Annotated in this window: 47 protein-coding genes and 1 pseudogene; 25 read left to right on the top strand and 23 right to left on the bottom strand. The window is 53.8% G+C overall.

All coding sequences use genetic code 11. The features are described 5' to 3' along the window. The 5 genes and pseudogenes from RTM06_RS11260 to RTM06_RS11240 form a co-directional block, all read right to left on the bottom strand. On the bottom strand, positions 1-1,072 hold a 1,072-nt coding region (locus tag RTM06_RS11260), incomplete at its 3' end, for an IS30 family transposase (RefSeq protein ID WP_312182219.1). Positions 1,073-1,258: 186 nt separating this feature from the next. Beyond that, positions 1,259-2,002: pseudogene (locus tag RTM06_RS11255) on the bottom strand (SDR family oxidoreductase). Between the two features lie 57 nt (positions 2,003-2,059). Continuing rightward, complete coding sequence (locus RTM06_RS11250) at positions 2,060-3,163, bottom strand: alkene reductase (protein ID WP_312182217.1); 1,104 nt, start codon at positions 3,161-3,163, stop codon at positions 2,060-2,062. Between the two features lie 54 nt (positions 3,164-3,217). After that, on the bottom strand, positions 3,218-3,799 hold the full coding sequence (locus tag RTM06_RS11245; RefSeq protein ID WP_312182215.1) for a TetR/AcrR family transcriptional regulator: 582 nt from the start codon (positions 3,797-3,799) through the stop codon (positions 3,218-3,220). A 36-nt stretch (positions 3,800-3,835) separates the two neighbouring features. Continuing rightward, positions 3,836-4,495 (bottom strand): TetR/AcrR family transcriptional regulator, encoded by a 660-nt coding sequence (locus RTM06_RS11240; protein ID WP_312182213.1) that lies wholly within the window; start codon positions 4,493-4,495, stop codon positions 3,836-3,838. A gap of 95 nt (positions 4,496-4,590) precedes the next feature. Here RTM06_RS11240 and RTM06_RS11235 point away from each other — a divergent pair, with 95 nt between their 5' ends. From RTM06_RS11235 to RTM06_RS11210, 6 genes are all read left to right on the top strand, one after another. After that, positions 4,591-5,205, top strand: a complete 615-nt coding sequence (locus RTM06_RS11235; RefSeq protein WP_312182211.1) for a VTT domain-containing protein — start codon at positions 4,591-4,593, stop codon at positions 5,203-5,205. Positions 5,206-5,240: 35 nt separating this feature from the next. Continuing rightward, positions 5,241-5,624: a nuclear transport factor 2 family protein gene (locus tag RTM06_RS11230; RefSeq protein ID WP_312182209.1), complete on the top strand. Its 384-nt coding sequence runs from the start codon at positions 5,241-5,243 to the stop codon at positions 5,622-5,624. A gap of 70 nt (positions 5,625-5,694) precedes the next feature. Beyond that, the gene (locus RTM06_RS11225; RefSeq protein ID WP_312182207.1) at positions 5,695-6,081 is read left to right on the top strand and encodes a nuclear transport factor 2 family protein; all 387 of its coding nucleotides are present in this window, start codon (positions 5,695-5,697) and stop codon (positions 6,079-6,081) included. A 6-nt stretch (positions 6,082-6,087) separates the two neighbouring features. Then, positions 6,088-6,765, top strand: a complete 678-nt coding sequence (locus RTM06_RS11220) for an NAD(P)H-binding protein (protein ID WP_312182205.1) — start codon at positions 6,088-6,090, stop codon at positions 6,763-6,765. 22 nt (positions 6,766-6,787) lie between these two features. Next, complete coding sequence (locus RTM06_RS11215; protein ID WP_312182203.1) at positions 6,788-7,228, top strand: SRPBCC family protein; 441 nt, start codon at positions 6,788-6,790, stop codon at positions 7,226-7,228. A 22-nt stretch (positions 7,229-7,250) separates the two neighbouring features. Then, complete coding sequence (locus RTM06_RS11210; RefSeq protein WP_312182201.1) at positions 7,251-7,859, top strand: flavin reductase family protein; 609 nt, start codon at positions 7,251-7,253, stop codon at positions 7,857-7,859. Positions 7,860-7,974: 115 nt separating this feature from the next. Here RTM06_RS11210 and RTM06_RS11205 read toward each other — a convergent pair whose 3' ends face one another. After that, positions 7,975-8,760, bottom strand: coding sequence for a LysR substrate-binding domain-containing protein (locus RTM06_RS11205; RefSeq protein ID WP_312182199.1), 786 nt, complete (start codon positions 8,758-8,760; stop codon positions 7,975-7,977). A 202-nt stretch (positions 8,761-8,962) separates the two neighbouring features. Here RTM06_RS11205 and RTM06_RS11200 point away from each other — a divergent pair, with 202 nt between their 5' ends. From RTM06_RS11200 to RTM06_RS11190, 3 genes are all read left to right on the top strand, one after another. After that, a complete protein-coding gene (locus tag RTM06_RS11200; protein WP_058972820.1) occupies positions 8,963-9,388 on the top strand; it encodes a VOC family protein in 426 nt (141 codons plus the stop codon). 110 nt (positions 9,389-9,498) lie between these two features. Next, positions 9,499-10,758 carry a cation:dicarboxylate symporter family transporter gene (locus RTM06_RS11195; RefSeq protein WP_312182195.1) on the top strand — a complete coding sequence of 420 codons (1,260 nt, stop codon included), beginning with the start codon at positions 9,499-9,501 and terminating at the stop codon, positions 10,756-10,758. A 550-nt stretch (positions 10,759-11,308) separates the two neighbouring features. Continuing rightward, positions 11,309-13,009, top strand: coding sequence for an ATP-binding cassette domain-containing protein (locus tag RTM06_RS11190; RefSeq protein WP_312182193.1), 1,701 nt, complete (start codon positions 11,309-11,311; stop codon positions 13,007-13,009). 26 nt (positions 13,010-13,035) lie between these two features. Here the strand turns inward: RTM06_RS11190 and RTM06_RS11185 are convergent, their stop codons facing one another. From RTM06_RS11185 to RTM06_RS11175, 3 genes are read right to left on the bottom strand one after another with little or no spacing between them, the layout of a single operon-like run. Further along, positions 13,036-13,827: a hypothetical protein gene (locus RTM06_RS11185; RefSeq protein WP_312182191.1), complete on the bottom strand. Its 792-nt coding sequence runs from the start codon at positions 13,825-13,827 to the stop codon at positions 13,036-13,038. Then, positions 13,824-14,339 (bottom strand): sigma-70 family RNA polymerase sigma factor, encoded by a 516-nt coding sequence (locus RTM06_RS11180; protein ID WP_312182223.1) that lies wholly within the window; start codon positions 14,337-14,339, stop codon positions 13,824-13,826. Before RTM06_RS11180 ends, RTM06_RS11185 begins: the two co-directional genes overlap by 4 nt. 27 nt (positions 14,340-14,366) lie before the next feature. Beyond that, a complete protein-coding gene (locus RTM06_RS11175; protein ID WP_256698594.1) occupies positions 14,367-14,903 on the bottom strand; it encodes a tetratricopeptide repeat protein in 537 nt (178 codons plus the stop codon). A gap of 207 nt (positions 14,904-15,110) precedes the next feature. Between RTM06_RS11175 and RTM06_RS11170 the strand changes: the two genes are divergently transcribed. After that, positions 15,111-16,286, top strand: coding sequence for an efflux RND transporter periplasmic adaptor subunit (locus RTM06_RS11170; protein ID WP_256698593.1), 1,176 nt, complete (start codon positions 15,111-15,113; stop codon positions 16,284-16,286). Continuing rightward, entirely contained in the window at positions 16,283-18,220 is a 1,938-nt protein-coding gene (locus tag RTM06_RS11165) for a MacB family efflux pump subunit (protein ID WP_312182188.1), read from the top strand. Before RTM06_RS11170 ends, RTM06_RS11165 begins: the two co-directional genes overlap by 4 nt. A 57-nt stretch (positions 18,221-18,277) precedes the next feature. Here RTM06_RS11165 and RTM06_RS11160 read toward each other — a convergent pair whose 3' ends face one another. Continuing rightward, entirely contained in the window at positions 18,278-19,105 is an 828-nt protein-coding gene (locus RTM06_RS11160) for a MurR/RpiR family transcriptional regulator (protein WP_312182186.1), read from the bottom strand. A gap of 154 nt (positions 19,106-19,259) precedes the next feature. Between RTM06_RS11160 and RTM06_RS11155 the strand changes: the two genes are divergently transcribed. Continuing rightward, complete coding sequence (locus tag RTM06_RS11155; protein WP_312182184.1) at positions 19,260-20,819, top strand: PTS transporter subunit EIIC; 1,560 nt, start codon at positions 19,260-19,262, stop codon at positions 20,817-20,819. Further along, on the top strand, positions 20,816-21,505 hold the full coding sequence (locus RTM06_RS11150; protein ID WP_312182182.1) for an N-acetylmannosamine-6-phosphate 2-epimerase: 690 nt from the start codon (positions 20,816-20,818) through the stop codon (positions 21,503-21,505). The genes RTM06_RS11155 and RTM06_RS11150 overlap by 4 nt, the downstream gene beginning before the upstream one ends. A 208-nt stretch (positions 21,506-21,713) precedes the next feature. Here the strand turns inward: RTM06_RS11150 and RTM06_RS11145 are convergent, their stop codons facing one another. The 5 genes from RTM06_RS11145 to RTM06_RS11125 form a co-directional block, all read right to left on the bottom strand. After that, positions 21,714-22,025 (bottom strand): cupin domain-containing protein, encoded by a 312-nt coding sequence (locus tag RTM06_RS11145; RefSeq protein WP_312182180.1) that lies wholly within the window; start codon positions 22,023-22,025, stop codon positions 21,714-21,716. A 142-nt stretch (positions 22,026-22,167) separates the two neighbouring features. Further along, positions 22,168-22,383 carry a YdgH/BhsA/McbA-like domain containing protein gene (locus tag RTM06_RS11140; protein WP_007890153.1) on the bottom strand — a complete coding sequence of 72 codons (216 nt, stop codon included), beginning with the start codon at positions 22,381-22,383 and terminating at the stop codon, positions 22,168-22,170. Positions 22,384-22,578: 195 nt separating this feature from the next. After that, a complete protein-coding gene (locus tag RTM06_RS11135) occupies positions 22,579-22,794 on the bottom strand; it encodes a YdgH/BhsA/McbA-like domain containing protein (RefSeq protein ID WP_007890154.1) in 216 nt (71 codons plus the stop codon). A gap of 121 nt (positions 22,795-22,915) precedes the next feature. After that, positions 22,916-23,809 carry a dihydrodipicolinate synthase family protein gene (locus RTM06_RS11130; RefSeq protein WP_312182174.1) on the bottom strand — a complete coding sequence of 298 codons (894 nt, stop codon included), beginning with the start codon at positions 23,807-23,809 and terminating at the stop codon, positions 22,916-22,918. Positions 23,810-23,927: 118 nt separating this feature from the next. Beyond that, positions 23,928-25,016, bottom strand: coding sequence for a hypothetical protein (locus RTM06_RS11125; protein WP_312182172.1), 1,089 nt, complete (start codon positions 25,014-25,016; stop codon positions 23,928-23,930). Between the two features lie 450 nt (positions 25,017-25,466). Here RTM06_RS11125 and fhuE point away from each other — a divergent pair, with 450 nt between their 5' ends. Next, a complete protein-coding gene (fhuE, locus tag RTM06_RS11120; RefSeq protein ID WP_312182170.1) occupies positions 25,467-27,620 on the top strand; it encodes a ferric-rhodotorulic acid/ferric-coprogen receptor FhuE in 2,154 nt (717 codons plus the stop codon). A gap of 62 nt (positions 27,621-27,682) precedes the next feature. Here the strand turns inward: fhuE and RTM06_RS11115 are convergent, their stop codons facing one another. Together RTM06_RS11115 and RTM06_RS11110 are read right to left on the bottom strand one after the other, a co-directional pair. Beyond that, positions 27,683-28,234, bottom strand: coding sequence for a C40 family peptidase (locus tag RTM06_RS11115; protein ID WP_256698584.1), 552 nt, complete (start codon positions 28,232-28,234; stop codon positions 27,683-27,685). A 239-nt stretch (positions 28,235-28,473) separates the two neighbouring features. Continuing rightward, the gene (locus tag RTM06_RS11110; protein ID WP_312182167.1) at positions 28,474-29,451 is read right to left on the bottom strand and encodes a 2OG-Fe(II) oxygenase family protein; all 978 of its coding nucleotides are present in this window, start codon (positions 29,449-29,451) and stop codon (positions 28,474-28,476) included. Positions 29,452-29,958: 507 nt separating this feature from the next. Here RTM06_RS11110 and RTM06_RS11105 point away from each other — a divergent pair. Continuing rightward, positions 29,959-30,927: an ABC transporter substrate-binding protein gene (locus RTM06_RS11105; RefSeq protein WP_312182165.1), complete on the top strand. Its 969-nt coding sequence runs from the start codon at positions 29,959-29,961 to the stop codon at positions 30,925-30,927. Positions 30,928-30,934: 7 nt separating this feature from the next. Continuing rightward, positions 30,935-32,350 (top strand): amidohydrolase family protein, encoded by a 1,416-nt coding sequence (locus tag RTM06_RS11100; RefSeq protein ID WP_312182163.1) that lies wholly within the window; start codon positions 30,935-30,937, stop codon positions 32,348-32,350. Positions 32,351-32,355: 5 nt separating this feature from the next. Here RTM06_RS11100 and RTM06_RS11095 read toward each other — a convergent pair whose 3' ends face one another. Continuing rightward, positions 32,356-33,876 carry an MDR family MFS transporter gene (locus tag RTM06_RS11095; protein WP_312182161.1) on the bottom strand — a complete coding sequence of 507 codons (1,521 nt, stop codon included), beginning with the start codon at positions 33,874-33,876 and terminating at the stop codon, positions 32,356-32,358. A gap of 79 nt (positions 33,877-33,955) precedes the next feature. Here RTM06_RS11095 and RTM06_RS11090 point away from each other — a divergent pair, with 79 nt between their 5' ends. The 8 genes from RTM06_RS11090 to yahO all read left to right on the top strand — a co-directional run bounded on the left by RTM06_RS11090 (position 33,956) and on the right by yahO (position 39,788). Next, on the top strand, positions 33,956-34,621 hold the full coding sequence (locus tag RTM06_RS11090) for a TetR/AcrR family transcriptional regulator (RefSeq protein WP_293797715.1): 666 nt from the start codon (positions 33,956-33,958) through the stop codon (positions 34,619-34,621). 149 nt (positions 34,622-34,770) lie between these two features. Next, positions 34,771-35,013: a type II toxin-antitoxin system antitoxin HipB gene (gene hipB / locus RTM06_RS11085; RefSeq protein WP_293797716.1), complete on the top strand. Its 243-nt coding sequence runs from the start codon at positions 34,771-34,773 to the stop codon at positions 35,011-35,013. A gap of 20 nt (positions 35,014-35,033) precedes the next feature. Then, positions 35,034-36,320, top strand: a complete 1,287-nt coding sequence (locus tag RTM06_RS11080) for a type II toxin-antitoxin system HipA family toxin (RefSeq protein ID WP_312182221.1) — start codon at positions 35,034-35,036, stop codon at positions 36,318-36,320. Positions 36,321-36,413: 93 nt separating this feature from the next. Then, the gene (locus tag RTM06_RS11075) at positions 36,414-36,980 is read left to right on the top strand and encodes a peroxiredoxin (protein ID WP_008101921.1); all 567 of its coding nucleotides are present in this window, start codon (positions 36,414-36,416) and stop codon (positions 36,978-36,980) included. Between the two features lie 15 nt (positions 36,981-36,995). Next, the gene (locus RTM06_RS11070) at positions 36,996-38,225 is read left to right on the top strand and encodes a thioredoxin family protein (protein ID WP_312182156.1); all 1,230 of its coding nucleotides are present in this window, start codon (positions 36,996-36,998) and stop codon (positions 38,223-38,225) included. Between the two features lie 17 nt (positions 38,226-38,242). Next, positions 38,243-38,800 carry a sigma-70 family RNA polymerase sigma factor gene (locus RTM06_RS11065; RefSeq protein ID WP_256698575.1) on the top strand — a complete coding sequence of 186 codons (558 nt, stop codon included), beginning with the start codon at positions 38,243-38,245 and terminating at the stop codon, positions 38,798-38,800. After that, positions 38,787-39,419, top strand: a complete 633-nt coding sequence (locus tag RTM06_RS11060) for an NrsF family protein (RefSeq protein WP_312182154.1) — start codon at positions 38,787-38,789, stop codon at positions 39,417-39,419. The genes RTM06_RS11065 and RTM06_RS11060 overlap by 14 nt, the downstream gene beginning before the upstream one ends. Positions 39,420-39,518: 99 nt before the next feature. Further along, positions 39,519-39,788, top strand: a complete 270-nt coding sequence (gene yahO / locus RTM06_RS11055; RefSeq protein WP_256698573.1) for a DUF1471 family periplasmic protein YahO — start codon at positions 39,519-39,521, stop codon at positions 39,786-39,788. 135 nt (positions 39,789-39,923) lie between these two features. On the opposite strand, the gene RTM06_RS11050 is transcribed toward yahO, so the two are convergent. From RTM06_RS11050 to RTM06_RS11040, 3 genes are all read right to left on the bottom strand, one after another. Continuing rightward, the gene (locus tag RTM06_RS11050; protein ID WP_061719145.1) at positions 39,924-41,060 is read right to left on the bottom strand and encodes an HlyD family secretion protein; all 1,137 of its coding nucleotides are present in this window, start codon (positions 41,058-41,060) and stop codon (positions 39,924-39,926) included. Between the two features lie 3 nt (positions 41,061-41,063). Further along, complete coding sequence (locus tag RTM06_RS11045; RefSeq protein WP_312182149.1) at positions 41,064-41,378, bottom strand: DUF3302 domain-containing protein; 315 nt, start codon at positions 41,376-41,378, stop codon at positions 41,064-41,066. Positions 41,379-41,850: 472 nt separating this feature from the next. Next, positions 41,851-42,918 carry an SDR family oxidoreductase gene (locus RTM06_RS11040; protein WP_312182147.1) on the bottom strand — a complete coding sequence of 356 codons (1,068 nt, stop codon included), beginning with the start codon at positions 42,916-42,918 and terminating at the stop codon, positions 41,851-41,853. A gap of 100 nt (positions 42,919-43,018) precedes the next feature. Between RTM06_RS11040 and RTM06_RS11035 the strand changes: the two genes are divergently transcribed. Continuing rightward, a complete protein-coding gene (locus RTM06_RS11035; protein WP_256698570.1) occupies positions 43,019-43,921 on the top strand; it encodes a LysR family transcriptional regulator in 903 nt (300 codons plus the stop codon). A 117-nt stretch (positions 43,922-44,038) separates the two neighbouring features. On the opposite strand, the gene RTM06_RS11030 is transcribed toward RTM06_RS11035, so the two are convergent. Both RTM06_RS11030 and RTM06_RS11025 read right to left on the bottom strand, forming a co-directional pair. After that, on the bottom strand, positions 44,039-44,689 hold the full coding sequence (locus RTM06_RS11030; RefSeq protein ID WP_312182144.1) for a methionine ABC transporter permease: 651 nt from the start codon (positions 44,687-44,689) through the stop codon (positions 44,039-44,041). Then, positions 44,673-45,280, bottom strand: a 608-nt coding sequence (locus RTM06_RS11025; protein ID WP_312182142.1) for an ATP-binding cassette domain-containing protein, incomplete at its 5' end; no start/stop codon positions are given. The genes RTM06_RS11025 and RTM06_RS11030, both read right to left, overlap by 17 nt.

Here is a 45,280-nt window from a genome sequence, read left to right as displayed (position 1 = left end):
CAACGCTGTTTAGTCTTTCTTGGCTGTGAACCGATAGGTCAGTTCCTTTTGGAAAATACTGCCTAAGCAATCTGTTTGTATTTTCATTGGAGCCGCGTTGCCAGGGGGATTGGGGATCGCAGAAGTAAACCTGGATATCTGTGGCTACAGTAAACCGGGTGTGGTTAGTCATTTCAGCACCCCGGTCCCATGTTAATGTTTTATAAAGCTCAGCAGGTAATTCCCGGGCTTGTTTGATGAGTGCAGATATAACCGTTATGGTCTTGTTGTCCCTGATCCTGGCCAGCATAACAAAACGGGAATGACGTTCTACGAGGGTGACGATATAGGAGTTTTTAGAGCCCTGGATCAGGTCACCTTCCCAGTGACCTGGTATGGCTCTGTCGGCGGCTTCAGGTGGCCTTTCGCTGATAAAGATCGTATTCGGGATTGACCCTAATCCTTTCCCTTTAAGCGATGATGTTCTGGATCTACGCACGACTCTTCCGCTTCTGAGGCATTGCTGCAGTTCTTTTTTTAATGCACCCCGGGTTTGTATAAAAAGCGTTTTATATATCGTTTCGTGTGACACATGCATTTCCTGATTATCCGGATAACAGCGTTTCAGCCAACCGGTGATTTGTTCCGGCGACCAGTCCTGATACATCTTCTCTGCGATGATTTTACACAGTGTGGGTCTTTCAATTAGCTTGCAAGGTTTTGGTCTCAGAGCATTTTCCCACGCAGCAGTATCCGCTTTTGATGCACGGTATTGTTTTGCACCACCGTGCCTCTTGATCTCCCGGCTAATCGTTGAGGGGGCTCTCGAGAGTTTGTTTGCGATCGCCCTGATGCTGATTTTTGCTACCAGCGCTCTGGATATTTCCTCTCTTTCATAAAGTGAAAGCGCTAACGGATGACGCTTTCGGACAGGGGGGCGGTATCCACCAGTCTGGTGGATAGTGGGCATAATAGAAGAATGATATCTGTCGAACATTCTGGCGATATCATGCAGGGAATCTCCTTGCTTATATCTGTCCCAGATAATCGCTTTCTGTTCCGGCGTGTAGTTAATACGCGTTCTTCGTTTCATGGCAACGTCCCCCTTCGATTAAGGATAGCGTTGCATCGACCCATTGAACTCACAGCGAAAAGCGGACATAGCAGAGCCATGATAAATCTTAACGCACTGCAGACAGTTTCCGTCTGACGAACGACTATAGGCTGATGTCAGTTATTTAAGATATGAAGTGGCAGCCAGCAGGTTGCCACTTCTGATTTACCAGTTCTGCTTCGTAGGAGAGACAATAAGGTCGTTGACCGTCACGTTTTTAGGCTGGTTGAGCGCATAGACAACCGCATTAGCCACATCCTGCGGGCTGATAGCAATTTTTGTCAGTTCCTGCGCTACTTTACGCCCTTCCGGATCACTCACCTTATCAGCCCATCCGGTGTTTATAACGCCGGGGCTGATGGTATTGACGCGGATGCCCTTATTCACGCCCAGATCTTTACGCATAGATTCCGTCATGGCGTGCACAAAGAATTTGGTCGAACTGTACACACCTGCGCCGGCGTCTACCTGGTGGCCTGCCACAGAAGCCATGTTCAGGATCTGGCCGTCACTTTTGCTGAGCATAACCGGGAGTACGGACGCAATGGCGTTCAGATAACCCTTGATATTGACGTCGACCATCTTGTTCCAGTCGTCCCACGCGATGTCACTCCAGGCTGAAAAGAGCATCAGTCCGGCGTTATTAATCAGGATATCAACGGTACCGAAGGTATCGGTGGCATGCTATACCAGCGCCTGTGTGTCTTCAAGAAGAGTCACATCCGTCACCAGACCGGAAGCATGGCCGCCTGCAGACTCAATATCCTTTACCAGCTTATCAAGGCCGATCTGATCCAGGGCTGCGGCTACGATATTCACACCATGACGTGCAAGTTCCAGCGCGGTCGCGGCGCCAATGCCCGATGACGCACCAGTAATTACAGCGGTTTTATTCTGCAGATGATTCATATACTTATCCTTTTTGATGAGGCACAGGTGGCGGGAAGATCCCGCCGGTTGTATTTATCAGTAATTCGCTTCCGGCCAGTCGGTGTAACCTTTCGCGCCGCCGCCGTAGTAGGCTTCCTTAGGCGCGATGGTCAGTTCGGCGCCATAGCGCAGGCGTTTAACTAAATCCGGGTTGGAAATAAACAGGCGGCCGAAGGCGACGGCATCGATAATCCCGGCATGACGGCGGCTGATCGCCATTTCGAGGTCATAGCTGTTGTTACCGATGAACGGACCGCTGAACTGCGCGCTCAGCGAATCCATATCCACGTCGGCAGGCACGTCACGCGACGTTGCCGTGGCACCTTCAACAAAGTGCAGATACGCCAGGTTAAAGCGGTTCAGCTGCTGGATCAGATAGCCATACATCGCCATCACGTTGCTGTCCGGCGGCGTGTTGCCTGCGTCAGGCGTTACCGGTGACAGGCGGATGCCAACGCGGTCATTACCCCAGATGTTAACGATCGCTTCAGTGACTTCCAGCGTCAGGCGCGCGCGGTTTTCAATAGAGCCGCCGTAGGCATCGGTACGCTGATTGGTTGAGTCGCGCAGAAACTGATCGAGCAGATAGCTGTTTGCAGAGTGCACTTCCACGCCGTCAAAACCTGCGCGCAGGGCGTTTTCAGCGGCATGCTTGTATTGCTCAATAATGCCCGGGATTTCGTCGGTTTCCAGCGCGCGCGGCGTTGATACCGGTACGAAGCCATTAACGGTATAGGTCTGGCCTTCGGCCTTGATTGCAGAGGGGGCGACAGGACGCTCGCCGTTGGGCTGCAGTTCAACACTGGAGAAGCGGCCCACATGCCACAGCTGGCAGACAATTTTTCCGCCTTCAGCATGGACGGCATCGGTGACTTTTTTCCAGCCGGCAACCTGTTCTTCACTCCAGATACCAGGCGTTGCTGCATAGCCACGGCCCTGAGCAGAGATGTTGGTTGCTTCTGAAATAATCAGGCCGGCGCTGGCGCGTTGCGCATAGTAAGTCGCATGTAGTTCATCTGGAATACCCTCTTCGCTGAAACGGCTGCGCGTAACAGGCGCCATAACGATACGGTTGGCCAGCTGAAGTTTCCCCATGGTAACAGGGGAAAATAAATCGGTACGGGTGGTGTTATCAGTCATAGTTACTCCAAATAGTTGACCGGTCGGCTAGTAAATTGGTGAAAAAAAATGCGGCTATACAAGTAGCCGCTTAGTGGCATTCAATGCTTTATCAAATGACATATCTGGGTCATGAATTTTCGCCATCAGTGAGGCTCCCAGCCACAACTGGTACAGCTCTTCAGCTAGTTCGTCTGCATCAACATCACCGGACAATGAGCCGTCATGCTGCCCCTGAAGGATGCAGGCGGAGATCCTACTCACGATTTCACGCGTGCCTGTCGCCAGAACGCTTCGCATGCTGTCGTACTGATCACACACTTCCGCACCAAGCTTGACGACAAGACACTTACTTTCAGGGAGATCGGCACCCTGCGTCGTTTTCCAGAAAGAGAAATAACGCAGCAGTCGCTCTCGAGCGGATTCTGCTCCACGCAGTTGTTCATCCACCTGAATAAGGTAATTGCTAAAGTAGTGCTCCAGTAAGGCCTCAGCGAACTCTTCTTTTGACTGAAAGTAGTAATAAAACGACCCCTTTGGGATCCCGGCGGCTTTGACAATCTCTGCCAGTCCGACGGCGCTGTAGCCTTTGTGGGTAATCAGCGTCCTTGCCACATCGATGATGTGCTGACGCACGTTAGTCGCTTGTTTTTTCATAATGCAGATACTGTAAATTAAAAACTGACCAGTCGTCTAGTTATCTGAGTTGTATTTTGTGCGATTAGTTTTGTTCACTGGCAGCAATCGGGTGGCGTGCTGTCCAATCGTTTTAAGGCTCTGTAGCGTGGCGCCGTCTTTGGCTTCTATCGACATCCCTTCCAGCAATGTATTCAGAACGGTTGCCATCGCGACGGTATTTGTGTCAACCGGTAACTGCTCTTCCCGTACAGCCCTGCGTAAACGTTTATCGAAGAGATCTTTTCCTTCCTGCCTGAGCACGCTGACGGCCTGGACCACATCGGCGGACTCCTGCGAAACATTGATAGCAGCAAGCACTACCATACAACCGCAAGGCGCAGAGGGTGACAGCAGGATATCGGCAGATTCACTGAAGAAGTTATCAATGGCCTGATGAATATCTTCGACCTCTTCCAGCCTTTCCCAGGTTGCTTTCCAGTAAACCTTTTCGTAATAGCTCACGGCTTCCAGAAACAGTTTTGCTTTGTTACCAAAGGCGGAATAGAGGCTGGGCGGGTTAATTTCCATCGCTTCACATAACTCGGCGACAGATGCTGGTTCGTAGCCTTTTCGCCAGAAGATATCCAGTGCGCTGAGCAAGGCTTTATCACGATTAAAACTCCTCGGTCTGCCCTTGGTTTTTTTGCTGGCTTTATTTTCGCCTGACGTTTTCATTTCGGGTCTCTCAATGGATCGCTTGACAGTTTACATAGTGATCACTATACAATAATAGCATTACTTAGTGAGCACTACAAAAAGAGAGCGGACGTGTGATTGAATCTGTTGCAAGCCTCAGTCTTTACCTGCAGTCCGCCGGCGCGCTGGGTATCGGAATTTTTTTCATCGCTTTTGTCACGGGAACGCTGCTTTTCCTTCCAGCTGCGCTTCTGACGGCACTATCAGGATGGCTGTTTGGCGTGACGGGCGGAACGCTGATGGCGCTGCTGGGAGGCATTACCTCTTCAGTGCTGGCTTTCGGGCTGGCCAGAAGTCGCCTCTTTCCGTTCGCATCACGGGCGGCGGCGAAGAGCCGCTACCTGAAGAGAGGCCTGACACTGGCGCAGCATAACGGCACCGTGCTGGTTCTTCTGCTCCGCCTGAGTTCGGTCGTGCCTTTTGCGCTGCTTAATTACGGTCTTGGTGCCAGCGGCATGTCGTTTAGAAAATATCTGGCGGCAACGGTGCCTGGCCTCATTCCGGGAACTTTTGTCTATACCGGCGCGGGAGCTGCCGTATCAGACGTGAATGCATTATTCCGGGGTGATTTTTCCCCGCTTGAATTTATGCAGGACACCAGTGTGCAAACCGGCGCGGCTCTCGCGGCACTGGGCATGGTGCTCCTTTATCTGCTGCAACGGTGCATCAGAAAAAAGATGGGTATCTGAACGGATACCCGCTGTATTTACACGGAGAAAAATCTATGAACGACACAACTTATGTGCAGGATTATAACGACATTGTTGCAGTGCTTAATCAGTACAACGAGGGCGGTAAACAGGCTAAAAGCGAGGTCATGAAGCCCGCTTTTGATGAACAGGCCACCATTTTTGGCGTTGACGGCGACGGTAACCTCACTGGCGGCTCCATTCAGGGGCTGTATGACGTTATTGACCGCGACTTCCGCCCCTCCCCCGAGGCTAAGGCCGCTATCGTTCGCGTGGATATCGTCGGGACAGCAGCCAGCGCGCGCATTGATACCGATGACATTTCAGGCTTTCGCTTCACCGACTTTTTCAACCTCCTGAAGGTGAACGGCCACTGGACCGTGGTCAGCAAGATTTACCATACCCACGTCGCATCCTGATATCCATTCCGTCAGCTCACTGATACAGCCCGCAGGCAATATCTGCGGGCTGGTAAAAGAGGAAATGAAGATGAACAAAAATATTAAAGCTGTGCCCACCGCAGATTATAAAGCCGTCACTGAAACTGCAGGCAAATATATTGAAGGGCTGCGGATCGGTAACGCTGAAACGGTGGCGGAAGCCTTCCATAAAGACGCCGTGATGTATGGTTTTACCAACGGCAAACTGCTGGGCGGCCCGGTTGAAAACCTCTACGATTTTGTTCGTGAAAATGGCAGCGCGCCTGAGATCATGACCCGGCTGGATGTTCTCGCTATTACCCCGACCACCGCCGTTGTGAGGGTCGATATGGAACAGGATGCTATTGGGGCGGATTACAACGACTATCTGACCCTGATAAAAATCGATGGGCGCTGGCAGGTAATTGCCAAAGTTTATCATCAGTTTGAAGGCTGATATTTCATGAGTGGCCCATCATCTCATCCCGGAATAAAACTGCTGCTGCTGGGTGCAACCGGACTCGTCGGAAGCCATGTGCTGGAGCTGGCTCTGGCCAGCTCTGCCGTGGGTAAGGTTATCGCTCCGACAAGAAAACCGCTGCCGCTGTATTTAGCCAATCGGTCAAAGCTGGTCAATATGCTGATTGATTTTGATGCACCTGACCGGGATGACCCGTTGTGGCATGTGGACGCCGTCATATGCGCGCTCGGAACCACCATCAAACAGGCCGGCAGCCACGAGGCCTTCCGTCAGGTCGATTATGAGTACCCGCTGACGTTAGCCAGGCTTGCCAGAACGCACGGCGCGACTGTATTTGCACTGACGTCTGCAACCGGTGCCGATCCGTCCTCCCGTTTTTTCTATAACCGGGTAAAAGGCGATCTCGAGGAGGCTCTGGTACGCGAGCAATTCACTTCTCTGACGCTCGTCCGGCCGGGAGTTATTGGTGGTGCAAGAACGGAGGTTCGCCCGGCTGAAACGGCGCTGAAACTGGCGTTAACCCTTTTCGCACCGATTTTACCGCGCCGATGGCAGCTCAACCCTGCGGCTGAAATAGCTAAACATCTGCTGGAGGCCACCCTCTCCGCTCCGCAGGGTGTGAAGATCGTTACTGCCGGAGAAATGACGGGTAAACGCTGAATTTATTAAAAAGGAAAAAGTGATGTCAGTAGTAAAATTTAATGCTGTTGTTAAAACAGATACTCACCGGGTTTGGCAAACCCTCAGCCAGTTCGGGCGCATCAGTGAATGGCATCCGGCCATTAGCAGTAGTGAAATAGAAGAAAACCAGCCAGATGGCCTTCCGGGCTGTAAGCGCCGTCTGGTACTGGGCAATGGCGATGTTCTGCGTGAACAGTTACTTATGCTTGATGAAGGCAACCTGTCGTTTTCATACCGGTTTATTGAATCTCCACTGGAGGTGGACAATTATGTTGCTACGGTAAGCCTGATCCCGCTGACGGAAAAAAATGAAACAGTCATTGTGTGGCAGGCCAGTTTTGAAGCCCGTTCACGCCATGAAACGCAGAAGATAGAAGAGGTCGTTATGGATCTCATCATGTCAGGTCACAAAAGCCTGGCCGATTATCTGCAGCAACAGTGAAGCCTGAGAGGACCGCCTGAACATGAATGATTACATCCAGCCTGTTGAACCTGCAGAGGCATATCGCCTGATTAATCATGGCCCGACAACGCTGGTTTCGGCACAGCATGACGGAACGAAAAATGTAATGGCTGCGTCATGGGTGTGTGCGCTGGATTATGGGCCAGCCCGGTTAACCGTTGTCCTTGATAAGGCGACCTTCACCCGAAAACTGATTGAACAGAGCCGTCACTTTGTGATTCAGGTACCGATCGCATCACAGGCTTCGCTGGTGCATCAACTGGGCTCACAATCCATGTTCAGCGATAAGGAAAAACTTGTCCGTTCAGGCGCGACGCTTTTTCACCTGCCCGACGTGGATGCGCCACTGGTTACCGGGTGCGCCGCATGGCTTTACTGTGAGCTTATCCCCGAAGAGCATAACCAGCAGGCCTATGATTTGTTCATTGGCGAGATAAAGGCTGCCTGGGCTGATACGCGCATTTTCAGGGATGGACACTGGCAGTTTGAGCATGCGTCTTCAGACTGGCGAAGCCTGCACTATATTGCCGGCGGACATTTCTATACCACCGGCGAGGTACTCGAGGTTCCGGATGTCCCTTCAGACACACCCGGCGCTCCGCAGGGCTGAAATACCCGTCACCACTAACCCCTCTTCTGGCCACGCGGATCATGCCTGGCCAGCGTAATAATGTGTTCCGAAATGCGCCTTACCTCATCATCCAGTTTGTCCAGCGGTCGGTGAATCAGTCCGACGTCACGATAAAAATGTTATCACCCAGACTTAACGCCCTCACCGCTGCAGGCCACCGGCGCCAGGCGCTGGTCTGGGGCAGAAGTGCGACGCCCACGCCGTTGCTCACCAACTTGAAAATGGCTTCCAGTTCGTCTACTTCACAAATTTCCTTCACCGCAAAATTCATTTCCCGCAGAAAACGGTCGACCCGGCGCCCACCAAAGGAGGAACGATCGTAACGAATAAATGGCTGGCTGGTCAGCAGCTCAGCGATATCGTCGCCAGCAACATTCTTCGGCAAAATAAGGTGGAACGGTTCGTGCGCCAGCGCGCTCCACCTCAGTCCCGGCGGCAGGGGAAAAGGCGGTTTGAGTATTGCTGCCATGTCTATTTCGCCGGCATCAACGAGATTTATCAGTTCCATCGACAGCCCCGGAATGACGCGTACACGGCAGGCTGAACCCAGTTTAAAGAACGACGTCAGCGCGTCGGGGAGCAGTGTTCGCTGTACTGAAGCGATAGCGCCGACCGTAACCGTCCTCTCCAGAGTGGTCCTATCCAGACGCTCACCGAGACCATCATAAAGAGACAGCAGCTCCTGCGTGACAAGTTGCAGCCCCTTTTGATTCAGCCGGGCATTTCTTCCTGACCGGTCAAAGAGGGGAAAGCCTAAATCAGCCTCAAGCCGCTGCATTTGCGCACTTACGGCAGCCTGTGTCAGCCCAATTTTATCCCCCGCTGCAGCGAAGGTTCCCTCTTTCGCCACCATTAAAAATGTTTTGAGTTCACGGATCATGGGCCCATCCTAATCACAAAAATAAATTGTACTATTCATATTTTAATATTGTTTTTAATCAATATAAATTATTCATAAGCTCATTTGTGACGGCAATGTTAAACATTAAGAAAGCCTGTCCTCAGGCACTGCGTGAAACGTTGCCCCTCTTAAACCCGAACACGCTTCGCCAGCTGGCGATAATTATTTTGAGGATGCACACATGAGCCTTTCTCCCTTCCATCTGGCCATTCCTGTATACGATCTAAAAACGACGCGTCATTTTTATGGCGAAGTTTTTGGTCTGAATGAGGGACGATCTAGCGAACAATGGGTGGATTTTGATTTCTATGGTCACCAGTTGGTCATTCACGAGCATCCTAAAACGGCCTCACAGGAAAGTGTTCATTCAAACTCTGTTGATGGCCATGACGTGCCCGTTCCGCATTTTGGCATCATCCTGAAATGGGATGAGTGGGAGGCACTGGCAGAGCGCCTCAAATCGTTTAACACGAAGTTTGTCATTGAGCCTTATATTCGCTTTAAAGGGCAGGTCGGTGAGCAGGCCACCATGTTCCTGTTCGATCCCTGCGGTAATGCACTTGAATTCAAAGCGTTCAAAGATATGAGTCAGCTCTTCGCAAAATAATCACACGAGGACGGTCTCAGGCCGTGCCATGCCTACTTTTCACCCGAATCTATAAATTGTGGCTCCCGTCGATTTCCGGCAGGGGTCGCCCTGTTTAATCAGAGGGCGTCATGACAAAAATAACACTGGTCTGGCAAATCGTTATTGGGCTTGTACTTGGAATCATTGTGGGATGGTACTTCAACACGCACCCTGAATATCAGCAGTGGGTCAGCCATGAAATTCTCAAGCCGCTTGGTGACATCTTTATCAAGATGATGAAAATGGTCGTGGTGCCGATTGTTTTCTGTTGCATGATTCTGGGCATAACCGGAAGCGGTGACAACAAGTCGTTTGGTCGAATGGGCGTGAAGGCGCTCGGCTATTTTTTTACCGTGACGGGAGTGGCCATCATCTTTGGACTGGTGCTGGCTAACCTTATTTCCCCCGGCGAAGGGACCAGTATTCAGGGAATGGCGCACGGCGACGGGCACATGAAGATGGAGCCAGCGCGCGGTGCTCTGGTTATTCTGCAGAATATCGTGCCTGATAACCTGTTTGTCGCGCTTTCTGAGGGCAAACTGCTGTCAGTTCTGTTCTTTGCCGTGCTGTTCGGCCTGGCGCTCAATGGCCTCCCTCGAAACAAAACGGCACCGATCCTTGGCGTTCTGCAGAGTGTATCCGACGGCATGTTCAGGGTGGTGTCGATCGTCATGGCATACGCGCCGGTTGGCGTGTTTGGCATGATTGGTGCCACGGTGTCCACGTTTGGTTTTGCCTCCCTTTTGCCACTGCTCAAGCTAATTGGCACCGTCTATCTGGGGCTGATTTTATTTGCCGTGATTGTGCTGGGCGGGATCTGTGCGCTGATCGGCGAAAACGTTTTTAAGCTGATAAAGCATTTTCGCCAGGAACTGGTACTGGCATTTTCAAGCGCCGCTTCTGCAGCGGTGATGCCCCAGCTGATGTACAAGCTCGAACGCTATGGCGTACCGGGGCGGATCGTCAGCTTTGTGGTGCCCGTGGGATATGCTTTTAACCTTGACGGCGCGTCGATATTTCTCGGTGTGGCAACCATATTCGTCGCTCAGCTTTACGGTATTGACCTGACGCTGATGCAGCAGGTCATTTTAGTGGTAACGATGGTGCTGACCTCGAAAGGGGCTGCCGGTGTACCGGGGTTCGCCATTCTGATCCTCTCCGCCACTTTGGCATCTGCGGGATTACCCCTTGATGCTGTTGCCCTGATAGCTGGAATATTCCGTATTATCGACAGTGGTACGACGACCCTCAACGTGTTGGGAAACGTTGTAGCTCCACTGGTCATTAACCGGTGGGAAAAAGAGCCGCTGTCCTTTGAGGGCTCTCAGCCCGATCTGAATAAACGCTGATACAAATCTAAGGGGAACTGACCTACTCCCCGCAGATTAGTAAATGTTAGCAACGTCCGCTCCTGGCACTAAGCGGCCTCCCACACTTTATTTTGATCTGCCATCTAATAAGAACCCCCAGGCTCAAAGGAAGCTCATTTTTTAACCAGTTTTGCAGAAGAGTTTTGCTGGAGTTTTGCAGAAGACCTCTGAAGGCGATTTTCACCGAACAGGCTCATTAGCGATGCCAGCGCCCTGCCCGGTACGTCATAGCGAGTGCCGCCACACTTCTGGCATTTTTCACTGGAAAATACGCATCTCCCCCACTATTATCAGCTTACTTATTCACCTACTGATAACTAAGGAGGATTACTATGCCATCGTGTGAATTGTTTCTTTACTCACACTTTTATAGTAATTGGCCGCGTTCAGGCATTTCCGCACTCGTGCTGCGATAATCCGTCCTGAGCGAAGTTTACTGAAAATCTAATCCCTTCCTCCGGCTTACCGGGTTGTCGTCAGCGATTTCTGACGTCAGGCTTTTTTGCGCCTGCAACTTATGAGTAAGCACATGAGCACACTATTATCTGCCCACGCTGTTGGCTTTGATAACGCCTTCGGCACGCTGTTTCACGATATCCATTTCAGCCTGAAAAAAGGCGATCGCATCGGTTTACTGGGTGATAACGGCACCGGTAAAAGTACCTTATTGAAAATCCTCAGTGGCGATCTGGAACCCAGCCACGGCAGCGTTACATCGGCTAATCACTGTTTACTGGCGCGTATCGAGCAGCATCTGCCTGCAGAGCTGCATAATGATTCGCTGCTGAATAGCGTAATGGCGCGCCTGCCGGAACAAAGTGATCGCTGGCGTGCCGAAGCGCTGTTGGGCAGCCTGGGTTTCACGGCTGCACAACAAACGCAAACCGCCGCGACCTTAAGCGGCGGCCAGCATATGCGCCTGCTGCTGGCACGTGCGCTGATCCTGCAGCCTGATCTGCTGCTGCTCGATGAACCCAGCAACCACCTCGATCTGCCAACGCTGTTGTGGCTAGAGAATTTCCTTAACGGCTGGAGCGGCAGCTTTGTTCTGGTTTCCCATGACAGCACCTTGCTCGATCGGGTGACCAACTGCAGCTGGATTCTGCGCGATCGCGGTCTGCAATTCTTCCGTCTGCCCTGCAGCGCGGCGCGTCAGGCGCTGGATGAGCAGGATGAAGCGGATGCGCAGCGTTATCAGGCTGAGCAAAGGGAGATTGAGCGCGTTGAGAAAAGCGCTAAACGTCTGGCGATGTGGGGCCGCGCTTACGATAACGAAGGGTTGTCGCGCAAGGCGCAGCAGATGGAGAAACGCGCCGGCTGGTTGAAAGAGGCACAAACCACGCTGAGCGAGGGAGCGCTGTGGCGGCTGCAACTGCAAGGTGAAGCGCTGGATGCCGATCGCGTTTTAGCGTTGCCGGAGATGTCGATTCATCCAGCCGATGACGCACCTGCGCTGTTTTCACTGCCGATGTTACAGGTGAAAAGTGGCGATCGCGTAGCGATTGTTGGTCGCAACGGTTGCGGTAAATCGTCGCTGCTACGGCATTTGTGGGGGGAATATCAACACGCAGATAGCCCGCTGTTTCATCCCCGCGCGCGCCTTGGCTATTACGATCAAAGTCTGCATCAGCTGCACGATGAGGAAACGCTGAGTGACGCACTGGCGCATTTTGCGCCGCTCAGCGATGAGCACCGCAAGATGGCGCTGATCGGCGCGGGTTTTCCCTATCTGCGGCATCAACAGTTGATTGGCTCACTCAGCGGCGGCGAGCGTTCTCGCTTGCTGTTTGTTGGGCTGACGCTGGCGCGTTACTCGCTACTGTTGCTCGATGAACCCACCAACCATCTGGATATGGTGGGCAAAGAGGAGCTGGCAGAAGCGTTAAACCAGTTTGAGGGCGCGGTGTTGCTGGTGTCGCACGATCGTCAGCTAATCGCCAACAGCTGCAACCGTTTCTGGCTGATAGAGGATCAGCAACTTAGCGAGTGGCACGATTTTGACGCGGTGACCGAACGCATGCGTGCTGAGCAGGCGATAGCAACGTCAGATTCTGTCGCACCTGCTGCGACGGCAACAGCGTTGGATGAAGATGCGTTACTACTGGCGCTGCTGGAGCTAGAAAGCAAGCTGGATGAGGATCTGACGCGCAAGCCAAAGCATCAGAAACCCGCGTTGCAGGCGCAGTGGCGTGAGGAGATTGCGTTGCTGAAAGCCCAACTGGCGCTGTAATGAAACGGTGGCCATCAATGGCCACCCTACGCCAGCATTGCCTGTATTAATGACTGCGCGGTCTTTTTCAACTGCTGCGCAGGATTTCGGCCAATCAATACAAATTGATATCCCGCCTTATGCCACCACACCACATTCATCCCCTGTCGTTTCTCCTGCGCCACATCCGTGGTTTGCTGATGATCTTCGCGCGAAATACACAGCGCCATTGGGCCGTAGCTGCTGTGATTCCAGGCAATTTGCGTAATCAGCGCATCGTCATAACGCAGCATGCGCACACTCTTCAGCGTCGCTTCCGGCAGCGTTAACTGCGCTGGCGTGAAATGCAGATCGAGATCGCGCGCGGTACGCGCCAGCGATTGCTGCAACACCGGCGGTGAACTGTCGACGTCGGCCAGCGTTTCCGCGCTGTACAGCGACATATATTGTGCTTCCAGCTCGCGGATCTTTTCGCTTTCGCCCTGCTCAGCTTTTATTGCCGGTCGCACCAGAAAACCGATGCCGCTGCCCACCAGCAAAAAACTCACCGAAGCGGCGATCAGCGCGCGGCGGCTGACCTGCGGCGCGGACGGTATGGTTGCCAGCAGATGCGCCAAGCGCGGCGACATGCGTTCCAGCGGTGCGTCATCCAGCATTGACGCAAAGGCCTCAGCAAAAGGTTGATTGCTTTTCATTAGCTCGGCAGTGCGCGCCGACAGCGCTTCGCTGCGCTTAAGTTCATTTTCAAACGCCAGCGCTTCATCCGCGCGCATCTCGCCATCCAGCCAGGCGACGATGGCCTCGTCCGCATAAGGCGAACTAAAACGTGCAGCCTTCACAAACGTTTCTCCTGTCCAGCCGGGCGCAACGTGGCTGCGCTGGCTAAGGTGGTGCGCGCCGCCGCAAGGCGACTCATGATGGTGCCAATCGGCACCGCCAGCGTATCGGCGGCTTCCTGATAAGTGAATCCTTCGACGTAAACCAGGAACACCGCGTTGCGTTGCGCTTCGGGCAACTGACTCACCCGCTGCATCACTTTGGCGTATTGCCGACGTTGCTCATCATGCTGTTGCTGATCCGCAGCAACAAGCTCGTCGCTGTCGACAAAGCCTTGCCCGAGGCGCACCCGCTGCGCGCGCAGTTCATTGATCCACACCGAATGCAGCACGCTAAACAGCCAGCGATCGATACGCGTGCCGGGCGTGTACTGCGCGCTGCGCTCCAGCGCCCGGACACATGTCGATTGCACCAGTTCCTCGGCGACATCGCGGTTGCGTGACAGCACCATGGCGTAGCGCCACAGGCGGGCCAGATGCGCCGCTAAATGCTGGCGGACTTCAGTGCTGGTGATGTTTTCGTCCTCTAAACGCGGCGTTCATCAGGCTTCCGGATGGCCCTGAATCGCGGCATTGAGATCGCGATACTCTTCGCAATCCACGCCACACAGCGATTTAATGATGGTGAGCTGCTCTTTCGCCAAATCTGGCCGCCCTTTGATCATCCAGGCTTCACCCAGATATTCGCGCACTTTGGCATATTTCGGATCGAGCGCGATCGATTTCTGATAATAGGCCATGCCTTCGTCGGTTTTACCCAGCTTACGCGTGGCATACCCGCGATAGTTCCACGCTTCTTTGGTGTTCTGATTATGCAGCGTATCCAGCAAGTTGATTGCCGCTTGATACTCGCCCTTTTTCGCCAGGTGATAAGCGTAATTGGTTTTGTCGCTATCACTTAGCATGCTGGTTTTCTCCGGCACGCAGGATTTAGATTTACTGTCGTAAACCTGGCCTTTCGGACAATCCGGCGTCTTTTTGTCGCTGTCATCATCGCCCATTGCCAGGGCAGCGGGCGCATGCAGCGTCATCAGCAATACGGGCAGTGCTAACCAGCGTAATTTCATCATTGTATACATGGTTGATCCTCATGGCGTGTCATGGATGGAACTCAGTGCTGAGGCAACAAGTGACTCAGATACGCTGTAAACAACTCAGCCGCCATTTCTATTCGGAAAAATTTAATCATTTTTCAACCAACGCACGTTACTCAGATAAATCCGGCGAATTTTCTCCAGTTTGTTGCCTGAAGTGATTATGATTCTCACTTCATAAAAGGGACGCTTATGCTCAATATCTCGAAAAAGTGGCTATTCGCCACGCTGACTGTGGTCATTCTCCTGCTGTTGATCTGGCATTACGCCGGTTCACGCAATAAACCCAACGCGGTGGTCACCGCCGAAGTGCGCAAGGGCAATATCGAAAACGTAATTGCCGCCACCGGCAAAATGGATGCGATTGAACGCGTTAACGTCGGTGCGCAGGTTTCCGGGCAGGTTAAAAAACTCTATATCAAAGCGGGCGATAGCGTCAGCAAAGGCCAGCTGATCGCCGAAATTGACGATCAGCCACAACGCAGCGACTTGCGTAATGCGCAAGCGGCGCTGAGCGTGGCGCAGGCCGATCTGGAAACCCGCGAAGCCGCGCTGGTACGACAGCAAGCGCAATATCAGCGTTTGCAGCAGATGATTAAAACCAATGCCATCTCGCGTCAGGATTTTGATACCGCCGAAGAAGATTGGCGCAGTGCACGCGCCGAGCTAACGGCGCAAAAAGCGCGCGTGATTCAGGCGCAGATTGAGGTGGATAAAAAGCAGCTCGATCTTGGTTATACCCGCATCATGGCGCCCATGGATGGCACGGTCATCGCCATTGTCACCAAGCAAGGCCAAACGGTGAACGCGGTGCAAACGGCGCCGACCATCGCTAAACTGGCGCAGCTCGGTACCATGACGATCAAAGTGCAGATCTCCGAAGCCGACATCAACAATGTGCAGCCCGGTCAGCAAGCATGGTTCACCACCTTCTCCAATCCGGATAAACGCTACAACGCCACGCTACGCAGCCTCGAACTGGCACCCGAATCGGTGATGAAAGATGACGCGCTAATGGGCAATAGCGAGAGCACGTCGAGCAGCACCTCCAATGCGGCCGTCTATTATAACGCCCTGCTGGATGTGCCAAACCCGGACAACGCGCTGCGCATCTCCATGACCGCGCAGGTCAATCTCATTCGTGATGCGGTGAAAGATACGTTGCTGGTGCCGGTGCAGGCGACGAAGAAAGATGCCGACGGCAAAACCTATGTGGAAATCCCGGATCAGGATAACCAGCCGGTGAAACGCATTATCACCACCGGCATCACTGACAGCGTTGATATTCAGGTGCTGAGCGGCTTAAAAGCCGGCGAGAAAGTGATCCTTGCCACGCAGACGGCGGGCGCTGACAAGGTGGTGATGTGAATATTATCGAACTGAAAAACATTCAGCGCAGCTATGTTAACGGTTCGCAATCTCTGCATGTGCTGAAAAACATTAACCTGAGTATCGCCAGCGGCGAGTTGGTGGCGATCATCGGGCCGTCCGGTTCGGGTAAATCGACGCTGCTGAACATTCTTGGCTGCCTTGATGCGCCGGATAGCGGCGACTATTTGATTGGTGGTCAGAACACCGCCACGCTGTCGCCGGATGCGCTGGCGAAAGTACGCCGCGAACACATCGGCTTTATCTTCCAGCGCTATCATCTGATGCCGGATCTCAGCGCCCTGAGCAACGTTGAAATCCCGTCTATTTACGCCAATCTGCAGGGCAAAGCGCGGCTGCAGCGCGCGGCAGATCTGCTGGCACGTTTAGGTTTGCAGGGCCGCGAGCATCACAAGCCGGGCGAGTTGTCCGGCGGCCAGCAGCAGCGCGTCAGTATTGCGCGCGCGCTAATTAATGGTGCCGAAATTATTCTTGCCGATGAACCGACTGGCGCGCTGGATTCACACTCCGGCGAAGAGGTGCTGCGCATCCTGCACGATCTCAATCGCGAAGGTCACACGGTGATCATCGTGACGCATGATATGAAAGTGGCGCAGCACGCCGATCGCATTATTGAGATTCAGGACGGCGAGATTGTTGCCGACAGCGGCCGCAAACCGGATGCCATGCGTGCGCAATATGCTCCCGCCGCGCGTAAAAGTCAGAGCAAACTGCGCGGCTTTCTCGATCGCTTACGCGAATCGCTGCGCATGGCACTGAATGCGATGAACGCGCATCGGCTGCGCACCGCGCTGACCATGACCGGGATCATTTTTGGCATTGCGGCAGTGGTCACGGTGGTGGCACTCGGCCAGGGCGCGCGGCAAAAAACGCTGGAGAGTATTTCCGGGCTCGGCACCAACGTGGTGTCGATTTATGCCGGCGGTGATTTCGTCGAGGATGAAGCGCATCCAGTGCTGACGCTGGTGATGGCGGATGCTGATGTGATTGGGCGCCAGCAGTTTGTTGCGGCGGTCAGTCCGGAGATGATCGCCAATCAGCCGATTCGCTATCTCTCCAACGCATCCAAAACCTCGGTTTATGGCGTCGGTAAAGAGTATTTCCAGATTCAGGGCATCAAACTGCTGGAAGGCAGCAACTTCAGCGATGAGCGTCACGCGCGTCAGGAGATCATCATTGATACCAACACGCGCAATAAACTGTTCGGCGAACAGGGTGAAAGCCCAATTGGCAAGATGATCGTGTTGGGTTCGGTGCCGGTGCGGGTGATTGGCGTGGCGGATAACAACGATGGCATGTCGCCCAATCGCCTCAGCGTGTGGCTGCCGTGGAGCACCGTGATGTATCGCATCAGCGGGCAAACCGCGTTGACCAGCATCAGCATTAAACTCAAGGATGATGTGGTGAGCGGCCCGGCGGTGGAATCGCTGACGCAATTATTGACCGCGCGTCACGGCACCAAAGATTTCCTGGTGTTCAACCGCGACAAATACCGTAAAGCGATTGAAGACGCCGCCGCAACCTTAACGTTGCTGATTCTGCTGGTCGCCTCGATTGCGCTGATGATTGGCAGCATCGGCGTGATGAACATCATGCTGGTGTCGGTAACCGAGCGTACCCATGAAATCGGTGTGCGTATGGCGGTGGGCGCGCGACGCGGCGACATCATGCAGCAGTTTATGATCGAAGCGGTTCTGGTCTGTCTGGTGGGCGGATCGCTCGGTGTAGCGTTGGCGCTGGTAATTGGACCGATTATCAGCCTGCTGGCGGGCGGCATGATCACGGCGATCTTCTCGTGGCAGTCGGCGGGCGCGGCCTTTGCCTGCTCCACCATCATCGGCATGATTTTTGGTTATCTGCCTGCGCGCAAAGCCGCACGCATGGATCCGGTGGCGGCATTAGCCAGCGAATAATTAAATCTCACGCCGTAGGGTCGCCATTCATGGCGACCTTCCCCCATCCCGCTCAAATCACATCAACATCGGCAATGTCGCCGTTGCCGTTTGCTGGCTCGCCGCCAGATAACGTGCATCGTGCGTCATCAATTCATTAATCAGCACTTCCACCAGCAGCATCGCGCCCACTTTGCCGCTCAGCGCACCGGCGTTGAACGGCCCTTCCGGCCGCGCGGCCACCAGCAGCAGATCGGCTAAACTGCCCATCGGGCTGCGCAGTGTATTACTCAGCATCAGCACGCGCGCGTTTTGCTTCTTCGCCACCTTCACCACATGCATCACATCTTTGGTTGAACCGGATGCAGAGATGGCGATCACCAAATCGCCCTCTTTTAGCGTCGAGGCATTCATCGCCGCGCGATGCATATCACCAAACAGCTGCGCCGATTTACCTAAGCGCAACAGGCGATAGTGCAGATATTCACCGGTAATCGCGCTGGCCGCCACGCCGTAAATCTGGATGGTTTTAGCCTGATGCAGCGCTTCCACGGCTTGCTGTAACACTTCGCGATTGATGAATTTCCCGGTATCACGCAGCGCCTGCACCGTTTCCTCTACCAGCATGTCGATGCTGTCACTGCTGGTAAGTGCAGCGGGCTGATTGTGTTGCACATCCAGCGCCAGCGCCATTTTGAATTCGGTATAGCCTTTGCAGCCGAGATGACGACACAGCCGCGTCACGCTCGCTTCGCTGGTGTCGGTCTCACGCGCCAGTTCGGTGATGGTGAGATACAGCACTTTCTGCGGGTCGGTGAGGATGAAATCGCCCAGCTTTTGCAGCGTTGGACTGTAGCCCGGCAAACCCTGGCGCAGATGCAGCAAGATGTTTTCATTGTCCGTCATGGCGGTCTCTCTGATTCACGGCATTAATGGCGCACAGTGTGCAGCAGATTAGGGCATAAGTGAAAGCTATCACAATAATGATGGAAATTTTCACCTAATGAATTAGATTGTGGTAATAATTTTTAACACAGTATCACTTCAGGAATAAAAATTTATGTCATCCATTTTCAGCGGTGCCTCATCCGGAGGTTGGTTCGAAAAAGCTCAGCATTTTGGCAAGTCGTTCATGTTACCGATCGCCGTGCTACCGGCAGCCGGTTTGCTGCTGGGCATTGGCGGTGCACTCTCCAATCCCAATACCATCAAAGCCTATCCGTTCCTCGATGTCGCCTGGCTACAAGGCGTGTTTACCATTATGGCCAGCGCCGGCTCAGTGGTGTTCGCCAACCTCGCGGTGCTGTTTGCGGTCGGCGTAGCGGTAGGCTTAGCTAAAAGCGACAAAGGCACCGCTGGATTGGCCTCGCTGCTGGCTTATCTGGTGATGAACGCCACCATCAATGCGCTGCTGACGCTAACCGGCGTGCTGGCGCAGGGCAACCTAAGCGCGGTGGGACAAGGCATGGCGCTTGGCATTCAAACGCTGGAAACTGGCGTATTTGGTGGCGTGGTGATCGGGCTGGTCACGGCCATGCTGCATAATCGCTACAACAAAATTGCTCTGCCGCAGTTCCTTGGTTTCTTCGGTGGCTCGCGCTTTGTGCCGATTATCAGTTCCCTGGTCGCCATTCTGGTGGGCGCGGCGATGACCCTTGTCTGGCCGCATTTCCAGAAGCTGATTTTTGGCCTCGGCGGCCTAGTGGATGCCACCGGCTATTTCGGCACTTTTATCTACGGCTTCGTGCTGCGCATGCTTGGCCCGTTCGGCCTGCATCACATCTTCTATCTGCCATTCTGGACCACCGCGCTCGGCGGCAGCGAAGTGGTTAACGGACATCTGGTGGAAGGCACGCAGCGCATCTTCTTCGCCCAGCTTGCCGATCCTAATACCCAGCAATTCTACCTTGGCACCGCGCGCTTTATGTCTGGGCGCTTCATCACCATGATGTTTGGCCTGATCGGCGCGTGTCTGGCGATGTATCACACCGCCAAACCGGAAAACCGCCAACGCGTGGCCGGATTGCTGCTGTCGGCAGCGCTGACCTCTTTCCTTACCGGTATCACCGAACCGATTGAGTTCTCGTTCCTGTTTGTTGCACCGGTGCTGTATGTCATCCACGCGCTGTTTGATGGGCTGGCATTTATGATCGCCCACATCCTGCACATCACCATTGGCCAAACCTTCTCTGGCGGCCTGATCGATTTCATTCTGTTCGGCGTATTACAAGGCGAAGCGAAAACCCATTGGTGGTATGTCCCGCTGGTTGGCGTGCCGTGGTTCCTGCTCTATTACTTTACTTTCCGCCTGCTGATCAGCCGCTTCAATTTCAAAACGCCGGGGCGTGAAGACGCCAGCATTGAAACTGCGCCGATGGTCGCCGGAGAACGTCCACTGCAGGTCATCGCGGCTTTAGGTGGCAAACACAACATCGCCGAACTGGATTGCTGCGCCACGCGTCTGCGCATCACGCTGATCGACAGCAGCAAGCTCGATGAAAACGCATTGAAAGCCACCGGCGCACGCGCCGTGATCCAACGTGGCAAAGGCGTGCAGGTAATTTATGGCCCGCACGTCACCATTATCAAAAATGAAGTAGAGGAGTTACTCGCGCTATGAAAGCACCGATGCTGGCCCAGATTCAGGGAAAACTGGTGGTCTCGTGTCAGGCTCTGGAAGATGAGCCGTTACACAGCCCGTTTATTATGTCGCGCATGGCGTTGGCGGCAATGGAAGGTGGTGCGGCAGCGATTCGCGCCAACAGCCTGCTCGACGTGCAGCAGATTATGCAAACGGTGGATTTGCCGATTATCGCCATTATTAAACGCGACTATCCCGGCAGCGATGTGTACATCACCGCGACGCTGCGGGAAGTGGATGAGTTGATGGTGGCGAATCCGGCGATGATTGCGCTGGATGCCACGCTACACACGCGTCCTGGCAATTTGCAGCTGCCGGCATTGGTGGCGGCGATTCGCCAGCGCTATCCGCATTTGCTGCTGATGGCTGATATCGCCACAGTGGAAGAAGCGCGTCAGTCTTCGGAATTAGGTTTTGATTGTGTCGGCACCACGCTGCACGGTTACACCGCAGAAACGCAAGGCTGCTATCTGGCCGCCGAGGATTGCCGCTTCCTGCGTGACGTTTTGGCTGCGGTAGAAGTGCCGGTCATCGCCGAAGGGAATGTCGAAACGCCGGAAATGGCGGCGCACTGTCTGGCGCTGGGCGCGCATGCAGTGGTGGTCGGCGGCGCGATTACGCGTCCACAGCAGATAACGCGCCGCTTTGTGAATGCCATCAATTAATTTTTGAGGTCCACATCAAGGGCACCTTGCTGAAGGTTATCCACAATCCCCGTGCGTAGAGTCGCCGTTAACCTGTGGATAAAACTCGCCTCTCACCACACAGCGCCCGATGCGCGCAGACGGTTACTTTTCGCACGATTGTGAATCTCCAACGACCGGTTTGACACACTTGATGCGTTAGCGTGTTTAGGTGCGTCAGTATCAGGCTTTAAACCGAACCTTCTTTTTCGATCACTAATACGCGCGCTTCGCCTTGCGGGTGCGCAACATGCTCGGTGCCAATGCTGGCGTAAAAAATGTCGCCAGTATTGAGCAGCACTTTTTTCACCTCGCCCGCATCGCGGTAATGCATCTCTACCGCGCCGTCCAGCACCACAAATACTTCTTCGCCATCATTGATGTGCCATTTGTAAGGTTGATTGGTCCAGTGCAGACGCACGCTAGTGCCGCCAAAGTTGGCGATGTCTAGCGAATCCCAGGCTTTAGCAGGTGAGAAGTTTTTGCTGACGTAGGTTTTCATGCGATATCCGTGTGGAGGAGAACTGCGTTGATGATACACAGAGCGCGAGCGGACGGCGGGACATGCGCAGGCCATTTACGGACATGCAGATACAACAAAGCCGCCCGGAGGCGGCCTTAATACAACGTCTTGTGCGATTAACTTATTTGTACAGTTCTGCAGTCATGTGTACGCGGTTATTCGTGTTGGCTTCAGTAATTTTGTACTGCGCACCCTGCTCTTGTGCCTGTGCAGCGATTTTTGCTTCTGCGCCATCAAGAGTAGAAGACTCAACAGAGACGCTCTGCGCAAAGCTAGCAGCAGACATCATTGAAAGAGCAGCAACAGCGGCGATAGACAGTGTTTTGATAGTTTTCATGGTCATAATCCTTAGTGGTTTAATTAGAAGACTGTGTGCCTTCGATGAGAATAATAATAACTAATGTTATCGTTTCAATATTAACCATTAGTGCGATCACGATAACTTACGTAACTATACAGTTCCCGATGCTTTATCGACAAAAAAGGCCGCCCGTAGGCGACCTGTTCTGGCACATCCGTATGCAACCATCCGTTATTTGTAAAGTTCTGCGGTCATATGTACGACGTTACCATTGCTTGCTTCCAGAATTTTATATTGCTCACCATTCTGTTTAGCCTGTGCAGCGATTTTGGCTTCAGCACCATCCAGCGTCAGAGAAGTAGCTGAAACGGTTTGAGCGAAGCTAGCAGCAGACATCAGTGAAAGAGCGGCAGCAGCGGCGATAGTCAGAGTTTTGATAGTTTTCATGGTCGTATTCCTTTGGTTGTTTGATGTGAAGGCTGTGCGCCTTCGATGGAAACAATAATAACCATTGAAACTATTATCAGATTAACTATTAGTGCGATCACAGTTAATCAGCTCATTATCACTACGCCAACTCGAGCTCTGTAATCACCCTCTTCACTTCCACCACATCCGCCGCCGAAAGCGAACGCAGTGGGCGCGGCAGGCAATCATACTCAGCAAGACCCAGCGCGCTGGCCGCCGCAGCGATGACGCGAATACTGCCGCCGTGTTGGGTAAACAGCGCCCAAAGCGGTGCGAGCCACTGTCCCTGTTCGGCTACCGCCGCAAAATCGCCCGCCATCGCCGCATCTGTCATTGCTTTAGCGGTGCGCGGGAACAGTCCGCCGCACACTGAATACCACACTTCACAACCGGCGATTAGGCCTGCTGCGGCAAAGGCATCGCCGCTGACGCCAATGGTGACGTCTTGCGGTAATTGATCACGCAAAGCCTTTACCCGTTGCGTAGCCGCTGCGATACCGGCGGGCACGCCGGGAATTTTGATGGAAGCGATATGCGGCAGCGTGGCGATACGTGCATGCAGCGCATCGGAGAAGACAAAGTGGCTGGTGCCGGGATTGTCATAAATGCACACCGGCAGCGATACGTGGCGCGTGACATCCTGATACAGGCCAAACACTTCGTCATCAGTGAGTTTCTGATAGGAAACGGCGGGCAGCAGCAACGCGCTGGCGCCAGCCTGTTGCGCATCCTCGGCAAGTCGCAGCACTTCGTCGGTGCTCACCGCGCCAATGCTGACCATCACCGGAATAGCGTCCGCATGCTGCACCGCCAGCGTCGCAATGCGCTTGCGCTGTTCGCGCGTGAAATAGGCGTAGCTGCCAGTGGAACCCAGCACGCCAAGTGAATCGACTTTTGCTGCCGTGAGTCGCGCAAGGATATGAAGAAAAGCTTTCTCATCAATTCCAGAAGCATTCAGCGGAGTCAGGGGAAACGCACTCAATCCTTTAAACATAGCCAGCGCCTTATTCGTCATTAACAGGGGAAAACAGCTTAACCTGCACAGTTATAAGCCATTGGAAACAAAAATGCCCTCTTACGAGGGCAGGAATTATCGTTACCGCTTGAGGGGATTATTTCAGTGCGATGCGCGCAATCTGATCCTGGCCTTTGGTTGAGGAGTCTTTGTTGAACTCTGCTTTCAACGTTACGTACAACGTGTTGTTGTCTGGGCCAATCAGCAGGCTGTTTGGATTGTTATCAAACGACCAGCTGTTTTTTACCGCGTACGTGGTGGCATCCAACTGCAGCACTTTCTTCGATTCGCGCTGGCTGATGAAGATTTCATTACGTTTGGCGTTGAATTTGATAGCCAGCGCATCGCCTTCAATACGTTTGATCACTTTGCCAGTGCGCTCATCAAACACCAGCGTAGCTTTGCCTTTCGAATCGTCGGTAACGAACAGGCGACCTGTTGCCGGATCTTCCGCCATGTTCAGGAACAAGTACTCTTTGCCATCGCCCACCGTCCAGCGCTTCTCAATTTTGTGCGTGCGTGGATTGATGACCAGAATCTCGCCCGCGCCGTTGGTCGCATAAATGCGCTCAGTCAGCGGAGAATAGATGATGCCGGTTACCCATTTGCCAGCGTTCTTGATGGTAGCTTTCAGCTTGAAGGTTTTCACGTCAACCACCGAGATGTACCCCGGATCGGCCACGCGACCAGCATACAGCTCGTTGCCGTGCCACAGCACTTCACGTGCGCCAGCCGGATAACCTTCTTTATCTTTCTTGCCTGGGAAGACTAAACGTTCCAGCACTTTGCCGCTTTGCGCATCCACTTTCGAGATGGCGCCATCCAGCGAGTTGGTGGTGTAAAACACGCTGCCCGCTTCATCGATCGCCGTACCGAAGTTTTTTAGATCGGTATGCGTCACGCCTTTGGTTTCCAGCGAGGTTGGGTCGAGACGATAAATCACACCGCCGTTCACGTCTTTAAAGCTCTGCGCGCTGGCAACGTATAACGCTTTCGCAGCAGGCGAGTACGCCATTTCATACAGGCCATCACCCAGGGTGCGCTGGGTCAGAGAAGTATCAACTGGCTTGGCAGCAGCGGCTGGCGCTTCGGCTTTTTTAGCCGGAGCCTGGCAAGCGGTCAGGCTGAAAGCAGCGACGATCGCTGCAGCTAAGGCGGCTTTGCGCGGGCTAAATAACGATTTCATGCTCAACTCCATCAATGGATGAACGGCTCCGTTGCGCGCGTGCGCGTACGGAAAATACAAGAAGAATGAGAATCATACGCATTAGCATAAAGTTAGCAACTTTCTCGACGATCTTCTTTACTTTGCCGTGAATTCTGTCTTGCTAGCCGCACACCTTTCTTTGTCAAAAAACGTCCTGATATCGCTTTAAAAACACGAAAACATTAGCAATTAACAGGTTATTTTCACCTGTAAACCATTGATTAATAGCCCGCTTACACATTATTACAATTGCAGTTGAAACCTTCCGCAGATTCTTTAAAGCAAATGATTATCATTGGCTTTCTCAATAAATGCGCAGTGGCAGTTTGCGTGCCTGCTCTTCTGCCCTTTTCGGCGGATAAGTCACACCGTAAACGATAAAAACGAAGCAAAAAGCTTCCTATAACACGAGTTACAACAGGGAATTTTATGTCTGGCATCAGGAAAACTTTTAACGTCTCACTGCTGGCGGTGACGATTCATGCCCTGCTTGCGCCAAACATGGCGCAGGCAGCAAGCGACACGCAGCAGGATTTGGTAGTCGATGCATCCGCAACCGGCGACAGCGATAACAACGAAAAGCAGGATTACGCGGTGAAAATCACGCGGGCGGGCACCAAATTGTTGCTAACGCCACGCGATGTGCCGCAGTCGATGAGCGTGGTGACGCAGCAGCGCATGCAGGATCAGAACCTGCAATCGGTGAACGATGTGCTGACCAACGCCACCGGCATCTCCACCAACCTGATCGATAGCGAACGCTCGGAATACTATTCGCGCGGCTTTAAAGTCACCAACTTCTCCTTCGATGGCATTCCCACGTCGGTTAATGACACCTGGAATTACGGCGATGCCGCCTCGGATACCGCCATTTACGATCGTATTGAGATCGTACGCGGTGCCACCGGATTGATGACTGGCGCGGGCAGCCCGTCAGCGTCGATCAATATGGTACGCAAACACGCCGACAGCAAAACCTTCACCGGCTCGGTCAGCGCCAGCTACGGCAGCTGGAACAAACAGCGTTATGTTGCCGATCTCTCCGCGCCACTGAATCAGGATGGCAGCCTACGCGGCCGCGTAGTAACCGGTTACAGCGATGAAGACAGCTGGCTCGATCGTTACCACAAAACCAAAAAGTTCCTTTACGGCGTGATCGATGCCGATATCACCGAGCACACCACGCTGTCGCTAGGCTACGACTACGAAGATGCCAACACCGGCAATCCAACGTGGGGCGGTTTGCCGATGTTCTACAGCAACAACGCCACCACGCATTACGATCGCAGCCTCAACTCCGCCGCCAACTGGGCACGCTACAACACCAATTCGCGCAAAGTGTTCGCCGACATCGATCATAACTTCGATAACGGCTGGAACATCCACGTCAACGGCACGCACGCGGAGAATACCTTCAACGATAAGTTGCTGTATGTCACGGGCAGCCCTGATCAGGACATCGGCGAAGGCACGACCGGCTACGGCAGCATGGATCGCGGTAAACGCCAGATGGATTCGTTCGATGGCTACGCCAGCGGCCCGTTTGAGCTGTTAGGGCGTCAGCATCAGTTGATGGCGGGCGTGAGCTACAGCCGCCAGCACAATGCGACTTACAGCCAGGATGGCGTTACCGATCTGGAAAACTACGATATCGCCTCAGCCGATATGGGCATTTTCAACAACAGCTGGAACGGCAACATCGCCGAGCCGCAGTGGCAAGGTTGGTATCGGAATGCTGACGATACCATCCGCCAGAAATCCGCTTACACCGCCGCGCGCTTCTCGCTGGCCGATCCGCTGTCGCTGATTATTGGTGCGCGCTACACGCAGTGGAGCACCAACGGCAGCAGCGGCGACATGACGAAAAATAACACCACGCCTTACGCCGGTTTGGTGTACGACATCAACGATACATGGTCAGCATACGGCAGCTATACCTCGATCTTCCTGCCGCAAACCTACCGCGATACCAGCGGCAAATACCTGTCGCCGGTTACCGGCAAAAGCTATGAAACCGGCCTGAAGTCCGCCTGGTATGATGGTCGATTAACCGCGACGGTTGCGGTATTCCGCATTGAGCAGGATAACGTGGGTCAGGCGATTGCTGGCGTCTACTTGGGCGGTAACGAGCAGGCTTATGCGCCCGCTAAAGGTGCAGTCAGCAAAGGTGCGGAGTTTGAGCTGAACGGTGCGCTAACGGATAATCTGCAGCTGACGTTCGGTGCCACACGCTACGTGGCGCGGGATAAAGATGGACGCTTCAACAGCTATCAGCCGCAAACTTCTCTCAAACTGTTCACCCGTTATCAGCTACCAATGTTGCGGGATCTGACGGTTGGCGGCGGCATCAACTGGCAGAACCGCGTGTTTGAAGATGCCACCAATGCCAGCGGCGATACCGTGCGCGTTTATCAGGGCAGCATACCACTGGCATCGCTGTTTGCGCGTTATCAGGTGACAAAGCAGGTGGCGGTGCAGGCGAACATCGATAACCTGTTTGATCGCGAATATTACAGCTACATGAACAGCTATGTTTATGGCGCGCCGCGCAGTGTTTCGATGAGCGTTTCGTATCAGTTTTAATTAACCGTAGGGTCGCCATTCATGGCGATCCTTTCGAACATTCGCGCATTAATGCGCACTCATCAAACCTTGTTTTTATAATTGAAACTGATCTGCGAATTCTGTTCTTTCGGCAAACGTCGTGCCTCTAAATAAACCGATTTCCAGTACGGATTATTGAGCGAAGAGCGCATCACGCCCTGACTCACCGACGCGTGTAGGAATTGATGATCGGTGTCATAAAAGCCGACGTGCAGCTCGCGCTTAATGCGGAAGAACACTAAATCACCGGGTTGCAGATGCGCCTGATCCACCGGTTTGCCCATGGCGATTAACTCTTTGGTGGTGACGCGGTCCATCGGAATATTGAAGCGATCTTTCAGCGTGCGCCAGACAAATCCCGAGCAATCGACGCCGGTTAATTGCGTACCGCCCCACTGATATTTGGTCCCTTCCCACGAATGCATCTGATCGTGCAGCGCAGCAATCACCGGAATTAAATCGGGCTGCTTGCCACCGTCAGCCGAGGTATCCACGTTGTCCTCTGCAGGCGCATGCGAAGACTTAGAAGAACAGCCGGCCAGAGTAAAAAGAAACAGGCAGGCGATAACTTTGCTGGCGGCAGAATTGATCATGTGTTGGTGTTTTCGCTGAGGGAGACAGTGGTTAGAGATTTATACCGTAAAAAAGTTGCAGAAATAAATAGGCGCGCGGTGAAATCTTTTATTTGCCGGTTGTTTTTACCTAAGTTTACGCAACGGTAACATCTTGTATTTGAGTTAAAAATCTATTTCCCGCGCTGCGCTTTTTCTGTGCAGGAGAATATTTGCGCTCCTGCACAGAATGACATCAATTTCGACTTACAGCTGTACGTTTAATACTTGCCGGAGAAATTAGCGCTAATACGCTGTGCCAGATAATCCTTCGCGGAAATAGGCGGATATTTTTTCTCCGGTCCTTCAATAATCACGTCTTCATTCGCCTGGCAGAAAAACGCCAGGCTGTAGCGTGCCGGCACCGATTCACCCGGCAGCGGATTGCTGACGCGATGGAAATTCGATGGCAACTTGTCATCACTCCAGCGCATCAACATATCGCCGATATTACAGGTAATTAAGCCTTCCAGCGGCGCGATCGGCGTCCAGATTTGCTCCTCCATCTCTTTGCCCGGACACACCTGCAAACCGCCCTGCCCATCACGCTGGAACAGCAAGGTCAGGCAATCGAAATCGGTATGCGCACCCGCGCGCCAGGGGCCATCTGGCTCACCGCTAATAGCAAAGTAGTGCAGCATCCGCAGCGTGCTTTGATAGGTTTCGCGCGAGGGCTCATGCGCTTTGGCAAAGAAGTCGTCGGGAAATCCCAGCTTAAGGGCAAAACAGGAGAGCAAACGCATGCCCACTTCCCAGCACTGACGCTCGAACTTCAATACATCATGTTGGAAGCCCGGCAAAGTGGCATCATCCGGCCATAAGCCTTCCATGCGCGGACGTGTCACCTGATACGACTCTTTTTGGTCCGGTTTGCCGGTCGAGGGACGAATCTGCGCGCGGTATTCCCAGCCGGCATTGCGGCTCAGTGGATGACGCGCTTTGTCACTTTGTGGCAGCGCGAAAAAGCGCTCGGCGTTGGCAAAAGCCGCATTGATGTCGTCGAGGGGAATACCGTGGCCGGAAACCTGGAAGAAGCCAATTTCAGTGGCGGCTTGCCACAGCTGATCGGCTATTTCGGCTTTACGTTGGTCGAAATCGGAGAGATCGATGATGCGCACATCACGCGCTGCTTCCACGCCGCGCGCGCCCATCCGCGATTCTTTTGCCAGTTCATGCATGTCATAAGTGGTCTTTTCCATTGGTGCACCTCGTTATTGAGCGATAACGGATGACCCACCCGCTGTGTGGCAGTCATCCCCGCGCCTGCTTTACGTGCAGGCGATCGAGCAATGACCCACCGGGTGAAACCACGGTTGACAGCTTCTACTCATTTTGAGTCAAGCAAAGCCTGTGCCAGCTCGCGGTGCTACTTAAAATCAACAAGTTAAGCCATCTTGCGCATCATGCCTGCACAACGGAGGTGCAAAAATGGGCGCCTTGCATCATCAACGATCAGCGGATGACGCAAAATCTCATCACATTTCAGATTAAACTCAATATTTTCATCGTGTTACATTAATGGCATGCGCTTTGCTAAATCCACATTGAGTATAAGCGGTCAGCGTGACAGCAGATTCACGCAGGACATTGCTCTACAGCATTAGCTGTACCTCGTCAGGGGACGATGCGAATCACGCATCGTGAGCATGCCATGCGCCGCAACGCCCCTGATGACGACAACAAACTCAACGTTTATTGGGGGTTTTATGACAATGTCGCGTTTCCGTTTCTCATTATTCGCTGCTCTGCTGAGCACCTCAACCCTTTCGCACGCCGCCGACAAACTGGTATTACAAACCACTTGGGTCGCACAGGCTGAACAAGGCGGCTATTACCAGGCGCTCGCCACTGGCATCTATAAAAAATATGGGCTGGATGTTGAGGTGCGCTCCGGCGGGCCGCAGTTGAATAACATGACGCTGCTGCTGGCGAATCGTGCTGATGTCATCGTCAGCTACGATCTGCAAGTGCTGCAGGGCGTTGAGCGCAACTTCCCGCTGAAGGCCATCGCCGCGCCGTTTCAGTTTGATCCACAAGGCATTGTCACCCACGGCGATGTGCAGTCGCTAGATCAGCTGAAAGGGAAAACCGTGCTGGTATCGGCCAGCGGACAAGCCAGCTGGTGGCCGTGGTTGAAAGGCAAATATCAGCTGCAGGATGGTCAGGCGCGCCCTTACACCTTCAACATGCAACCCTTCCTCGCCGACAAAAATACCGCGCAGCAAGCTTACGCCACCTCCGAAGTGCAGCAAATTAAAGAGGTGCAGCCGGACAGTAAATTCTATCTGTTTGCCGATTATGGCTATCCGGCATACGGCGGCATTCTGGTGACGCGTGACGATTTACTGCAAAAAGAGCCGGACGTCATGAAGCGTTTTGTTGCGGCATCGATGGAAGGCTGGCAATCCTACCTCGCCAATCCGGCTGCCGGTAATGCACTGATCAAAAAAGAGAACCCGCAAATGACCGACGCAATTCTCGCCTTCGGCGTGTCGCAAATGAAAGCGCTGCACCTGATTGACGGCGGTGATGCAGCGAAACAAGGTCTGGGCGTGATGACGGATAAGCGCTGGCAGGCAACGCGTGACTTTATGGTCAACGCCGGTCTGCTCAAAGCGTCCACCGACTGGCAGAGCGCGTTTAGCACGCAGTTTGTCGCGGCCAAAGCGGAGTGAATTGCTCATGAGCCAACTGTTAATCAAACACTGCGCCGCGATCCTGACCGGCGACAAACAGCAACCGCGCAGCAGCGCGCGCGATATTCGCATCCGCGATGGCCTGATTGAGGAGATGGGCGAGCTCAATGCCGCTGCCGATGAAACCGTGATCGACGCCCGCGATTGCGTGGTCTATCCCGGCTGGGTCAATACGCATCATCATCTGTTTCAATCGCTGCTCAAAGGGGAGCCGCAAGGGCTCAATCTAAGTCTGGGCGGCTGGCTGGCTGCGACGCCGTATCGCTTTCGCGGTGCCTTCGATGAACAGACGTTTCGCATCGCCGCGCGCGTTGGCCTGGTCGAGCTGGTGCGTTCTGGCTGCACCACCATTGCCGACCATCATTATCTCTATTGGCCCGATATGCCATTTGATGGCGCAGAAATCCTGTTCGATGAAGCCGACAAGCTAGGCGTGCGCTTTGTGCTGTGTCGCGGCGGTGCCACGCAAAGTCGCGGCTTAGAGAGCGACTTGCCCACCGCGCTACGCCCGGAGAGCTTTGACAGCATGATGGCCGATGTCGAGCGGCTGGTGGCGCGCCATCACCAACCGCAGGATAGCGCGATGCGCCGCATCGTGATGGCACCCACCACCACGCTGCACTCCACCACGCCGCAGGAACTGCGCGAAAGCGCGCGCCTGGCGCGTCAACTTGGCATTCGTCTGCACAGCCATCTGTCGGAAACCGTTGATTACCTTGACGCCGCTCGCGCGAAGTTTGGTATGACGCCGCTGCAGTTTTGTGCCGAACATGACTGGATTGGCGACGACGTGTGGTTTGCGCATCTGGTGAAACTGCTGCCGGAGGAGATCGCCATGCTGGGTGAAGTGGGCAGCGGTATCGCGCACTGCCCGCAAAGTAACGCGCGTCTCGGCAGCGGCATTGCCGATTTAGTGGCGATGGAGCACGCGGGCGTGAAGATCTCGATTGGCGTTGATGGCGCTGCCTCGAATGAAGCGGCGGATATGCAGAGCGAAACCCATGCCGCCTGGCAGCTTCAGCGCGCACGCAAAGGCATGCTGGCGCAGCCGCGCTATGCCGGTGGCACCTTTGAAGGCGGTGGCGATGCCGCCAGCATCGAAGATGTGGTGCGTTGGGGCACATCCGGCGGCGCGCAGGTCTTGGGTTTGAACACCGGCCGCCTCGCACCCGGCATGGCCGCCGATATTGCCGTCTATCGCCTTGACGATCCGCGCTATTTTGGCCTGCACGATCCCGCCATTGGCCCGGTGGCCAGCGGCGGACGCGCCAGTTTAAAAGCGCTAATCTGCGCAGGAAAAGTGCTGATGCAGGAGGATGTGATAGCCGGAGTGGATTTGGCGGAACTGGGCCGCGACGCTGCGCAAGCGGTAATAACCTTGCAGCAGCGCGCGGCGGTGTAACAGCGTTAAGCCGCTGCGTCTTTCTTGCGCAGCGGTGATTCTGGCAGGAACAGCGACAGCACAAAGGCCAGCAGCATCACGCCCGTCGCCATTTGAAAGGCTGAGTGCACCGCATCGCCAAACACCTGCAAATAGGCTTGTTGTACATCATGCTGCAAACGATGCACCGCTTGCGGATCGAGCGCGCGCGGCAGCTCTTTGCCCTGCTCCACCAGCGTGGTTAAACCCGATTTCAGCACCTGACTGAACACCGCGCCAAATAGCGCCACGCCAATCGACCCCCCCACCGAGCGGAACAGCGTCACCGACGACGTCGCGACGCCGATGCGATCGGGCGTCACGGTGTTCTGCACCGCCAGCACCAGCACCTGCATCACCATGCCCATTCCCATCCCTAGCACGCAGGCAAACAGGTAGATATGCCACAGCGGCGCATCGATGGTCAGCGTGGTGAGCAGCGCCATACCGATGGTCGCCAGCAAGGTACCAAAAATCGGGAACAGCCGATATTTGCCGGTGCGGCTAATAATGCGTCCGCTGACGATGGAGGTGATCAGCAATCCGCCCATCAGCGGCAGCAGTTGCATACCGGCTTCAGTGGGCGTGGATCCTTTTACCACCTGCAGATAAAGCGGTAAAAACGTCACGCTGCCAAACAGCGACATGCCGACAATAAACGCCATTAAACTGGCGAGCGAGAAGCTGCGATTGCGGAACAGCGACAGCGGGATAATTGGTTCCCAGGCGCGACGCTCCTCATAAATAAAGCCGATCACGCCAATCACACCAAATGCCAGAATGCACCACAGCAGCGGATCGGACCATTCACGTAACGTGCCGCCTTCGCTGGTAAACAAGGTAATGCCCACCAGCGCCAGGCTAAGAAACACCGCGCCCGGATAGTCGATTTCATGCGGCTTACGCTTGTTATCGGTCTTGAACACCGCATTGATGATCACCAGCGCAAACAAACCGAGCGGCAGATTGATGTAGAAAATCCAGCGCCACGATGCATGCTGCACGATAAAGCCGCCCAGCAGCGGACCAATCACAGTCGCCAGACCAAATACGCCGCCGAACAGGCCCTGATATTTACCGCGATCTTGCGGTGGAATCACATCGGCGACCGCCGCCATGCTCACCACCATCAAACCGCCGCCGCCTAAGCCTTGCAGCGCGCGGGTGAAAATCAGCTGCTCCATGTTCTGCGCCAGACCGCACAGCGCCGAGCCGATCAGGAATAGAATCACCGAGATTTGCAGCACGGTTTTACGGCCAAACAGATCGCCAAACTTGCCGTACAGCGGTACGACAAGGGTGGAAGCCAGCATATAGGCGGTGACGATCCACGACAGGCGATCAAGCCCGCCCAGTTCGCCGACGATGGTTGGCAACGCGGTAGAGACGATGGTCTGATCCAGCGCCGCCAGCAGCATCACCAGTAATAAAGCGCTCATCAGCAGGCGGACGGAAGGAGGATTCTCCTGCCCGCTGCCCGACTGCGGCGCGAGTGTTTGGGGTTTCATAACAGACACCAATTGAAATTAATTAAATACCCAATTAATATTGATCGCAGTCTGACACGAATCAAGTGAGCGAGTAAAGATGACCGCACGAAAAGTCCCTGCTGACGAAATAGCCAACGCCGCCAAACCTCGCCGTCCTGGCCGACCACGCGGTGGCGCCATCAACGTGCAGCAGCGCGAACTACTGCTCGACATCACCTTAGCGCTGTATGCCGAAAACGGCATCGGCGAAACCTCGCTCAACGCGATTGCGCGCAAAGCGGGCGTCAGTCCAGCGATGCTCAATTACTATTTTCAGTCGCGTGAATCGCTGCTGGATATCGTGATTGAGGAGCGGTTTTTGCCCTTACGCCAGCGCCTGGTGGCGCACTTTATGGAGGATCCGCGTGACCCTGTCACCACCTTCAGCGCCTTCATCCGTGAAGTGGCGGATATTGTTACCACACACAACTGGTTCGCACCGCTGTGGATGCAGGAAGTGATGCAAGGTGAAGGCGGTTTAGGGCAGCACATTAAAAAACGCTTTGGTCACGGCGAACGCGATCAGGTGAAAAAACTGATTGAAGGCTGGCAGCAGCAAGGATTACTCAACCCCGATCTGGAGCCGCAACTGCTGATGACCTCGATTCTCAGCCTGGTGCTAGTGCCCTTCACCCGCTTTGCCAACGATCCCGCTTATCACCGCGAAATCATTGTGCAGCATACGTTGAGTTTATTTTGCAAAGGCATTCAGCCAACCCCGTAGGGTCGCCATTCATGGCGACCTTGAGTCATGCAGCATTTATCCCCCACAAAGGATAAATTTGACATTATCCTCTCTAAGGGATAACGTCACAAATATCCGCATTAAAGGATAATCCTGGCTTTCACATCGACTCCAAATGAGAATAAGCGATGATTTACAGTCCGCGCCAACTTGCAAATCACGTCAGACTGATTCGTCAAAAAAACCACTGGACGCAAAGTGAATTGGCGAAAAAAGTCGGCCTCAAGCAATCCACCATATCTCACTTTGAAAACAATCCCGATCTCACCACTCTCGCAACTTTGTTCAAAATTTTGCAGTCACTTGAGCTAAAAATGGACGTGCAGGAAAAAGCCCCCTCTGCGATTACAGGTCAGGAGAATGACTGGTGAAGCAGGAATTAATCGCATGGATGAACGGTGAACGCGTAGGCATTCTCACGCGCAACACTAACGGTGCACATACTTTCCAATACGACCCGAGCTGGTTAAACAATCGTCTGGCCAGGCCGCTATCTCTTTCATTGCCATTGCAATTGCCGGTGATCTCATCCGCCGCAGTGCTCAACTATTTTGATAATTTACTGCCTGACAGCCCATTAGTACGCGATCGCATTGTTGCGCGCTATCAGGCGAAATCACGCCAGCCTTTCGATCTGCTGCGTGAGATCGGCAAAGATAGCGTCGGTGCCGTCATGCTATTGCCAACAGATAGCACACCCGCCGATTTAGGATTGAATTTCGAACGGTTGGATGAGCATAAGCTGGAACGTATCCTGTCGGCTTATCAGGCGGATATTCCGTTAGGCATGATCAGTGATGAACACGATTTCCGCATCTCCGTTGCGGGTGCTCAGGAGAAAACCGCGTTGCTGGCAACGGACGCTGGCTGGGCCATTCCGCATGGTGCAACGCCAACATCGCACATCATTAAATTACCCATCGGTGAAATAAAACAACCCTTTGCCACTTTGGATATGCGTGAAAGTGTCGAGAATGAGTACCTTTGCTTGGCATTGGCAAGAGCGTTGGGATTTGCTGTGCCCGATGCCAGCATCATTCACGCTGGCAAGATGAAGGCTTTGGCCGTGCAACGCTTTGACCGGCGCTGGAACCACCAACAAACACACTTGCTGCGTTTGCCTCAGGAAGACATGTGTCAGGCATTCGGCTTACCATCAGCACTCAAATATGAATCTGACGGTGGACCCGGCATCGCCGACATTATGCAGTTCCTGATGGGCTCCAGTAATGCGTTAGAAGATCGCTATGCGTTTATGAAATTTCAGGTATTCCAGTGGTTGATTGGCGCAACCGACGGCCATGCCAAAAATTTCTCGGTCTTTATCGAACGCGGCGGAAGTTATCGGCTCACGCCTTTCTACGACATCATTTCTGTCTTCACCTCCATGGGCGGAAATGGCCTGAATATTCGCGACCTGAAACTGGCCATGAGCTTGAAAGCCAGTAAAGGCAGAAAAAATCAAATTGATAAAATTTTCCCTCGTCATTTTTTAGCCACGGCAAAGCAGGTTAATTTTGATCAGAATAGTATGATCGCGATCATCGATTTCTTTATTGCTGAAATGGGAGCCGCGATTGAGCGTGTAAGCAAAACATTGCCGCCGGGTTTTCCTGAACGTATCGCTGAACACCTGTTTGAAAACAGCTTGCGCATGTTGGCACGCCTGCAAAAATAATTTTCCACCTCACCGAAACTTTCCTCCCTGCTTCAGCGAACTGAATTACTGAGACATCCAAATCGGAACTCCCATTCATCGCAGGAGCAGAAAATGAAACGCATCAAATCCCTCGTTTGTACCCTGACCATGACCGCCGCATTGGGTCTGTCCGCCTTTAACGCCGGTGCCGCATTGCCGGTGGGCGCGAAAGCACCGAACTTCGAACTGCAGGGCGCGTTAGCTGGTAAGCCGTTGACCTTTTCACTGCAAAACGCCTTAAAGAAAGGCCCGGTGGTGCTCTATTTCTTCCCGGCGGCGTTCAGCGCAGGCTGCACCATTGAAGCGCACGATTTCGCTGAAGCCACCGATAGCTTCGCCAAAATGGGCGCAACGGTGGTGGGGGTAACAGCTGGTAATACCGATCAGGTCAGTGATTTCTCCAAACTGGAGTGCCGCGATAAATTCACCGTCGCCGCCGATCCAGGCGCGAAAGTGGCGGCACAGTATCAAACCACCATGCAGATGAAAGGCAAAACGCTGTCCGATCGCACCTCTTACGTGATCGCGCCCGATGGCAACATTCTGCTGAGTTACACTGACAGAAACCCCGACACGCACATTGAAAAAGCGATGGCCGCCGTTAAGCAATACGACGCTTCTCACCCGCAAACTAACTAAGCAAAGAGGCCAGCGATGTTAACCGCCATGCTGGCCGCCTTCATCGGCGGCATCATTCTGAACTTAATGCCCTGCGTGTTTCCGGTGATCTCGCTGAAAGCGCTCGGCCTGTTGCGCCATACCAATAACGCCGCCAGTGCGCGTCGTGAAGGGATGGGCTTTTTACTTGGCGTTGTGGTGACCATGATGGCGCTGGCGGGCATCCTGCTGGCGGCACGCGCCGGTGGTGCGGCGGTTGGCTGGGGTTTCCAGCTGCAATCACCGCTGGTGATCGCCTTGCTGTCGCTGGTGATCCTCGCCGCTGCGCTCAATCTGCTCGGTGTATTTGAAGTGGGCTTATCGGTACAACGCGTCGGATCGGTTGACATCGGCCGTGGTGCGTTTACGCGTTCCGCCTTAACCGGTGCGCTGGCGATTATCGTCGCCACGCCGTGCGCCGCACCCTTTATGGCGAGCGCCATCGGTTATGCATTGGTGCAGCCGCCCGCCGTCGCCTTAGTGATCTTCTTTGCGCTAGCCATCGGCTTCGCCGCACCCTTCACGCTGGTATCGCTGTTCCCGGCGCTGGCTAAATTCCTGCCGCGTCCCGGCGCATGGATGGATGTGTTAAAACGCGGCCTGGCGTTCCCGATGTTTGGTGCTTACGCCTGGCTGGTTTGGGTGCTGGCGCAGCAAGCGGGAAGCGCGGCGCTGGCAACGTTGCTGGCCGCCTCGGTGGTAGTGGCCTTCGCCGGCTGGCTGTATGGCATGGCGCAACATCGCCACTTTGCCGGTAAAAGTCACAAGGTGCTGTATGCCGTTACGGCGGTGCTGATCATCGCCGTCATTGCCCCGCTTCCTGGCCTTATCAAACCCGGCGCAGGTCTGGCAGGCGATCAGCTGACGGCGGAAGTGACCAAAGCCAAATGGACGCCGCAAGCGGTTGAAGCGCAGCGCGGTCACGGTAAAGCGATCTTTGTCGATTTCACCGCGTCCTGGTGCATCACCTGTCAGGTGAATGAGAAAACCTCGCTTTCAACCCAGGCCGTGAAAGAGGCCATCGCCAAAACCGGCACGCTGTACATGGTGGCAGATTCCACTAAATTTAATCCGGACGTGGATGACACCATGAGCGAGTTCGGTCAGGGCGGATTACCGATGTATCTGGTTTACCCTGCCGACGGCGGACCGCCGAAAGTGCTGCCGCAGGTGCTGACACCGAATATTGTGGTGAACGCGCTGAACCAGGCGAGCAAGAAGGCGTAAGAACAACAAGGCGGATTATGCAAACAAGCGATAGCGCGCGCGAAAGTTGGCCCGCGCTAATGGAACAGGCGCAGGCGGGCGATCAGCTCGCCTACACCCGACTGCTGAAAGCGCTGGTGCCAGTGATTCGTGCGCAAACACGCAAACAAATTACCGATAACGCACTGGTAGAAGATGTGATTCAGGATGTGCTACTCACGGTGCATCGGGTGCGTCACACCTATGATCCTGCCTACCCTTTTTTACCCTGGCTGATGGCGATTATTTCGGCGCGCGCGATTGATGCGCTGCGGCGACGTGGCCGTCATCAGCAGTGGGAAATTAACGACGACGCGATGCCGGAAGTGGCCAGTCCGCCCGACGCCCCGCAGCAGGAGACGCAGGAAGAGCTGGCTGGCTACCTGCGCCAGCTGCCCTCGCGTCAGCGCGACATTGTCGAACATGTGCATCTGCGCGAAATGAGCCTGACGGAAGCCGCCGCGCATAACAATCTGAGTGTTGCAGCGGTGAAATCGCTGTTGCACCGCGCGCTGACGAATCTGCGCCGTTTTGGAGCCAATCATGACCGATCATGACCTGTTAATTGAAAAACTCGGGCGCGAGATGCAGCCCGTTAAACCGCTGCGATCCACTGGCAGGCGTGTCTTCACCTGGCTGCTGCTGGCGTTACCTTGTGGCATCGCCGCCAGCTTTTTGGTGCAGCGCAGTTTCACCGACTGGGCGCAGCCCGGCGCGTTGCAGGCAATCTTTCAACTGGTGCTGGCGTTTATCCTCGGCACGCTGGCGATTCGTAGCGCCTTCAATATGAGCATCGCCGGACGCCGCAGTATCAGCTGGAAAGCGCTGCTGCCGATTGGCTTGTTGTGGCTCGGTATGAGCATCAGCCAGATTCCCGGTGAGGTGCCGATCGAACATGACAACGACAGCGCGCGCTGCTTTACCTTTCTGTTGGTGGTGAGCACACCGATGATGGCGCTGATGATCGCCAGCCTGCGCCGCACTCGCGCACTGCATCCAGTGCGCAGTTTGGCGATGGCGGGCTTGGGCGTTTCCTGCATGGCAGTGACGCTGCTGGCGTTTTGCCATCCGGTGCATTTGCATCCGCTGGATTTTGTCATGCATCTGGCAGCAATAGTAACGATAGTGGCGTTAACCGTGCTGGTGGGGAAACGTTTGGTGACTTTCGATTCATAAGCCTATAAAAACGTAATGACTTGCTTCAGGTTGTAAATGTTTCGCTTCTAAACTATACAATAATAGCAACTCATCTTTTTCTCTAACCCAAGGAACAGTATGAAAAAGTTAATTTTAGGCTTAGTTGTAAGCGCTTTATCATTCAGCTCATTTGCCGCGCAACTGATGACCAAGGTCGAGTTTGAAAAAGTAAAAGATCAGTATGTCGAGGTCGGCAATATTTCCACATCAGGCGAAACGGATGCCGCCAGTGCAAAAGAAGAGCTGTCCAAACTGGCAGATGAAAAAGGCGGCGACATCTATATCGTGACGTCCGCGAATACCAATAACAAAATTTATGGTACTGCAATCGTCTACAAGAAAAAGTAATTTAAAAACTGCCTCAGCATGAATATGACTTATGCTGGGGCAGTGCTTTTCAAATGCAATAACCTTAACGTAGTGTCGCCATTCATGGCGACCGATTCATGCTTAACTGAAAAACATTAAATCATCTCTGTTTTATTAATGGTCAAGGTACAAATAATGAACCCAGCTGGTCATGCGCAGCAAAACCTTGCGCATAACTGAAACATGCGAAAAGTGATCGGAATAAACAGCAACCTGCGCAAAAATACCATCCGGCAATGCATCGACTGCCGCATCAGGATCTAATTCAACCACTGCCAGCACGCCATCCGAACCGGGATCAATCGTCAAAGATTGCAAGGTTCCCTGAGCCTGATATGTACCGCCCGACACCACCGGAATAATTCTCAGCAGTTTCGCGCTGAATACTTGCCCCGGTAGCGCATTAAATACCACTTCCGCTTCATCACCGGGCGTTAAACGCAACAATGAATTTTGTCGGAATTGCGCAATAACCTGACGCTTCTGTTCAGGTATAAAAATCATCACCGGCCGCAGTGGTAATGAAGATGCGAAAGAACCGGGACGAATTAATACCTGCGTGACGTATCCATCACTCGGCGCACGAATAATTGTTTGATCAAGGTTATATTGCGCCTCCGCTAACTGAGCTCTGAGGCTGACAATCTGTGATTGCTCGCCGCCGACCATGCTATCCAGCTGGCTTTTTATCTGCCGTTGTTCAGCAACCGATCCTTTTACCAACGCATCCTGTGCGAGATAGTTTTGCCTGGCATCATCAATATCTTGTTCAGAAAAGGGATTTACGCGGGCTTTACTGCCGGAAAGATAACGCTGATAGTTTTTGTATAGCCGGTCTCTTTCCGCACTCACATTTGAGGTATTCGCCAGGGATTCCTCTAATTGCCCACGTAACACCTGAATATTATGGATGGCGGTGACGAGGTCAGCATTTAACCTGTCGACGCGCGCCTTAAACAAGGTTTGATCTAAGCGGAAAAGCATATCCCCTTTCTTAATCCGCATATTTTGTTTGTCAGTGACTTCGGTGACAATACCGGTCACTTGCGGTGTCACAGGGATGGCGATAACGGCTTTTTGTGCCAGCGAAGTATAGGGATGATTATAATTCATTAACAATATCAGGCCGCTGACCAGCACAATACCGCCTAATGCTGCTGTTGGGACTGTCCATTTATTTACCGGTATTCTGAATATTTTGAAAACGGCCCATGCCAGGGCGACATAAGTCAATATAATCAGTAAGTCCATATGTCACCCCTTCGGAGAATCCCGGTCTGCCGTCACCTTTTGTTCCAACGCCGTTATGCGTTGTTCCAGTGACGCGTTCCTACCTTTCATTCCCCAGCCCCGATCTGGCCGGTAAAGCGTGGCCCAAATCCATAAAAAGGGCCATAAGACGTGGAGTGTAAACAGGCTTACCCAGCCGGCGACGTGTATTGCATCTGCGTGCGGATGATTACGTGATTTTGCAATGAGATAGGGGATATCGTGCAGCACAATTATCCCGTAAAAGATGACAAGAAAAACAAAAACTAAAACCCCAAGCGCAAAGTAGTTAAGAAACATACCAGCCTCGAATTTAAGAAATGCGTAGGATCAATATAGACTGCATTATTTTCCCTGAACATTTAATTGGAAAAATAATTTATTCGGCGATCATAATAAATAGCAGGCTATGAATTTAATATGTACAAGGTGATTTATATTGTACAACTTAAACTGCAAAAGTGAGGATCGTGAAGATAGGAATAAAATCAGTTGAATGAGCATGTTAATGAATAAAAAATCATTAATTACTTACAGGAATATAAAACTAATCATAGGCAGGATGTGACTTAGGTGATTTATATTTTTCACCTCAACGCGTTTAATGCAGGTTTTGCGCTCAATGCCTGATTTTATGTATATAGGTGCGCATGAATGCGCACCCTACGAAAAACGCGCCAAACCTTTGCAGGGTCGCCATTCATGGCGACCATTTCACGCTTTACTGGCGTGCATTAGGCCCAGCAAGCCGCCCTTTTCTATCAACATAACGTTACTGCGGAATCACCTTCTCCGCTTTCAACCGATCAAACAGCTGAGTAAATGAATCCAGCGTTGAACGATAGCCGGTGAAGCCCGCTTTGCGGCTCTTGCTCATGTCGGTGAACGCTTCCATCGGACGGCCCAAATCTGCGTCGGTGTGCCACCAGGAGGCCAGTTTGGTGATGTCCGCTTCACGCAACTGATAACGCGCCGCCACCTCGCGCCACGCTTCGGCAGCATCCTGCATGCGACCTTCCAGCGGCATCATCTGCGCCGGATACGCTGCTGCTTCCACGCCAAAATAGGCCGCCAGACGTGGCCACAGCCAGTTCCAGCGGAACACATCGCCGTTCACCGCGTTGAAGTCCTGATTGGCCGCTTCTGCCGCAGTCGCGGCCCACAGCAACTGTTCCGCCAGTAAACCGGCATCGGTGACATCGGACACACCATTCCACTGCTCGGGCGAACCTGGGAAAATAAACGGCAAACCTTGCTCGCGGCACAGCGTGGCATACACCGCCAGCGTCTGGCCCATATTCATCGCGTTACCCAGTGCAAATCCAACGATCGAATGCGGACGATGCACGCTCCAGCGATAGCCATATTTCTCGGCACCGACAAACACTTCGTCTTCTTGCGCGTAATAGAAGTTATCGACCGGCTGACGTCCCTGCTCTTCGCGGAATGGCGTCACCGGCACTGCGCCTTTGCCATAGGCTTCAAATGGGCCGAGATAATGTTTCAGGCCGGTCACCAGCGCCACATGCGCGCCATTCAGACGCTCGCCCAGCGCTTCAACCACGTTACGCACCATCGCGCCATTAACGCGGATATTCTCTTTCTCATTTTCCTGGCGCGACCAGACGCTAAAGAACAACGCATCCGGCTTCTCTTCAGCCAGCGCAGCCCGCACTGCGTCGGCATCCGTCAGATCGGCGGTCAGGCTGCGGCAACCTTCCGGCACCGCGCCACGTCCGCGTGATAAACCGCTCACCTGCCAACCTTCGCGCTGTAATTTTTCTGCTAGCGCACGTCCAATTACGCCGCTAATGCCAACAATCAATGCCTGCTTTTGCATTTCAATTCTCCTCAGTTTCAGTAATGATGAGTTTAATAGAGAATTTAATTCCCATCCCTGGCATTAATTCACGGCATTCACAACCTGAGTTCACGAATACATGCACGATCAGCGCCTGAAAGATATCGTTCCCTTTGTTGCCAGCGTCGAGAGCGGCAGCTTTGCCGCCGCTGCTGAGCGCTTGCATCTCACCGGTTCGGCAGTGAGCAAAAGCGTCACGCGGCTGGAAACCCGTCTCGGTTCACGGCTGCTGGAGCGCACCACCCGCAGCCTGAAACTCACCGATGCAGGCAACGCCTATTACCAAACCTGTTTGCGCATTATGGAGGAACTGGCAGAAGCCGAAGCGGTGCTGGCGGCGCAGCGCACCATTCCTTCCGGGCGCTTACGCTTGGCGGTGCCAAACACCTATGGACGTCTTGGCGTGATGCCGCTGCTGATTCCGTTTTGCCGCCAGCATCCGGATGTAGAGCTCAATCTGACGTTCTCGGATCGCTTTATTGATCTGTTTGATGAAGGGATTGATGTTGCGGTGCGCATTGGTGGCTCGCCGGATCTGCCCGCCTCGCTGGGCTGTCGTCAGATGGGCCGCGAACGCATGGTGTTTTGCGCGGCACCGGATTATCTGGCGCGCGTGGGGCGACCCAACAGCGAAGCCGAATTGTTGCAGCATCAGGCGATCATGTATGAACGCGTCGATGGCAGCACCAAGCCGTGGCTGTTCACTACGGAAGATGGCTATCCGCACTGGCGCAACCTGCCACACCGCATGGCGTTGGGTGATGTGGATGCGCAGATGCAGGCGCTGTGTGCCGGATTGGGCGTGGCACAGATGCCATCGTGGCTGGTGCGGGAGCCGCTGGCGCGCGGCGAGCTGGAGATTATTTTGCCCGAGCAGCAGCCGGACGGTTTAGCCTTAACGCTGATTTGGCCGCGCCGCAAGCAGCTGCTACCGAAAGTGGATGCGCTGCTGGCAGCGTTGGAAGGATTACAGATTAGGTAAATCGCGGCCATTTAAACGGTGCGCATAAATGCGCACCCTACGAAAACACCACATCACCGTCATGCATATAACTCGCCGTAGGGTCGCCATTCATGGCGACCTGGCCAAACACCGCACCTAACGATGATTCAACCTGCGCGACAACCTGTCGCCAAAAAACTGCAGCATCGTCACCAACGCCACCAGCACCACAATCACCGTCAGCATCACCTGCATATCAAAACGCTGATAACCATAGCGATAGGCCAAATCCCCCAACCCACCCGCGCCAATCGCGCCCGCCATTGCCGAGGCATTAATCATCGTCACCAGCGTAATGGTAAACCCGCTGATAATGCCGGGCCGCGCTTCAGGCAGCAGCACATGCCAGATAATATGCCAGCGATGGAAGCCCATCGCCTGCGCCGCTTCGGTCAGCCCTTTATCCACTTCGCGCAGGCTCACTTCGGCGATGCGCGCAAAGAACGGCGTCGCCGCCAATGTCAGCGGCACCACTGCCGCCCACACGCCGTAGGTGGTGCCGACGATCCAGCGGGTAAACGGAATCAGCGCCACCATCAGAATCAAAAACGGGATCGAGCGGAACAGGTTCACCACCCAACCCAGCACGCGATTCAGCAGCGGGCTCGGGAACAGATCGCCGCGTCCGGTTACCACCAGAATCACCGCCATCGGTAATCCCAGCGCCAGCGCCAGCAGCGACGACACGCCGACCATCAGCAGCGTATCCAGCAGTCCAATCCATAAACGATCAATAGCCAGTGACATAGCCCGGAATCTCCAGTTGGTCCGTAATCGGGGTTAACCGCGTCCGCGCGGCGTCCGCGTCATGCTGTGCATCGAGCAGCAGCAACATTTGCCCGGTCGGTTTGCTATCCACCCACTCCACCGCGCTAAAAATTAGCGTCAGCTCCCCGCCAAGCCGCGCATTCAGCGCCGCCAAATCCGGCTGTGCGCCTTGTCCGGTGTAACGCAAACGCACCAGCAAGCGTGAATCGCCATGCAGACGCGTCGGCGTCAAGAGCGGTTGAATGGCTTCCGGCAAGGCGCTGAACTGCGGATTGAGCAGCTGGCGCGTGGTCTCTTGCTGTGGATCGCTATACACCTGCCACACCGGTCCGCGCTCAATGATTTCGCCCTGATCAATCACCGCCACCTGATGACAGAGGTCGTGCACCACATCCATTTCATGGGTGATCAGCACGATAGTGATGTGCCGCTGTTGATTAATCTTTTTCAGCAGCGCCAGAATCGAACGCGTGGTTTCCGGATCGAGCGCCGAGGTGGCTTCATCACACAGCAGCAGCTCAGGATCGTGCACCAGCGCGCGCGCAATGCCAACGCGCTGTTTCTGCCCGC

Origin of the sequence: Pantoea sp. CTOTU46764 (assembly GCF_031974595.1) — a bacterium.
GTDB lineage: Bacteria > Pseudomonadota > Gammaproteobacteria > Enterobacterales > Enterobacteriaceae > Pantoea > Pantoea trifolii.
Note: the sequence above shows the minus strand (reverse complement) of the source record. Positions and strands in the feature narration are given on the sequence as shown.

Coding starts and splice junctions, on each gene's coding strand:
- RTM06_RS11210 (WP_312182201.1), top strand. CDS start 7,251: ATGAATGATTACATCCAGCCTGTTGAACCTGCAGAGGCATATCGCCTG.
- RTM06_RS11105 (WP_312182165.1), top strand. CDS start 29,959: ATGACAATGTCGCGTTTCCGTTTCTCATTATTCGCTGCTCTGCTGAGC.
- RTM06_RS11060 (WP_312182154.1), top strand. CDS start 38,787: ATGACCGATCATGACCTGTTAATTGAAAAACTCGGGCGCGAGATGCAG.
- RTM06_RS11100 (WP_312182163.1), top strand. CDS start 30,935: ATGAGCCAACTGTTAATCAAACACTGCGCCGCGATCCTGACCGGCGAC.
- RTM06_RS11195 (WP_312182195.1), top strand. CDS start 9,499: ATGACAAAAATAACACTGGTCTGGCAAATCGTTATTGGGCTTGTACTT.
- RTM06_RS11230 (WP_312182209.1), top strand. CDS start 5,241: ATGAACGACACAACTTATGTGCAGGATTATAACGACATTGTTGCAGTG.
- RTM06_RS11045 (WP_312182149.1), bottom strand. CDS start 41,378: ATGTTTCTTAACTACTTTGCGCTTGGGGTTTTAGTTTTTGTTTTTCTT.
- RTM06_RS11090 (WP_293797715.1), top strand. CDS start 33,956: ATGACCGCACGAAAAGTCCCTGCTGACGAAATAGCCAACGCCGCCAAA.
- RTM06_RS11160 (WP_312182186.1), bottom strand. CDS start 19,105: ATGACGGACAATGAAAACATCTTGCTGCATCTGCGCCAGGGTTTGCCG.
- RTM06_RS11070 (WP_312182156.1), top strand. CDS start 36,996: ATGTTAACCGCCATGCTGGCCGCCTTCATCGGCGGCATCATTCTGAAC.
- RTM06_RS11200 (WP_058972820.1), top strand. CDS start 8,963: ATGAGCCTTTCTCCCTTCCATCTGGCCATTCCTGTATACGATCTAAAA.
- RTM06_RS11215 (WP_312182203.1), top strand. CDS start 6,788: ATGTCAGTAGTAAAATTTAATGCTGTTGTTAAAACAGATACTCACCGG.
- RTM06_RS11240 (WP_312182213.1), bottom strand. CDS start 4,495: ATGAAAACGTCAGGCGAAAATAAAGCCAGCAAAAAAACCAAGGGCAGA.
- RTM06_RS11095 (WP_312182161.1), bottom strand. CDS start 33,876: ATGAAACCCCAAACACTCGCGCCGCAGTCGGGCAGCGGGCAGGAGAAT.
- RTM06_RS11125 (WP_312182172.1), bottom strand. CDS start 25,016: ATGAAATCGTTATTTAGCCCGCGCAAAGCCGCCTTAGCTGCAGCGATC.
- hipB (WP_293797716.1), top strand. CDS start 34,771: ATGATTTACAGTCCGCGCCAACTTGCAAATCACGTCAGACTGATTCGT.
- fhuE (WP_312182170.1), top strand. CDS start 25,467: ATGTCTGGCATCAGGAAAACTTTTAACGTCTCACTGCTGGCGGTGACG.
- RTM06_RS11175 (WP_256698594.1), bottom strand. CDS start 14,903: ATGTATACAATGATGAAATTACGCTGGTTAGCACTGCCCGTATTGCTG.
- RTM06_RS11080 (WP_312182221.1), top strand. CDS start 35,034: ATGAACGGTGAACGCGTAGGCATTCTCACGCGCAACACTAACGGTGCA.
- RTM06_RS11050 (WP_061719145.1), bottom strand. CDS start 41,060: ATGGACTTACTGATTATATTGACTTATGTCGCCCTGGCATGGGCCGTT.
- RTM06_RS11075 (WP_008101921.1), top strand. CDS start 36,414: ATGAAACGCATCAAATCCCTCGTTTGTACCCTGACCATGACCGCCGCA.
- RTM06_RS11245 (WP_312182215.1), bottom strand. CDS start 3,799: ATGAAAAAACAAGCGACTAACGTGCGTCAGCACATCATCGATGTGGCA.
- RTM06_RS11225 (WP_312182207.1), top strand. CDS start 5,695: ATGAACAAAAATATTAAAGCTGTGCCCACCGCAGATTATAAAGCCGTC.
- RTM06_RS11035 (WP_256698570.1), top strand. CDS start 43,019: ATGCACGATCAGCGCCTGAAAGATATCGTTCCCTTTGTTGCCAGCGTC.
- RTM06_RS11115 (WP_256698584.1), bottom strand. CDS start 28,234: ATGATCAATTCTGCCGCCAGCAAAGTTATCGCCTGCCTGTTTCTTTTT.
- RTM06_RS11030 (WP_312182144.1), bottom strand. CDS start 44,689: ATGTCACTGGCTATTGATCGTTTATGGATTGGACTGCTGGATACGCTG.
- RTM06_RS11135 (WP_007890154.1), bottom strand. CDS start 22,794: ATGAAAACTATCAAAACTCTGACTATCGCCGCTGCTGCCGCTCTTTCA.
- RTM06_RS11110 (WP_312182167.1), bottom strand. CDS start 29,451: ATGGAAAAGACCACTTATGACATGCATGAACTGGCAAAAGAATCGCGG.
- yahO (WP_256698573.1), top strand. CDS start 39,519: ATGAAAAAGTTAATTTTAGGCTTAGTTGTAAGCGCTTTATCATTCAGC.
- RTM06_RS11250 (WP_312182217.1), bottom strand. CDS start 3,163: ATGACTGATAACACCACCCGTACCGATTTATTTTCCCCTGTTACCATG.
- RTM06_RS11190 (WP_312182193.1), top strand. CDS start 11,309: ATGAGCACACTATTATCTGCCCACGCTGTTGGCTTTGATAACGCCTTC.
- RTM06_RS11145 (WP_312182180.1), bottom strand. CDS start 22,025: ATGAAAACCTACGTCAGCAAAAACTTCTCACCTGCTAAAGCCTGGGAT.
- RTM06_RS11040 (WP_312182147.1), bottom strand. CDS start 42,918: ATGCAAAAGCAGGCATTGATTGTTGGCATTAGCGGCGTAATTGGACGT.
- RTM06_RS11130 (WP_312182174.1), bottom strand. CDS start 23,809: ATGTTTAAAGGATTGAGTGCGTTTCCCCTGACTCCGCTGAATGCTTCT.
- RTM06_RS11155 (WP_312182184.1), top strand. CDS start 19,260: ATGTCATCCATTTTCAGCGGTGCCTCATCCGGAGGTTGGTTCGAAAAA.
- RTM06_RS11150 (WP_312182182.1), top strand. CDS start 20,816: ATGAAAGCACCGATGCTGGCCCAGATTCAGGGAAAACTGGTGGTCTCG.
- RTM06_RS11065 (WP_256698575.1), top strand. CDS start 38,243: ATGCAAACAAGCGATAGCGCGCGCGAAAGTTGGCCCGCGCTAATGGAA.
- RTM06_RS11140 (WP_007890153.1), bottom strand. CDS start 22,383: ATGAAAACTATCAAAACACTGTCTATCGCCGCTGTTGCTGCTCTTTCA.
- RTM06_RS11205 (WP_312182199.1), bottom strand. CDS start 8,760: ATGATCCGTGAACTCAAAACATTTTTAATGGTGGCGAAAGAGGGAACC.
- RTM06_RS11220 (WP_312182205.1), top strand. CDS start 6,088: ATGAGTGGCCCATCATCTCATCCCGGAATAAAACTGCTGCTGCTGGGT.
- RTM06_RS11170 (WP_256698593.1), top strand. CDS start 15,111: ATGCTCAATATCTCGAAAAAGTGGCTATTCGCCACGCTGACTGTGGTC.